At 62.1% G+C, this 56895-nt stretch carries 54 protein-coding genes and 1 rRNA gene (1 of these 55 only partly in view); 25 read left to right on the top strand and 30 right to left on the bottom strand.

The genetic code is table 11. From position 1 onward, the window contains the following. The 5 genes from G3O01_RS26460 to G3O01_RS26440 all read right to left on the bottom strand — a co-directional run. Positions 1-296, bottom strand: the 5' end (the start) of a protein-coding gene (locus G3O01_RS26460; RefSeq protein WP_205809587.1) for a porin. The gene continues 898 nt to the left of window position 1, outside the view; 296 of the gene's 1194 nt are visible here — the first part of the coding sequence; its start codon is at positions 294-296; its stop codon lies off the left edge, out of view. Between the two features lie 135 nt (positions 297-431). Next, positions 432-1760: a cytochrome c gene (locus G3O01_RS26455; RefSeq protein ID WP_205809586.1), complete on the bottom strand. Its 1329-nt coding sequence runs from the start codon at positions 1758-1760 to the stop codon at positions 432-434. After that, positions 1757-3535, bottom strand: coding sequence for a GMC family oxidoreductase (locus G3O01_RS26450; RefSeq protein WP_205809585.1), 1779 nt, complete (start codon positions 3533-3535; stop codon positions 1757-1759). Before G3O01_RS26450 ends, G3O01_RS26455 begins: the two co-directional genes overlap by 4 nt. Beyond that, positions 3535-4272, bottom strand: a complete 738-nt coding sequence (locus G3O01_RS26445; RefSeq protein ID WP_205809584.1) for a gluconate 2-dehydrogenase subunit 3 family protein — start codon at positions 4270-4272, stop codon at positions 3535-3537. The genes G3O01_RS26450 and G3O01_RS26445 overlap by 1 nt, the downstream gene beginning before the upstream one ends. Positions 4273-4596: 324 nt before the next feature. After that, positions 4597-6132 (bottom strand): NADH-quinone oxidoreductase subunit M, encoded by a 1536-nt coding sequence (locus G3O01_RS26440; RefSeq protein ID WP_205809583.1) that lies wholly within the window; start codon positions 6130-6132, stop codon positions 4597-4599. 396 nt (positions 6133-6528) lie between these two features. On the opposite strand from G3O01_RS26440, the gene G3O01_RS26435 reads away from it, so the two are divergent. Further along, positions 6529-6783 carry a hypothetical protein gene (locus G3O01_RS26435; protein WP_205809582.1) on the top strand — a complete coding sequence of 85 codons (255 nt, stop codon included), beginning with the start codon at positions 6529-6531 and terminating at the stop codon, positions 6781-6783. A 99-nt stretch (positions 6784-6882) separates the two neighbouring features. Here G3O01_RS26435 and cyoD read toward each other — a convergent pair whose 3' ends face one another. Genes cyoD through cyoA form a run of 4 tightly spaced genes read right to left on the bottom strand, consistent with a single transcriptional unit; the run spans position 6883 to position 10747 of the window. Further along, positions 6883-7227 carry a cytochrome o ubiquinol oxidase subunit IV gene (cyoD, locus tag G3O01_RS26430; RefSeq protein WP_109479642.1) on the bottom strand — a complete coding sequence of 115 codons (345 nt, stop codon included), beginning with the start codon at positions 7225-7227 and terminating at the stop codon, positions 6883-6885. Further along, complete coding sequence (cyoC, locus tag G3O01_RS26425; RefSeq protein ID WP_109479643.1) at positions 7228-7836, bottom strand: cytochrome o ubiquinol oxidase subunit III; 609 nt, start codon at positions 7834-7836, stop codon at positions 7228-7230. Further along, entirely contained in the window at positions 7836-9842 is a 2007-nt protein-coding gene (gene cyoB, locus G3O01_RS26420) for a cytochrome o ubiquinol oxidase subunit I (protein ID WP_205809581.1), read from the bottom strand. Before cyoB ends, cyoC begins: the two co-directional genes overlap by 1 nt. A 2-nt stretch (positions 9843-9844) precedes the next feature. Beyond that, entirely contained in the window at positions 9845-10747 is a 903-nt protein-coding gene (cyoA, locus tag G3O01_RS26415; protein ID WP_205809580.1) for a ubiquinol oxidase subunit II, read from the bottom strand. Positions 10748-11024: 277 nt separating this feature from the next. Between cyoA and G3O01_RS26410 the strand changes: the two genes are divergently transcribed. From G3O01_RS26410 to G3O01_RS26395, 4 genes are all read left to right on the top strand, one after another. Continuing rightward, entirely contained in the window at positions 11025-11444 is a 420-nt protein-coding gene (locus tag G3O01_RS26410; RefSeq protein ID WP_205809673.1) for a DUF1810 domain-containing protein, read from the top strand. A 99-nt stretch (positions 11445-11543) separates the two neighbouring features. Beyond that, complete coding sequence (locus tag G3O01_RS26405; RefSeq protein ID WP_205809579.1) at positions 11544-11996, top strand: transcriptional repressor; 453 nt, start codon at positions 11544-11546, stop codon at positions 11994-11996. 86 nt (positions 11997-12082) lie between these two features. Then, on the top strand, positions 12083-12745 hold the full coding sequence (locus tag G3O01_RS26400; RefSeq protein WP_205809578.1) for a response regulator: 663 nt from the start codon (positions 12083-12085) through the stop codon (positions 12743-12745). After that, positions 12742-14076: an ATP-binding protein gene (locus tag G3O01_RS26395; protein WP_205809577.1), complete on the top strand. Its 1335-nt coding sequence runs from the start codon at positions 12742-12744 to the stop codon at positions 14074-14076. The genes G3O01_RS26400 and G3O01_RS26395 overlap by 4 nt, the downstream gene beginning before the upstream one ends. Positions 14077-14095: 19 nt before the next feature. Here the strand turns inward: G3O01_RS26395 and G3O01_RS26390 are convergent, their stop codons facing one another. Together G3O01_RS26390 and G3O01_RS26385 are read right to left on the bottom strand one after the other, a co-directional pair. Then, the gene (locus G3O01_RS26390; protein WP_205809576.1) at positions 14096-15553 is read right to left on the bottom strand and encodes a heavy metal sensor histidine kinase; all 1458 of its coding nucleotides are present in this window, start codon (positions 15551-15553) and stop codon (positions 14096-14098) included. After that, positions 15553-16230, bottom strand: coding sequence for a heavy metal response regulator transcription factor (locus tag G3O01_RS26385; RefSeq protein WP_205809575.1), 678 nt, complete (start codon positions 16228-16230; stop codon positions 15553-15555). Before G3O01_RS26385 ends, G3O01_RS26390 begins: the two co-directional genes overlap by 1 nt. A 1053-nt stretch (positions 16231-17283) precedes the next feature. Here G3O01_RS26385 and G3O01_RS26380 point away from each other — a divergent pair. Both G3O01_RS26380 and G3O01_RS26375 read left to right on the top strand, forming a co-directional pair. Further along, complete coding sequence (locus tag G3O01_RS26380) at positions 17284-18876, top strand: TrkA C-terminal domain-containing protein (RefSeq protein ID WP_205809574.1); 1593 nt, start codon at positions 17284-17286, stop codon at positions 18874-18876. A gap of 230 nt (positions 18877-19106) precedes the next feature. After that, positions 19107-21044, top strand: coding sequence for an EAL domain-containing protein (locus G3O01_RS26375; RefSeq protein ID WP_205809573.1), 1938 nt, complete (start codon positions 19107-19109; stop codon positions 21042-21044). Between the two features lie 12 nt (positions 21045-21056). On the opposite strand, the gene G3O01_RS26370 is transcribed toward G3O01_RS26375, so the two are convergent. Further along, complete coding sequence (locus G3O01_RS26370) at positions 21057-21515, bottom strand: Lrp/AsnC family transcriptional regulator (RefSeq protein WP_205809572.1); 459 nt, start codon at positions 21513-21515, stop codon at positions 21057-21059. Between the two features lie 262 nt (positions 21516-21777). Here G3O01_RS26370 and G3O01_RS26365 point away from each other — a divergent pair, with 262 nt between their 5' ends. The 9 genes from G3O01_RS26365 (at position 21778) to G3O01_RS26325 (ending at position 31062) form a co-directional block, all read left to right on the top strand. Further along, a complete protein-coding gene (locus tag G3O01_RS26365) occupies positions 21778-22845 on the top strand; it encodes an amino acid dehydrogenase (RefSeq protein ID WP_205809571.1) in 1068 nt (355 codons plus the stop codon). Positions 22846-23761: 916 nt separating this feature from the next. Beyond that, the gene (locus tag G3O01_RS26360) at positions 23762-24466 is read left to right on the top strand and encodes a FadR/GntR family transcriptional regulator (RefSeq protein WP_205809570.1); all 705 of its coding nucleotides are present in this window, start codon (positions 23762-23764) and stop codon (positions 24464-24466) included. Positions 24467-24533: 67 nt separating this feature from the next. Further along, a complete protein-coding gene (ltnD, locus tag G3O01_RS26355; protein WP_205809569.1) occupies positions 24534-25424 on the top strand; it encodes an L-threonate dehydrogenase in 891 nt (296 codons plus the stop codon). A 15-nt stretch (positions 25425-25439) separates the two neighbouring features. After that, complete coding sequence (otnK, locus tag G3O01_RS26350; protein ID WP_205809568.1) at positions 25440-26756, top strand: 3-oxo-tetronate kinase; 1317 nt, start codon at positions 25440-25442, stop codon at positions 26754-26756. Then, entirely contained in the window at positions 26753-27409 is a 657-nt protein-coding gene (locus G3O01_RS26345) for an aldolase (RefSeq protein ID WP_205809567.1), read from the top strand. The genes otnK and G3O01_RS26345 overlap by 4 nt, the downstream gene beginning before the upstream one ends. Before the next feature lie 135 nt (positions 27410-27544). Beyond that, the gene (locus G3O01_RS26340; protein ID WP_205809566.1) at positions 27545-28882 is read left to right on the top strand and encodes an MFS transporter; all 1338 of its coding nucleotides are present in this window, start codon (positions 27545-27547) and stop codon (positions 28880-28882) included. A 25-nt stretch (positions 28883-28907) separates the two neighbouring features. After that, a complete protein-coding gene (gene otnI, locus G3O01_RS26335; protein ID WP_205809565.1) occupies positions 28908-29696 on the top strand; it encodes a 2-oxo-tetronate isomerase in 789 nt (262 codons plus the stop codon). 31 nt (positions 29697-29727) lie between these two features. After that, positions 29728-30714 carry a D-erythronate dehydrogenase gene (denD, locus tag G3O01_RS26330; protein WP_205809564.1) on the top strand — a complete coding sequence of 329 codons (987 nt, stop codon included), beginning with the start codon at positions 29728-29730 and terminating at the stop codon, positions 30712-30714. 90 nt (positions 30715-30804) lie between these two features. Beyond that, the gene (locus G3O01_RS26325) at positions 30805-31062 is read left to right on the top strand and encodes a hypothetical protein (RefSeq protein ID WP_205809563.1); all 258 of its coding nucleotides are present in this window, start codon (positions 30805-30807) and stop codon (positions 31060-31062) included. 13 nt (positions 31063-31075) lie between these two features. On the opposite strand, the gene G3O01_RS26320 is transcribed toward G3O01_RS26325, so the two are convergent. From G3O01_RS26320 to G3O01_RS26265, 12 genes are all read right to left on the bottom strand, one after another. Then, positions 31076-32113, bottom strand: coding sequence for a GlxA family transcriptional regulator (locus tag G3O01_RS26320; protein WP_205809562.1), 1038 nt, complete (start codon positions 32111-32113; stop codon positions 31076-31078). A 94-nt stretch (positions 32114-32207) separates the two neighbouring features. Further along, a complete protein-coding gene (locus G3O01_RS26315; RefSeq protein WP_205809561.1) occupies positions 32208-32969 on the bottom strand; it encodes a CbtA family protein in 762 nt (253 codons plus the stop codon). Positions 32970-32982: 13 nt separating this feature from the next. Next, complete coding sequence (locus G3O01_RS26310) at positions 32983-33192, bottom strand: CbtB domain-containing protein (protein ID WP_205809560.1); 210 nt, start codon at positions 33190-33192, stop codon at positions 32983-32985. Between the two features lie 37 nt (positions 33193-33229). Then, positions 33230-33574: a nitrile hydratase accessory protein gene (locus G3O01_RS26305; RefSeq protein WP_205809559.1), complete on the bottom strand. Its 345-nt coding sequence runs from the start codon at positions 33572-33574 to the stop codon at positions 33230-33232. Positions 33575-33585: 11 nt separating this feature from the next. After that, a complete protein-coding gene (gene nthA / locus G3O01_RS26300) occupies positions 33586-34209 on the bottom strand; it encodes a nitrile hydratase subunit alpha (RefSeq protein ID WP_205809558.1) in 624 nt (207 codons plus the stop codon). An 18-nt stretch (positions 34210-34227) separates the two neighbouring features. Further along, complete coding sequence (gene nthB, locus G3O01_RS26295; protein ID WP_205809557.1) at positions 34228-34971, bottom strand: nitrile hydratase subunit beta; 744 nt, start codon at positions 34969-34971, stop codon at positions 34228-34230. 30 nt (positions 34972-35001) lie between these two features. Then, positions 35002-35505: a DUF1097 domain-containing protein gene (locus tag G3O01_RS26290; protein ID WP_205809556.1), complete on the bottom strand. Its 504-nt coding sequence runs from the start codon at positions 35503-35505 to the stop codon at positions 35002-35004. Positions 35506-35539: 34 nt separating this feature from the next. After that, positions 35540-36508, bottom strand: a complete 969-nt coding sequence (locus G3O01_RS26285) for a GTP-binding protein (RefSeq protein ID WP_205809555.1) — start codon at positions 36506-36508, stop codon at positions 35540-35542. A 306-nt stretch (positions 36509-36814) separates the two neighbouring features. Continuing rightward, a complete protein-coding gene (gene arsH / locus G3O01_RS26280; protein WP_205809554.1) occupies positions 36815-37576 on the bottom strand; it encodes an arsenical resistance protein ArsH in 762 nt (253 codons plus the stop codon). 3 nt (positions 37577-37579) lie between these two features. Continuing rightward, complete coding sequence (gene arsB / locus G3O01_RS26275) at positions 37580-38653, bottom strand: ACR3 family arsenite efflux transporter (protein ID WP_205809553.1); 1074 nt, start codon at positions 38651-38653, stop codon at positions 37580-37582. Next, complete coding sequence (locus tag G3O01_RS26270; RefSeq protein WP_205809552.1) at positions 38643-39161, bottom strand: arsenate reductase ArsC; 519 nt, start codon at positions 39159-39161, stop codon at positions 38643-38645. The genes arsB and G3O01_RS26270 overlap by 11 nt, the downstream gene beginning before the upstream one ends. Positions 39162-39216: 55 nt before the next feature. Then, positions 39217-39549, bottom strand: a complete 333-nt coding sequence (locus G3O01_RS26265; RefSeq protein WP_205809551.1) for a metalloregulator ArsR/SmtB family transcription factor — start codon at positions 39547-39549, stop codon at positions 39217-39219. 124 nt (positions 39550-39673) lie between these two features. Here G3O01_RS26265 and G3O01_RS26260 point away from each other — a divergent pair, with 124 nt between their 5' ends. From G3O01_RS26260 to G3O01_RS26240, 5 genes are all read left to right on the top strand, one after another. Beyond that, a complete protein-coding gene (locus G3O01_RS26260) occupies positions 39674-40036 on the top strand; it encodes a hypothetical protein (RefSeq protein ID WP_205809550.1) in 363 nt (120 codons plus the stop codon). Positions 40037-40127: 91 nt separating this feature from the next. Continuing rightward, positions 40128-41423, top strand: a complete 1296-nt coding sequence (locus G3O01_RS26255; RefSeq protein ID WP_205809549.1) for a TolC family protein — start codon at positions 40128-40130, stop codon at positions 41421-41423. Positions 41424-41434: 11 nt separating this feature from the next. Continuing rightward, positions 41435-42967: an efflux RND transporter periplasmic adaptor subunit gene (locus G3O01_RS26250; RefSeq protein WP_205809548.1), complete on the top strand. Its 1533-nt coding sequence runs from the start codon at positions 41435-41437 to the stop codon at positions 42965-42967. Continuing rightward, complete coding sequence (locus G3O01_RS26245) at positions 42964-46173, top strand: efflux RND transporter permease subunit (RefSeq protein WP_205809547.1); 3210 nt, start codon at positions 42964-42966, stop codon at positions 46171-46173. Before G3O01_RS26250 ends, G3O01_RS26245 begins: the two co-directional genes overlap by 4 nt. Then, positions 46170-46520, top strand: a complete 351-nt coding sequence (locus G3O01_RS26240; protein ID WP_205809546.1) for a copper-binding protein — start codon at positions 46170-46172, stop codon at positions 46518-46520. The genes G3O01_RS26245 and G3O01_RS26240 overlap by 4 nt, the downstream gene beginning before the upstream one ends. Positions 46521-46576: 56 nt before the next feature. On the opposite strand, the gene ggt is transcribed toward G3O01_RS26240, so the two are convergent. The 6 genes from ggt to G3O01_RS26210 form a co-directional block, all read right to left on the bottom strand. Further along, the gene (gene ggt, locus G3O01_RS26235; RefSeq protein WP_241024287.1) at positions 46577-48124 is read right to left on the bottom strand and encodes a gamma-glutamyltransferase; all 1548 of its coding nucleotides are present in this window, start codon (positions 48122-48124) and stop codon (positions 46577-46579) included. Positions 48125-48275: 151 nt separating this feature from the next. Further along, complete coding sequence (locus G3O01_RS26230) at positions 48276-48812, bottom strand: DUF1097 domain-containing protein (protein ID WP_205809544.1); 537 nt, start codon at positions 48810-48812, stop codon at positions 48276-48278. A gap of 27 nt (positions 48813-48839) precedes the next feature. Beyond that, entirely contained in the window at positions 48840-50111 is a 1272-nt protein-coding gene (locus G3O01_RS26225) for an amidohydrolase family protein (protein WP_205809543.1), read from the bottom strand. Between the two features lie 160 nt (positions 50112-50271). Further along, a complete protein-coding gene (locus G3O01_RS26220; protein ID WP_205809542.1) occupies positions 50272-50919 on the bottom strand; it encodes a response regulator transcription factor in 648 nt (215 codons plus the stop codon). Beyond that, the gene (locus tag G3O01_RS26215; protein ID WP_205809541.1) at positions 50919-51986 is read right to left on the bottom strand and encodes a PAS domain-containing protein; all 1068 of its coding nucleotides are present in this window, start codon (positions 51984-51986) and stop codon (positions 50919-50921) included. The genes G3O01_RS26220 and G3O01_RS26215 overlap by 1 nt, the downstream gene beginning before the upstream one ends. Positions 51987-52163: 177 nt before the next feature. After that, complete coding sequence (locus tag G3O01_RS26210) at positions 52164-53075, bottom strand: LysR family transcriptional regulator (protein WP_205809540.1); 912 nt, start codon at positions 53073-53075, stop codon at positions 52164-52166. Between the two features lie 108 nt (positions 53076-53183). On the opposite strand from G3O01_RS26210, the gene G3O01_RS26205 reads away from it, so the two are divergent. From G3O01_RS26205 to G3O01_RS26190, 4 genes are all read left to right on the top strand, one after another. After that, positions 53184-54338 carry an amidohydrolase gene (locus G3O01_RS26205; RefSeq protein WP_346779223.1) on the top strand — a complete coding sequence of 385 codons (1155 nt, stop codon included), beginning with the start codon at positions 53184-53186 and terminating at the stop codon, positions 54336-54338. A gap of 34 nt (positions 54339-54372) precedes the next feature. After that, entirely contained in the window at positions 54373-55182 is an 810-nt protein-coding gene (locus G3O01_RS26200) for an ABC transporter substrate-binding protein (RefSeq protein WP_205809539.1), read from the top strand. Positions 55183-55259: 77 nt separating this feature from the next. After that, the gene (locus G3O01_RS26195; protein ID WP_205809671.1) at positions 55260-56396 is read left to right on the top strand and encodes a porin; all 1137 of its coding nucleotides are present in this window, start codon (positions 55260-55262) and stop codon (positions 56394-56396) included. A 396-nt stretch (positions 56397-56792) separates the two neighbouring features. Continuing rightward, positions 56793-56895: ribosomal RNA gene (locus G3O01_RS26190) — 16S ribosomal RNA — on the top strand; the annotation flags it as partial.

The following is a 56895-nucleotide window of genomic DNA, read 5'->3' as shown; positions in this document are numbered from 1 at the left end:
CCGCTTTGGCCCGACGTGCCGTTCGTGATGTCGAAGCCGTCTTCGAGCTGGAACAGCGTGCTCCAGCTGTTGCCCAGATCCTCGTTGCCCTTCAGTCCCCAGCGGCTGCCCGACAGATTGCCGCTCGCGAGTGCCACATTCGAGTGCCCGCTGTAGTTGCCCGTTGTGCCCGTGCGCTCATTCGATCGATACGCAATGCCAGCATCGACGATGCCGTATAGCGTGACGGAACCCTGCGCGTACGCGATGCCTGCGAGAGAGAGCAGCAGCGGTGCCGCGAATAGTTGTTTTTTCATCGTTTTAGTAACTTTAGTGAAGCGTAAATACACGTCGCCCGAAGGTGGACGTTCAGTTTTTCCGCGCGCAAGCGGGCGGCCTCGTATGTCGAGGCTGCCTGCCTTTGCGTGGGAAAGGTTCCTTGGAGCTTGCTGCTAGCGGCGATCGAGCGCGGCTGCGGGCGGCAACCCGGGCGCGTGCGCGGGCACCGTCTTGCGTACCTGCGCGACGTCGGTGGCTGTGACCTTCGAGCCGGTATTGCCCCAGCTCGTACGCACGAAGTTCGTGACGTCGGCGACTTCCTGATCCGACAGACGCCAGCCGAACGGCGGCATCGTGAACGAAGACGGCGCGGTCTTCGTGCCTTCGAGCGTGCTGCCCGCGAGCAGCACGTGAATCAGCGATGTCGCATCCTTGCCCTGCACGACCGGATTGCCGCCGAGCGCCGGGAACACGCGCGTGTAGCCGCGTCCGTCGCTACGGTGACACGCCATGCAGTTGTCGCGATAGACCGCGGCGCCTGGTGCGCTCGCATCGCCTGTGCGCAATGCGTGTGCCGCGGTGTCGTCATAGGCATACGGCGTTTCCTTCGGATCGTTCGACGGCAAGGTCTTCAGATAGCGCGCCATCGCCGTGAGGTCGTCGTCGCTCATGTGCTGCGCGCTGTGCTGCACGACATCCGTCATACCGCCGAACGCGGCCGTGTGCTGCGTGCGGCCCGTCTTCAGGAATTGCACGATGTCCGCCTCGCTCCACGTGCCGAGACCGGTGCGCGGATTGCCGCGCAGGCTCGTCGGCACCCATCCGTCGATGGGCGCGCCGCCCGCAAGATAGTCGTTGCCGCCGAGGTCGGTCAGCGCGAGTTCCTGCATCGTCTTCGCGCGTGGCGTGTGACACGCGCCGCAATGGCCGAGACCTTGCACGAGATACGCGCCTTGCCCGATCACAGGGTCCGTGTAGCGCGTGGCATCGAACGGTTTCGGCTCGGGTGCGAAGAGCTGACGCCAGATGCCGAGCGGCCAGCGCATCGACAGGGGCCACACGATATCGACAGCACGATTCGGCTGCTGCACGGGCGAAACGCCTTGCGTGAAGTACGCGTAAAGCGCACGCATGTCAGCCTCGGAAAGACGCGCATACGACGGATACGGCATTGCCGGATAAAGCGTATCGCCATTCGGACGCACGCCTGCGCGCACCGCGCGGTCGAACTGCTCGAAGGTCCACGTGCCGATACCGGTGTTGCGCTCAGGCGTGATGTTGGTCGAGTAGATCGCGCCGATCGGCGTGTCGAATTTCAGGCCGCCCGCGAACGGCTTGCCGCCTTGCGATGTGTGACACGCGATGCAGTCGCCAGCGCGCGCAAGGTATTCGCCATGCGCGACGAGTGTTTGCTGTGCCGCGCCGTGTGCGGCAAAAGGACTGCACAACGCAGCGAGCGTGACGGCAACCGCACGCATGCATTTGATCGAAAACTTCTTCATGCGCTCACCAGCGGGCCAGGGTTCTTCAGATACTGGCTGCGGATCGCGCGAGCCGACCAATAGGCGAGTGCAGCGGCAAGCCCCGTCGGGTTATAGCCAATGCCTTGCGGAAACGCGGACGCGCCCATCACGAACACATTGTGCACGTCCCAGCTTTGCAGATAGCGGTTCAGCACGCTCGTCTTCGGATCTTCGCCCATCACCGCGCCACCGACGAGGTGAGTCGTCTGATAGCGGCGGGAATCGAAATGCGCGCCGAATTCGCGCGTATAGACGTTGATCGCTTTCGGCCCCATCGCCTGCGCGATCTTGTGCATCTGTTCCGTCACGTAGCGCGCCATGCGGATGTCGTTGTCCTTCCAGTCGAAGGTCATGCGCAATAGCGGCTGACCGTACGAATCGCGATACGTCGGATCGAGATCGAGGAACACGTCGCGATACGACATGTTCGTGCCGTGCGCGTCCATCGAAATGGTGTGCGCGTAATGGTCCTTCACTGACTTCTTCCACGCCGCGCCCCACGCAGGCGTGCCCGCCGGCGTCGCGATGCCGCTGATCGGCTTCGCGCCCGCCTGATTCACCCACAACGGCGAGCCGCCGACAAAACCAAGAGGACCGTGATCGAAGTTATCGGCGTTGAAGTCATCGACGCCGACGCCGTTGCCGCCCGCGCCGATGAACGGATTCGTGTACGTGTCCTTGTCGAAGAACGCGGTGATCGTCGACAGGTTCTGGTACGCGAAGTTGCGACCGACCACGCCTTCACCCGAAACAGGATCGTACGGTTTGCCGATGCCCGACAGCAGAAGCAGATGCACGTTGTGATACTGGAACGCGGACACGATCACGAGATCGGCTGGCTGGAATACTTCGTTGCCTGCCGGGTCGACGTACGTCACGCCTTTCGCGCGTTTTTTCGTATCGTCGAGATCGACGCGCAGTACGTGACAGCGGGCGCGCAATTCGAAGTGCGGCGACTGCTTCAGCGCAGGCAGGATGTTCAGATTCGGCGACGCCTTCGAATACATGTAGCACGCATAACCGCTGCAATAGCCGCAGAAGTTGCACGGGCCCATCTGCGCGCCATACGGGTTCGTGTACGGACCCGACGTGTTCGCGGACGGCAGGCGGTACGGATTGAGGCCGAGCGATTTCGCCGCGTCGTGGAAGCGCTGAGCCGAATACGTGTTCTGTTGCGCGGCCAACGGGAAGTGATCGCTGCGCGGCGCTTCGAACACGTTGCCGTCGCCGACTACCTTGCCATTGACCTTGTACGCCTGGCCCGACGTGCCGAACACTTTCTCGGCGAAGTCGAAGTGCGGTTCCAGTTCGTCGTAGCTGACGCCGAAGTCCTGAATCGTCATGCCTTCGGGAATGAACTTCTTGCCGTAGCGTTCTTCGTAGTGGCTGCGCAGACGCAGTTCTTCCGGCGTGATGCGAAAGTGCACGCCGGACCAGTGCAGCCCCGCGCCACCGACGCCTTCGCCCGGCAGAAACGCAGCGAGTTGCCGGTAAGGCAGAGCCGTATCGCCGACGCCGTGACGGATCGACACGGTCGTCTTCGACAGGTCGAGGAACAGCTTCTTGCGCGTGTTGTACGTGAGTTCGTCGATGGTGTTCGGATACGCGCCATCAGGGTACGTGTCGCGATACTCGCCGCGCTCCAGCGCGACCACGTTGAGGCCCGCTTCCGTGAGTTCCTTCGCGAGAATCGCGCCCGTCCAGCCGAAGCCGACGACAACAGCGTCGACGTGAGGTTTGGTGATCGTAGCCATCAGGTGCGCTTTCCTTCGATCGATACGGGGCCGTACGGATACGCCTTACCGTTCTGGTTGACGAAGTCCATGAAGTCCGCACGCGCGCCGGGGAAGCCGATCATCTTCCAGCCGCCCATGTCGCGATTGCCGCCGTGGATCGGATCGCAGAAATAGCCTTCGCGCGTGTTTTGCAGCAACTGGCCGAAGAACACGCCCGCAGGTACGTCGGCGAGTTCGACCTTGCTGGCTTCGAGCGTGGTGAGCACGGTGTCGCGCGTGGCGGCGTCGAGTGCGTCGAAGGTTTTCGAATATGTCTTCGTGCAGTGCGCGTTCACGGCAGCGATGCCGAGGCGATACAGATCGCGCGGCACCAGCTTCAACTGATAGCCAAGCTCCGGCACGCCCTGCGCGAACGGTCCCTGCATGTACCAGAGCGCGCCGTGCGCGTACGGCGTGTCCATCTGGCGGTCGATGAATTCGGGCACGCCTGCTTCGATCGCGCCCGGACCTTCGCTGTCGGCGGGAATCAGACGGTCGACGGCGGCCTGGATGAACACCCATTCCTTCGCATCGAAGAAGCGGGGCTTGTAGTCGGCGCGCTGCATCGCGCCTGGCTGCGACGAAGGCGTAGCGCTCGCGGCGGGCGCTGCGGGATGGTCCGATTGCACGTTGCAACCAGCCAGCGTGCTGGCGGGCACCAGTGCGACTGCCGAGCGCAAAAATCCCCGGCGAGATGTGAGAGAGGAGTCAGGCATCTTTTGTCTTGTGAGGTCAGGCCGATATGCGGCCGCTGGCGATCCGTGGATCACCGGGGCTGAATGATATATGGAATCGGTTCCATGATTATTTCGCATTTCGCGAAAATATGTTCGCAAGCTGCCGCTAGCGGGGTGAAAGGCTTATCGGATGGGGTTTCGGTGGGAAACGCGGCGAATCGGCCGTGTTGTGCGAAGCAGAGGAGTTGTGTGCGCGCCACACTGCGATCACGTCGATGGGCGGCGTGGCGAGCGAAATGGTGAGCGCAAATGAAAACGGGCGTCCAGAGGACGCCCGTCGAAAGCCTTACAGTCTGGAGCCGATCAGCCCGGCAGACGGGGCGATGCAGCCGGTGCGCGGTTGTTCGACGCGACACCGGTGTCTGTCGGCAGCGCGGAACCTTGCGCCTGTGCGACGAGGTTTTCGGTCGCGGGACCGATTGCGTCGGTGAACGTCTTCGGACGCACGCCGATAGCGAGCACCAGCACAGCCATCGCGCCGAGCAGCACGAATTCGCGGCGGCCCAGATCGCGCAGGCCCGACACGCGCGTGTTCTTGACCGCGCCCCACATCACGCGCTTGTACATCCACAGCGTGTAGGCGGCGCTCAGGATCAGCGTCAGTGCGGCCGTTGCGCCGACCCAGAAGTTGAAGCGGATCGCGCCCATCAGCACCAGGAATTCGCCGACAAAGCCCGACGTGCCCGGCAGGCCGACGTTCGCCATCGAGAACAGCATCGCGAAGGTAGCGAGCTTCGGCATGGAGTTAGCCACGCCGCCGTAAGCGTCGATCGAGCCGTTCTTCGTGCGGTCGAACAGCATGCCCGTGCACAGCAGCATCGCGCCCGACACGATGCCGTACGACAGCATCTGCACCACGGCGCCTTCCGTACCCATGCGATCGAACGTGAAGAGACCCAGCGTGACGAGACCCATGTGCGCGACAGCCGAATACGCGAGCAGCTTGCGCATGTCGGTTTGCGCGAGCGCCAGCAGGCTGCCGTAGATCACGGCGATCAGCGACAGCGCGATCATCGCGGGTGCGAAGAAGTGGCAGGCGTCCGGCACGATGGGCAGCGCGAAGCGCAGCAGGCCGTAGCCGCCCATCTTCAGCATGCCGAGCAGCACGGCGGCGCCCGTCGGGCCGTCGGAGTGGACGTCAGGCAGCCACGTATGCACGGGCCACATCGGCACTTTCACCGAGAAGGCGCCGAGGAAGCCGATGAACACCATCACCTGAGGAATGAAGTCGAGCTTCAGCGTGCGCCACGTGGCCATGTCGAACGTGTGCGACTGCGCCCACAGGTAGATCAGCGCGGCCAGCATGGCCAGCGAGCCGACCAGCGAAAAGAAGAAGAAACGCACCGCTGCGTAGACGCGGCGCTTTTCGCCCCACGTGCCGATCAGCAGGTACAGCGGAATCAGCGACGCTTCGAAGAACACGAAGAACAGCATGCCGTCCATCGACGTGAACACGCCTTGCATGCAGCCCGACAGCAGCAGGAACGCGCCGTAGTACTGCGCGACACGCTTCGTGATCGATTCCCACGACGCGATCACGATGATCAGCGTCGTCACGGCGGTCAGCACGGTGAACCACAGCGAGATACCGTCCACGCCGAGGTGATACGAGATGCCGAACTCAGGCAGCCATGCGGACTGCTGTTCGAACTGCATCGTCGACAGAGACGCGTCGAAGCCGGTAACCAGCGGAATGACGGGCAGGATGCTGATGGCTGCGCCGATCAACGCGAGCCAGCGCGTGCGGCTTTGCGCGCTGTCGGAACCGCCGAGCAGCACGACGAGGCCGGCGACGATAGGGACCCAGATCAGGAGGTCGAGGACTGATGGGAGGTGCATGTGCTCTTTGGATGAAACGCCTGAACGCGAATAGCAGGCCCTCGCCCGGAGGACGAAGGATCAAAAAACCTTACATGGACATTTCGACGGACGGCCCCAGAGGGGCGCAGGACGATGCGCAGGGCTTGCGCACGCGCGTAACCAAAACGCATGACGGTCAGGGTTAACGATGATAACTCAAAATAATAATGTTGCGCTGCCACAAGCTCAATATCTATTTATTGCGAAACTCGCGCTTGACTTTATGTGGTGCGCCTGAGCAGGCAATTGCGCTGCACAAAAAAGCGGCACTGGAAGCGCTTCCACTCGATCGGGCTCAACGGATGCTTACAGGGGTTGCCCTAGATTTAAGCGTCCGTTGTTCGCTGTACGCTTAAGTCGCGAGGAGACGAACCCATGAGCACGAGAAAAGTTTTCCACATCGCCGTTATCGCTGTCTTGGCCTACCTGGTCGCCGATCGTGCACTGCTGCATGCGCAGGCGAAAGAAGCCAGTACGTTCGCGTGCTCGCAAGGCGCGGAGCAGGTGAAGCTGGATGCGCTGGGCCGAGGCTTTGGCGACGCTGCCGCGAGCAGTCAGGGCGACGCGTTCAGGTCGGGATGTCTCGTGACGGGCCGAGGCCGTCCGATGGAGATGCTGGCGCGCAACTGATTCGTTGCTGAAGCGCCGCTAGAGGCAGGGCAGGGGAGCCGCGCCGGCCGCACGATGAAGCACGTGCAGCCGACGCGAAGATGAGCGCCTAACGCAAGGTTAGCGCGACATCATGTTCATGCTGACGTTATGCATGACCCACAGCGTACCGCCGATCACGATAACTGCCGTCAACACGGTGAACGCAAACGCGGTCACGTTCCAGCGCTGACCCGACGACGTGTTCATGTGCAGGAAGTACACCAGGTGCACGATGATCTGCACGAGGCCGAGGCCGGCGATCGCGTAGAGCGCCTGCGTGCCCGTTGCCCAGCCCATCAGCACCACGCCGAATGCGGCTGCCGTCAGGATGACGGACAGCACGAACCCGATCATGTAGCTGCCGAAGCTGCCGTGGCTTTCGTCACCGTGCGCCGAATGTGATGAGTGAGAGTTGCTGCTCATTTAGATCACGCTCGCAAGATAGACAAACGAAAAAACACCGATCCAGACGATGTCCAGAAAGTGCCAGAAAAGGCTCAGGCACGTCAGACGGCGCAGTTCGCGCTCGCTCAGCTTCGGTGCGCGCACCACCTGAACCATCATCACCAGCATCCACACCAGACCCGACGTGACGTGCAGACCGTGCGTGCCGACCAGCGTGAAGAACGCCGACAGGAACGCGCTGCGGTCCGGGCCTGCGCCTTCGGCGATCAGGTGCGAGAACTCGCGGATTTCCAGCACGACGAACGAAGCGCCGAGCACGAACGTCACAGCAAGCCAGAACAACGTGGTGCTCTTGTTGTTCTTGTGCGCGCCGAGCATCGCGAAACCGTACGTGATACTCGAGAACAGCAGGATCGCCGTTTCGATGGCCACGCCCGGGATCTCGAACAGATCCTTGCCGCTCGGACCGCCGGCGAACTGATGGCTCATCACTGCAAACGTCGCGAACAGCGCCGCGAACAGAATGCAGTCGGTCATCAGATACAGCCAGAAGCCGAATACCGAGTTGGACGGTGCGTGATCCGCGTCGTGATGATGCGGGTCCGCAACAGTAGCGTTATGTTGCATCAGGCAATCTCCTCAGCTTCGGGCAGTTGCTTCGCGATCGTCGCGCCCGAACCAGCGCCGTTACGTTCTTCGATCAGTCGAACGGTATCGGCAGGGATGTAGTAATCGGTGTCGTTATCGAAGCTGCGTGCGATCCACGTACCGATCGCGCCGATGAACGCTGCGATAGCCAGCCACCAGATGTGCCACGTCAGCGCGAAGCCCAGCGCGAGGCTGAACACGCCGATGAAGAAACCAGCGCTGGTGTTCGACGGCATGTGGATGTCGCGATACACAGGCTTCTCGACGTTGCCGCGTGCCTTCATGTCGTGGAATGCGTCCAGCTCATGCACGACAGGCACCGTTGCGAAGTTGTAGATCTGCGGCGGCGAGGTCGTTGCCCATTCGAGCGTACGGCCATTCCACGGATCGCCCGTGAGGTCGCGGTTTTCCGGCTTGTTGCGATCGCGGATCGACACGACGATCTGCAGCAGCTGGCACGCGATACCGATTGCGACGAGCACTGCGCCCAGTTCAGCAACCAGCAGCCACGGATGCCATGCCGGGTTGTCGTAGTGGTTCAGACGACGCGTCATGCCCATGAAGCCGAGCACGTACAGCGGCGTGAACGCAACCCAGAAGCCGATCTGCCAGAACCAGAATGCAGCCTTGCCGAGCTTCTCGTTCAGCTTGAAGCCGAAGGCCTTCGGGAACCAGTAGTTCATGCCCGCGAGGTAACCGAACAGCACGCCGCCGATGATCACGTTGTGGAAGTGAGCAATCAGGAACAGCGAGTTGTGCAGCACGAAGTCCGCGCCCGGGATCGCCATCATCACGCCCGTCATACCGCCGATCGTGAACGTGATCATGAAGCCGATCGTCCACAGCACAGGCGTCGTGAACTCGATGCGGCCCTTGTACATCGTGAACAGCCAGTTGAACACCTTCACGCCCGTCGGGATGGCGATGACCATCGTCGCAATACCGAAGAACGCGTTGACGTCGGCGCCCGAACCCATCGTGAAGAAGTGGTGCAGCCACACGAGGAACGACAGCACCATGATCGCGCACGTCGCGTAGACCATCGTCTTGTAGCCGAACAGCGGCTTGCGCGCGAACGTCGAGATGACTTCCGAGAAGATACCGAACGCAGGCAGGATCAGGATGTAGACCTCAGGGTGGCCCCATGCCCAGATCAGGTTCAGGTACAGCATCGCGTTGCCGCCGGCTTCGTTCGTGAAGAAGTGCATGCCGAGGTAACGGTCCAGGCCGAGCAGCGCGAGCGTGACGGTCAGGATCGGGAACGCAGCCATGATCAGCACGTTCGTGCAGAGCGCGGTCCACGTGAACACCGGCATCTTCATCAGCGTCATGCCAGGCGCGCGCATCTTGATGATCGTGACGAAGAAGTTCACGCCAGTCAGCAAGGTGCCGATACCCGAGAGCTGCAAGGACCACAGGTAGTAGTCGACGCCGACACCCGGGCTGAACTGCAGCTCCGACAGCGGCGGATAGGCCAGCCAGCCCGTCTGCGCGAATTCGCCGACCAGCAGCGAGATGTTGATCAGGATCGCGCTGATCGCCGTCATCCAGAACGACAGCGAGTTCAGGAACGGGAACGCGACGTCGCGTGCGCCGATCTGCAGCGGCACAACCAGGTTCATCAGGCCGACCATGAAGGCCATCGCCATGAAGAAGATCATGATGACGCCGTGCGCCGTGAAGATCTGGTCGTAGTGGTGCGGCGGCAGATAGCCAGGCGCGTGATACGCGAGCGCGAGCTGCGTACGCATCATGATGGCGTCGGCGAAGCCGCGCAGCAGCATGATCATCGCCACGATGATGTACATCACGCCGAGCTTCTTGTGGTCGACCGACGTGAACCATTCGGTCCACAGGTAACGCCACTTGCCGAAATACGTGATTGCGCCGAGCACAGCCAGCGCGCCGAGAATCATCCCGGCACCAGCGACCACGATGATTGGTTCGTGGTACGGAATGTCCGCCAGGGTTAATTTACCGAACATGCTTACCCCTTGGTCCCGTTAGGTGCACAGTTCACGTCCTTCATGTTGTCGATGACGTGACCGTTGTTGTAGCGGGCGACAATGTTGTTGAAGAGCTTGGGATCGACCGACGAGAAGTACGACACAGCTGCCTTTTCTTCAGGCTTCGCCACTGCGTAGTAGCGGTCCATGTCGAGGTGATCCGTCGATGCGCGAGCCTTCGCGACCCATGCGTCGAAATCCTGCTGCGATTCTGCGAGCGTGCGGAACTTCATATCCGAGAAGCCCTTGCCGCTGAAGTTGGCGGAAGTGCCGGCGTAATCGCCCGGTTCTTCAGCCAGCAGATGCAGACGCGTCTGCATGCCTGCCATCGCGTAGATCTGGCCGCCCAGTTGCGGGATGAAGAACGAGTTCATCACCGTGTCCGACGTGATGCGGAAATTCACCGGGGTGCCCACGGGAATTGCCAGCTGGTTCACGGATGCGATGCCCAGATCCGGGTAGATGAACAGCCACTTCCAGTCGAGTGCGACGACTTCGACGTTGATCGGCTTCACGTTCGATTCGAGCGGCTTGTACGGGTCGAGCTCATGCGTGCTCTTCCACGTCAGGACGGCGAGGAACAGAATGATCAGCGCGGGGATCGTCCAGACGGCGACTTCGATTGCCGTCGAATGCGACCAGTTCGGACGGTATTCGGCGGACTTGTTCGATGCGCGATAGCGCCATGCGAACAGCAGCGTCAGGAAGATGACGGGAACCACGACGATCAGCATCGCCCACGTCGAGGTCGCGATCAGCGACTTCTCAGCGGCTCCGATGGGGCCTTTCGGCGCGAGCAGATCAAGGTTGTTGCACCCCGATAGCAGGAACGCTGGGGCAATTGAGACGAGACCGGCAAGCCGGCCCGCGATTTTTTTCATCATCGCGGCCCTCTACAAAAACAAACGAACGAACGCATGCATTTCCTTGCTCCTTTTATAAGCGCTCGCATAATACGAAATGCACGTGTTGCAGTACAGCACTTTGATGCGAACGAACTATTGCGCGATCGGTGGTGAGTCAAAGTGTCGCAACAGGGTGTCGCAGGACTTTTTCGGCGCACGCCCGGTCGAAAAGGCGGGTTTGAAAGGTATTTGTATGGATGTGGCGGGCATGCCGGGTGCATTGACCGGGACATGCCAGCGAACTGTGGGGGACGAGATGGACGATCAGTTCGACCTTCGGCGCTTCATCGATGCTCAGGCACCAATTTATGAGCAGGCGCTAGCGGAATTGCGTAATGGACGCAAGCAAAGCCATTGGATGTGGTACGTGTTTCCCCAGTTTGAGGGCCTCGGAGAGAGTCAAATGGCCCAAAAATTTGCCATTCACTCTTTTTCCGAAGCTGTCTCATATTTACAACATCCGGTGTTAGGCCCACGCTTAAAAGAAGTCACGCAAGCGGTCAACGAAGTCGAGGGCCGGTCGATCGAGACCATCTTCGGCTATCCGGATTACATGAAGTTCCGCTCGTCGATGACGCTTTTTTCGAAGGCCGCGCCCGACGAGCCCGTGTTCGCCGACGCGCTCGCCAGATACTTCGGCGGCAAGCCGGATGAGAGGACGCTGGAACTGCTCTGAGCCGTAGCAGGCGCGATAAGCGATTCTTAAGGATCGCGCGGCCAGAATGACCCGTCGCGAAGCCCGTCAGAGGCTTTGCCCTACATGACGGGGCCCACCATGATTGCGATCTACGCAGCGCTAAAAACAGCCGGCCTGCGCCCGACATCGAGCCGGGCCGCCGTGCTCAGGCTTTTTCACGAGCTTCCTCACGAGCACTTCACCGCCGATCAGGTGTACCGCAAGCTCTCGCGCGAACCGGAGCCATGCAGCCTCGCGAGCGTCTACCGCGCGCTCGCACAACTGAACGAAGCGCACCTGATTTCGAGCGCGTCGCTTGGCGATGCGCGCGTCGTCTATGAGTTCAACCGCGGCGAGCGCCACTATCATCTCGTCTGCAATCGCTGCGGCCGCATCCAGGACGCATACGATCCCGGCCTCGAACAGCAACAGGCCAAGATCGCGTCCGATCATCACTTCCACTATGCGAGTTCGAGCCTCGTGATCTTCGGCCGCTGCGAAGACTGCGAAGGCTTGCCGGCCGTGGCGGCACGGCGGGTGAACGCAGGCTGATTCGCGCTTTCCCGATGAAGCCGCGCTTAAGGGCGCGCTAAGCTACGGGTTCGCAGAATGGAGGCGATCGACGGAGAACGGAAACGATGCGTTTGCTGCTGGTGGAAGATGACGAGATGATCGGCGAGCCGGTCGTCGATACGATGCGCGGGGCGGGTTATGCGATCGACTGGGCGCACGATGGACGCGAAGCCGAGCTGTCGCTCGCGCATGACGTCTACGATCTGGTGCTGCTCGATCTCGGCTTGCCCAAAGCCGACGGCATCGATGTGCTGAACCGCTACCGGCGGCGCGGCGGCGGAGCGCCCGTGATCATCCTCACGGCCCGCGACGCCGTCGAAAACCGTATCGCGGGCCTCGACGCGGGTGCCGACGATTACCTCGTCAAGCCCTTCGATCTCGACGAACTCGCCGCGCGTGTGCGCGCTTTGCTGCGCCGTCGCACGGGGCAAACCAATCCTGTCTACGCACACGGCGATCTGACCTTGGACCCGGCCGCGCATGAAGCGACGCTCAAAGGCGAAATGCTGTCGCTGGTGCCGCGCGAATTCAGCTTGCTGCAGGCGCTGATCGAAGAGCCCACGCGCGTGTTCACGCGCTCCGAACTCGAAGACAAGCTGTACGGCTGGGGCGAGGAAGTGGGCAGCAACACGATCGAAGTGCACGTGCATAGCCTGCGTCGCAAGATCGGCGCCGAGCAGATCGTGACGGTGCGCGGCGTCGGCTATCGGCTCAAGCGCGCCGTATGACATCGATACGACGCTGGCTGCTCGGCTGGCTGATAGCAGGTCTTGCGCTCGCGGCGCTGGTCGCGGCGTACGGCATCTTCTACACGGCGCGAATCGAAGCGACCGAACTGTTCGACTACGAGTTGCGCACGGTCGCGCTGTCGGTGCCCGCCACGATCGGCAGCGCCGACGCGCACGCGCGCCGCACGCCTGATTTCGCAGGTCTCGCCGACGATCGCCTGTTCATCGAAGTATGGGATGACGCGGGTCACAGCGTGTACAAGTCGCTCGATGGCATCGACGTGCCGCGCTATCCGCCGGGCCTGCGCACGATCGAGCGCGACGAATATCACTGGCGCGTGTTCGGCGTGCAGGAAGGCGAGCGTTTCGTGCAGGTCGCGCAACCCGTATCCGTGCGCGAAGATCTCGCGATGCACCTCGCGTTGCGCACGCTGTGGCCGCTCGCGCTGTTTCTCCCCGTCATCGTGCTGATCGTGCTGTTCGTGGTCGGCCGCGGTCTCGCGCCGATTGGCAGCATCTCGCGCGCGCTCGCAACCCGTTCGTTCGATTCGCTCGAACCGCTGCGGCTCGATGCCCGCATGCCCGTCGAACTCAAACCGCTCGTCGATGCGCTCAACGATCTGCTGCATCGGCTGAATGATGCGTCGCAAGCGCAGCGCACGTTCGTCGGCGACGCCGCGCATGAACTGCGCTCGCCGCTTGCCGCGCTGAAGCTGCAGTTGCAGGCGGCGGAGCGCGATGGATCGCTGGTTGGCAGCAAGCAGACGTTCGAGCGCATCGAAGGCCGCCTGAACCGGCTGATCCATCTCGTGCATCAGCTGCTGACCATGGCGCGTGAAGACGCGCAACGCAGCGCGCATTTCGAGCCGGTGAGCTTGCGCCGTTTGTGCGAGCGCGCGGTCGGCGACTTTTCGATGCTTGCCGAAGCGCGGCAGATCGACCTTGGTCTCGAGCTCAATCCATCACGCGATACGGACGATGCGTACAAGGTCCATGCAGAGCCCGCAGGCATCGAAGTGCTGCTCAACAATCTGATCGACAACGCGATTCGCTATACGCCGAGCGGCGGCAAGGTGGATGTGATCCTCAAGCGCAGCGGCGCGGGGATCGATGTGTGCGTGTCGGACAGTGGTCCCGGCATTCCGGATGCGGAGCGCGAACGCGTGTTCGACCGCTTCTATCGGAGCGCGGGCAACAAGGAACATGGCAGCGGACTGGGTCTTGCGATTGCGCTGAAAATCGCGGAACGTCATCACGCGATACTCAGCATCGCCAATAACGAAAATGGTCCGGGCCTGCGCGTGACGTTGTCGGGACTGCGGGCGGAATAGCGGCTGCGCCTGAGCGCGCCTACGGAAACATCAGCACGAACCGCGTACTGCGTGCATCGCTTTCGGCATGCACAGTGCCGCCATGCAATTCCATGATCGTGCGCACGATGGCAAGACCCAATCCCGTCGAGCCCGGCGATGCTTGCGACGAACCCGAGGACGGCAACGAACTGCGCGACGGATCGACGCGATAGAAGCGGTCGAAAATCCGTTCGAGATGCTCGGGCGCGATCGGCTCCGCGCCTTCATTCGACACGGTGATACGCACGCCGCCTTCGACTTCATGCGCGTCGAGCACGATCTCCTTGCCGCGCGGCGTGTAGCGCAACGCATTGGCGAGCAGATTGCTGACGGCGCGGCGAAAGAGTTCGAGGTCGGAAGTGAGCATTGCGGACCCTGTCACGCGCATGCGCACGTCTGCATCTTCCGCGACGCCTTCGAAGTATTCGCCGATGCGCGTCAGTTCCTGCACCGCATCGAACACGCGCATATGCTTGACGAACTGTGGATGCTCCGCGCGCGCGAGAAACAGCACGTTCTCGATCATCCGCGAGAGGCGTTCGCATTCTTCGAGGTTCGACGCGAGCAGTGCTTCGTATTCGTCGGCGGAACGCGGACGTGCGAGGGCCACTTCCGTTGCGCCACGCATGTTGCCGAGCGGCGTGCGCATGTCGTGCGCGAGGTCGGCGATAAAGCGCGACATCTGCCTGAAGCCGTGATCCATGCGTTCGAGCATCGCATTGAGCGTCGCCACCAGTGTTTCGAGTTCGCGCGGCACGCTTTTTACGGTGATACGCGTATTCAGACGATTCACGGTGACTTCCGCAGCGCTCGCGGCGATATCGCGCACGGGCCGCATCGCCGCGCGTATCAGCAGATAGCTGAGCACCGTGGTCAGCAGCACGCCGATGATGCCGTAGATCTTCAACTGGTCGCGGTAGTGATCGAGCAGTTCATAACGGTCGCTCAGATTGCGCGCGATCAGAATGCTGACCATTTCGCCGTCGCGCAGCTTTACGTCGGTGGCGACGCCGCGGATCGGCGCGCCTGTCTTGTTCGTCCATCGGACGATATCGCCTTCCGTGATGCGCTCCGCGAAGGGCACGCGCTGGATGGAGCGGCCTGCCGCGAGAATCGAAGCGTCGCTGGCGGCCACGGCCGCCATGCCGAGCGTGCTCGTCAGATTGTGCTCAATGGCGAGTTGCCCGTTCGGATCGAACACTTCCATCGACATGCCAGGATTCCCAAGCACGATGCTTGTTATACGGTCGCCATGTTCGCGAATACCTTCTGCTGCATCGATTTCCTGAGCGAGCCGCCGCGCGTGGCGTGCCGCGAGCACGATGCTCATGTCGTCCTGAGAACTGATCTCACGTTCGAGCGCGTGATACAGAAAATTGCCGACCAGCACGAACACGGCGAGCGTCGTCGCGCCGAACGCGAGCGCGAGCGTGGTGGTGATCGAGCGGCCGCGCATCAACCCGCGTCCTTGATTTCGAGCACATAGCCGACACCGCGAACCGTGTGAATCAGCTTGACGGGGAAGTTGTCGTCGACCTTGCTGCGCAGACGGCGAATCGCCACTTCGACGACATTCGTATCGCTGTCGAAATTCATGTCCCACACATACGACGCAATCTGCGTGCGGCTCAGCACTTCGCCATGGCGGCGCGCGAGCAGTTGCAGCAGCGAGAATTCGCGCGGCGTGAGATCGATGCGTGTTCCGCCGCGCTTCACTTTGCGGCGATTCACGTCCATTTCCAGATCGCCGATACGGATGAGTTCACTTTCGCGCGGCGGCCCGCGACGCGCGAGCGTGCGTACGCGCGCGAGCAATTCGACGAATGCGAAGGGTTTGACGAGGTAATCGTCGGCACCGAGTTCGAGACCGCGCACGCGGTCGTCGACATCGTCGCGGGCGGTGAGAAAGAGCACGGGCGTGGTGCGTGTGGCGCGCAGCGTTTTCACGACTGTCCAGCCGTCCATCCACGGCAGCATCACATCGAGAATGATGACGTCGTAGTCTTCCTCTTGCGCGAGGATCAGACCATGAGAGCCATCGTTCGCAACCTCTACCGAGTAGCCGGACTCTTCGAGGCCCTTCTTCAGATAGGCCGCTGTTTTCTGTTCGTCCTCGATGACCAGAATACGCATGTGTGCTCCGCTTCGCTTCGCTTTTGGCTTTGTCGTTGCCTTTGCTTTTGACTTCGCCTTTGCCTTTGCCTTGTTGATGCTGTTGCCACTGCTCGGCGACTTTTCAATCATACCCATCTGCGTGTGCTCGCTGATTACATTTTGGTAATGTTCTGGTCTCCGGTAGGTTGGTGCCGTGCGAATGTTGAGTTTGGTTTGTTTTTTCGCTGGCATCCGCGATGTGTTATCCGTTGTTCAAGCGTTGCCCCTGTGCGGGGCGGCACCTACTTTTCTTTGCCGCGGCAAAGAAAAGTAGGCAAAAGAAAGCCGCTGAACACCGCCCGTTCTTGACCACTGCCTGAGGGCCCCCAACGGTTCCTCCGCTTCAAACGGCAACCTCTAGCTGATGCCCGTTGCCATCTCCCTTGCCAGATGCCTCACCCGCTTCACGCTCCCACGTCACCGCACGCGCGATGAATTTGCCCACGTTCTATAGCGGCAAACTGTGTGTCGGCCTTCGCGGCGTATGCGCTTCACTCCGGAATGAAAAGCACGATCGGTGTCGTAAGAGCGCCGACGTGTGAAGCACTACGGCCGACACAGAGTTTGCCACCTGGGCGGCGGTGACTATTCGCTGCCGCTGGTAGATGTACGGACATTTGAAGTGGGTGAGGCACCTGTTCGAGGCGTTGGCAACGGGCATCGACCAAATGTGATGCCATGTGAAGTGGAGGAACTGTTGGGGGCCCTCAGGCGGCGGTCAAGAGCGGGCGGTGTTAGCCCGCTTTCTTTGCTTACTTTCTTTGCGGCGGCAAAGAAAGTAAGTGCCGCCCCGCACAGGGGCAACGCGTGAAGCCGGCAAGACAAAACGCGGATGCCAGCGAAAACCCAAACCCAAACCCAAACCCAAACCCAAACCCAAACCCAAACCCAAACCCAAACCCAAACCCAAACCCAAACCCAAACCCAAACCCAAACCGCGAAAGCATCATTCCGCCCCACACCGTCTATGATTGATCAGGCAATACAACAAAGAGCAACAACTCGCACTGCATACGCCGACGAGGATCCAACATGGACGCACTCCGAACATTGCTCGAATCGCAGCCATTGCTCACATTGTTTCTCACAGTAGCCCTGGGCTACGTCATAGGCGAATGCAGCATCAAAGGTGTAGCGCTAGGCTCAGGCGCAGTCCTGTTCGTGGGCCTGGCGATCGGCGGCTTCGCACCTAAGTCCGCGCCGCCGGCGTTACTCGGCACACTGGGCCTGCTGCTGTTTCTGTATGGCATCGGCGTCCAGTACGGCACACAGTTTTTCGCCGGACTGTCGAGCGCGGAAGGACTCAAGGCGAACGCGGCCGCTTTTGTCGGCGTGACCGGCGCAGGCTTCGTGTCGCTGGCACTCGGGCCGCTCTTCGGCGTAAGGCTCGATCAGGCGCTCGGCCTGTACGCCGGCGCGGGCACCAGCACGGCCAGCCTGCAAGCGGTGCTCGCCGTACTGAAAGGCGAGGGCGCGGCCGTCGGCTACAGCGTCGCGTATCCGTTCGGCGTGGCCGGCCCAATCCTGTTTCTGTACCTGCTTAGTGTCGCGCTTGCACGCAAGATCGAAGCGCCGCCCGCGCACATCATGGAGACGGCGGAAATCGCACTGCGCAACCAGGCGTTCGTCGGCCTCACGTTTCCCGAACTGAAAGCGCGCCTGCCCGCAGGTCTCGGCGTTGCAGCCGTGCGCCGCGCGCATCACAACCAGTTGCCCGCCGACGACTTCGTCATGCAAACCGACGACGTGCTGCTCGCGACCTCGACTGATAAGGACGAATTGCGCAAAGCCACCGAACTGCTCGGCGAATTGCACCCCGGACGCATGACGCGTTTTCGCGAAGACCTCGACTATCTGCGCGTGTTCGCGTCGAGCCGCGTCGTGGTCGGCCACGCGTTGCGCGATATCCGCTTTCCCGACGGCATGGTGTGCTCGATCGCGCATGTGCGTCGCGGCGACGCCGACATGCTGCCAAGCCCCGAGCTGATACTCGAATTCGGCGATCGTGTCGGCCTGCTGATCGGTCCGGGTCAACGCGACGCCGCGCGCAAACTGTTCGGCGATTCAATCAAGGGAACAGCAGAACTCAGCTACATCTCGATCGGCGTCGGCGCGGCGCTCGGTCTGCTGGTTGGCCTGATTCCATTGCCGATACCCGGCGTCGGCAAGCTGTCGCTCGGGCTCGCCGCGCTGCTGCTGGTCGCGCTGTATCTCGGCAAGATCCGGCGTACCAGCGGACTCGTGTGGACGATGCCGCTTTCCGCGAACCTCGTGCTGCGCAACTTCGGCCTGACGGTTTTTCTCGCGCAGGTCGGGCTTTCTTCCGGGCCGAAGTTTTTCGCGACGATCGGGCTGACGGGCATCTCGTTCCTGCTGTACGGCGCGGCCATTCTGATTGCGCTCGTGTGCATCACGGCAGCGTGCTGTCTGTGGCTGTTCCGCTTGCCGTTCGATGCAACCGTCGGCGTGATCAGTGGCGCAACCGGAAACCCCGCGATTCTCGCGTTCGCCAATCGCATTGCGCCGACCGATCGCCCTGACGTCGGTTACGCAATGATCTTTCCGTCGATGACGATCGTGAAGATTCTGTTCGTCGAAATCGCGGCGGTGGTCATCGGCGGATAGCGGCTGCCGTTGCGCTATTGATCTGACGAATACATCGCGCAGCAGGCTGCTAGCGCGAGCATTACACGCATGTGTTGCGCAAGCAGGTGTGGCGCAGTCGATACAGCGCGACACTTCCCACTGCTTTCTTTTCTGGAGGAGACACTCGCTCTCGTATCATCAAGTTCGCCGCGAAACTGCCGTTAGAAAGCAGGAACGCGACTGACGCCATCCATACTCACTGCCGAGCCATGATTCGCCCGCAGGACCTCGCCTCGTTCCGTACTGTTCCGGCCGTCAAGGCCGCGCTGTCACGCTCGCAGTTCGACGCATTCTCGCGGCAATTGCCGCTGCTGTATGTGATCCTCGTGATCAACAGCCTCGCCGTGGCCGTGACACACGTCGCCGTCGCGCCGGCCTCGCTCGCCATCTGGGTGCCGCTCGTGATGTGCACCGCCTGTGCGATCCGGCTCGTCGTGTGGGTGCGGCGACGAAAGCATCTGGCTTCGCTGACTGACGAGCAGATTGCCTCGCGCCTGAAAACCACGGTCTGGCTGATCGTGTTGCTGGGCGTCGTCTTCACGGGCTGGGGCCTGCTGCTCTTTCCGTATGGCGACCCGTACGCTCGCGCGCATGTGGCGTTCTACATGTCGATTACGGTGATCGGCTGCATCTTCTGCCTGATGCACATGCGCAAGGCCGCATTGCTGCTGACTGCCATCGTCATCGTGCCGTTCTCGCTGTTCTTTTCGCTGACGCACAACGCGGTGCTCGTCGCGATTGCGATCAACATGCTGCTCGTCGCGGTCGCGATGATCTTCATTCTGCTCACCTACTACCGCGACTTCGCGAATCTCGTTGAATCGAAGCACGCATTGCAGGCAAAGCAAGCCGAGTTACAACGGCTAAGCGACGAAAACTCGCGCCTCGCCAATCTGGACATCCTGACAGGACTGCCTAACCGCCGACGTTTTCTCGCCGATCTCGACGCGCTCTTCGAGACTGCGCAGGCCGGGCAGGCGCGCTTTGCGGTCGGCGTGATCGATCTCGACGGCTTCAAGCAGGTCAACGATCTGTATGGCCACGGCGCGGGCGACCGTGTGCTCGAAGAAGTGGGCCGGCGTCTGCTGGAAGCGTCGGGGCCGCGCGTCAGGCTGGCGCGGCTCGGCGGCGACGAGTTCGGCCTGCTCGTGACGGACGTGCGCGAGCAACAGGATCTGCGCGATATCGGCGCGGCGATCTGCGAAACGCTGCGCGCGCCGTACGCATGGCCAGGCGCTACGGCGCGGCTGTCCGGGTCGCTCGGCTTTGCGATCTATCCCGATGCGGGCCGGTCGCCCGCACAACTGTTCGAGCGCGCGGATTACGCGCTGTACTTCGCGAAGGAGCATCGCCGCGGCGGCACGACGATCTTTTCGGCGGAGCATGAAAAGCAGATTCGCGAACTGGGGCAGATCGAACAGGCGTTGCGGCATGCCGACCTCGAGCGCGAGATGACCCTGCATTTCCAGCCTATTGTCGATACGTCGAGCGAACGCATCGTGTGCTACGAAGCGCTCGCGCGCTGGACCAGCCCGACGCTCGGCGACGTGCCGCCTTCGCTGTTCATCAAGGTGGCCGAGCGCAGCGATTTCATTCATGCGGTGTCGGCGGCGCTGTTGCGCAAGGTGCTCGCGACGATGCAGGAGTGCGATGCGGCCGTGCGCGTCGCATTCAACTTGTCGGCGCGCGATATCGGCTCGGCGGAAGCGGCCGCGAAAATTATGGACATCGTTCGCGCGAGCGGTATCGAGCCCGATCGTCTGACCTTCGAAGTGACGGAGACGGCCGTCATTCAGGATTTCGAGCAGGCGTTCGCTTCGCTCGATGCGTTCAAGCGGCTAGGCGCGAACATCTCGCTCGACGATTTCGGCACGGGCTATTCGAGCCTCACCTGCATTCACCGGCTGCCGCTGGACAAGGTGAAGATCGATCGCGGCTTTCTCGATCGCATCGATGCCGATCCGGCTGCGCAGGACATCGTGCGCAGCATTGTTGATCTGTGCCGTTCGCTGAAACTCACGTGCGTGGCGGAAGGTGTGCAGACGCAAGCGCAGGCGAGCGTGCTGCGCGAACTCGGCTGCACCGTCATGCAAGGGTTCTATTTCGGCGTGCCGATGCCGTTCGCGGAACAAACGCTCACAGCGTAATGGTCGCGGTGTTCAAGGCTCGACGGACACCGCGCGTTTGAGACAGCGCAGCGCGAAGATCGAGCGGCTGTCCTGGAAGCCGGGCAAGCGATACAGCTTGCGCCGCAGGAACGACTCATATCCTTCCGTGCCCGCCACCGCGACCTTGATCAGATAGTCGTATTCACCCGACACCAGAAACGCCTCGACGACTTCGGGCAGGTCGGCGAGCGCCTCGCCGAAGCGGTCGAGCGTGCGCTCGTCGTGCTTCGCAAGTTTCACTTCGATGATCACCGTATCGGGCAAACCCAGCGCTTTCTGATTGAGCAGCGCCGCATAGCCTTCGATCACACCAGCCTCTTCGAGCGCGCGCACACGGTTCCAGCAAGGTGTCGCCGACAGACCGACACGCTCGGCGAGCTTCGCGTTCGAAAGACGACCGTCGTTACGCAGCTCGCGCAGGATGCGTTGATCGGTGGTGTCGAGTTTCATGCTGCCTCCTGGAAAAGACGAATCGTCTTCGGTAATGCTGATTTTGTGGTAGATAATTCTGCCACAGGCTGGCGAGCGGCCAGATAAACAGAACAAATATCCTGATTTGGCCGCATACACTTTTGCGACGGGTTGACCCCGCATTACGCGGATCCCGAGAACTTTGCCGCTTGCGTCCGTGACCCGGACGACCTGCGGTCAGCCGGCGCGAAGCGATCGCTTCGCGCGGACTCAACTGCCTGCCCACAAGGAAGGAACACAGATGGACCGACTGACGACGAACTTTGCCGGAACGCTTTTTGGGCTTCACGGCGAACCAGCTCACGAGCGCATTGTCGTGGCGAGCGATGCCGAAACTGGCCTGCAGGCCGTGATTGCCGTGTACAGCACGGCGCGCGGCCCCGCATTCGGCGGCTGCCGGTACTGGCAGTACGCATCGGACTACGAGGCGTATCACGATGCGCTGCGTCTGTCGCAGGGCATGGCGTTCAAGAACGCGCTGGCGGGGTTGCCGTTCGGCGGCGGCAAGGCGGTGATCCTGAAGCGTCCGGAGCAGATGGATCGCACGGCGATGTTCAAGGCATTCGGGCGGCTCGTGGAATCGCTGGGTGGCGTGTATCTGACGGCGGAAGATGTCGGCACGACGGCGGACGACATGCGTGCCGTGCAGAGCGAAACGTCGTACGTGAGCGGCATTCCGCGCGATAACGACGTATATGGCGGCAATCCGTCGCCGCGCACGGCATATGGGGTGTTTGTTGGCCTGAAGGCGGCTGTGCAGGTTGCGCTGGGGCGCGACACGCTGGACGGTATTTCGGTTGCCGTGCAGGGGTTGGGTTCGGTCGGTTGGGATCTGTGCGAGCGGCTGCATCGTGCGGGCGCCGAACTGATCGTGTCGGATATCGATGCAGAGAAGACTGCGCGTGCGCAGCAGATGTTCGGGGCGCAGGTTGCGGATACGGCGCGGATTGCATCCGTCAATGCTGATGTGTTTGCACCTTGCGCGCTGGGTGGATCGATTACCGAGGCTGTTGCAGCGAACTGTCAGTTCAAGGTGATTGCGGGTGGCGCGAATAATCAGCTGATGTCGCTCGCCGAGGGTGATGTGCTGCATCGGCGTGGGATTTTTTATGCGCCGGATTTTCTCGTCAATGCAGGCGGGATTATCAGTTGCGTGCGGGAGTATCTTGGGTCGGCGGATAAGCAGACTGTGCTGGATGAGGTTGCTTTGATCGCGCCGCGGGTTTTTGAACTCGCTGAGCGGGTGAAGGCAACTGGCGTTGCGCCGGCGAGGGCTGCTGTGGTTTGGGCTCGGGAGATGATGGTTTAAGGTTTTGGTTTTTGTTTTTTGTCTTGCGACGCTGGGGTGGTTTGCTTTTTTTTCGCTGGCATCCGCGAGGTGACTACGCGGCGCAAGCCTTGATTCGGTTTGCGTAGGTTTTCGCTGGCGTCCGCGTTTTGTCTTGCCTGCTTCAGGCGTCGCCCCTGTGCGGGGCGGCACCTACTTTTCTTTGCCGCGGCAAAGAAAAGTAGGCAAAAGAAAGCCGCTGAACACCGCCAGTTCTTGACCACCGCCTGAGGGCCCCCAACGGGTCCTCTCCTTCATGCGGCGCCGCTCTTCTCGACGCCCGCTGCCAACGCTTCGAATTGGCTCATCACCCGCTTTACACTCCCGCGTCGCCACACGCGCGATCGCATCGCCCACGTTCTATAGCGGCAAACTGTGTGTCGGCTTTCGCGCCGTACACGCATCACTCCAGACTGAAATGCAAGGCCGGTGTCGTAGGAGCGCTGAGCTGTGAAGCACTACGCCCTACACACAGTTTGCCACCTGGGCGGCCGCAATCATTCGCTGCCGCTGGCTGCGCTACGGGTGATCGAAGCGGGTGAGGCGCCAATTCGAAGCGTTGGCAACGGGCGGGGACTGAGAGGTTGCCGTTTGAAGCGGAGGACCCGTTGGGGGCCCTCAGGCGGTGGTCAAGCACGGGTGGTGTTAGCCCGCTTTCTTTGCTTACTTTCTTTGCGGCGGCAAAGAAAGTAAGTGCCGCCCCGCACAGGGGCAACGCTTGAAGCACCAGTAACAAAACGCGGATGCCAGCGCAAAACCAGAAAAAACCAAACCAGCAAGACAAAACAAACCAGCAAGACAAAAACAAACCCCAACCCCAGGGTTTCCCCCAAAACAAAAACCAAAACCAAATTTGTATGATGACCCTATCACATGGCAAATTGACAACCGAACACCCATGTTCGAAAAGATCCCAAACCGAGCCCTCAGCGACACGGTCGCGCAGCAACTGCTTGCGCAAATCGACAAAGGCACCTTCGCCCGCGGCGGCAAGCTGCCGACAGAAGCCGTGCTATCGCAGGAATTCGGCGTCAGCCGCACCGTAATTCGTGAGGCGATCTCACGCCTGAAGAACGAAGGCGTTGTCGAGCCCCGCCAGGGCAGCGGCGTCTACGTATCGGCACATGGCGCAATCCGCCCGCTAAGAATCGACTACGCCGAAGCGATGGAAGGCGGCTCCGTGCTGCAAATCCTCGCCGTGCGCCGCGCAATCGAAGCCGAAGTCGCCGCCGAAGCCGCCATGCGCCGCACCGACGCCGACATGATGGCCATCGACGCCGCCCTCAAAAAGATCGACGAAGCCGTCGCCGAAGGCCGCGATGGCGTCGCCGAAGACGTCGCTTTTCATCGCGCGATCGCCGCCGTGACCGGCAACCCGTATTTCCTGCAGACGCTCTCGTTCCTCAACCAGTACCTCGAAGCCGGCACCGTCGTCACGCGCCGCAACGAGGCGCTGCGCGAAGACTTCTCGCGCCAGGTGCGCGACGAGCACGCGGCTATTGCCGCGGCCATTCGCGCGGGCGATCCGATGGCCGCGCGCAACGCCGCGCAAACCCACATGTACAACGCCGCGCGCCGTCTGGCGGAAGCGGGTATCTGCTGATCCGTACACGCGTTGGCTCGCGAGACGCGCGAGCCGTCGTCTGAAGCACTGTTCGTAGAGGAAAGGTATGTCCAGAAATGTCGGAGTGATCGGTCTTGGCGCGATGGGTATGGGCGTCGCGCGCTCGCTGCTGCGCGGCGGCCTCAATGTGCACGCATGCGATGTGCGCCGCGACGTGCTCGACCAGTTCGTTGCCGTTGGCGGCAAGGCGTGCGCGAATCCCGCCGAACTCGGCGCGCAATGCGACGTCGTCGTCACGCTCGTCGTCAACGCGGCGCAAACGCAGACCGTGCTGTTCGGCGAGCAGGGCGCAGTCAAGTCGATGAAGCCGGGCAGCGTCGTGATCGCCTGCGCGACGGTTGCGCCCGACTTCGCAATCGACCTCGGCAAGCGCATCGAAGCCGCGGGCCTGCAAATGCTGGATGCGCCCGTGTCCGGCGGCGCGGCGCGCGCGGCATCGGGCGAAATGACAATGATGACGTCCGGTCCCGCCGCTGCATACGAAGCCTGTGAAGACGTGCTCGCGGCGATGGCGGGCAAGGTCTATCGCCTGGGTGAACAACACGGCGCGGGCTCGAAGGTGAAGATCATCAACCAGTTGCTGGCGGGCGTGCACATCGCCGCCGCCGCCGAGGCGATGGCGCTCGGCCTGCGCGAAGGCGTCGATCCCGATGCGCTCTACGACGTGATCACGCACAGCGCGGGCAATTCGTGGATGTTCGAAAACCGCGTGCCGCACATTCTCAACGGCGATTACACGCCGCTGTCGGCCGTCGATATCTTCGTCAAGGATCTCGGCCTCGTGCTCGATACCGCCCGTGGTTCGAAGTTTCCGCTGCCGTTGTCGGCGGCTGCGCATCAGATGTTCATGATGGCGTCGACGGCGGGCCACGGTGGTGAAGACGACTCCGCTGTCATCAAGATTTTCCCCGGCATCGACGTGCCGGCGAAGCGCTAAGAGGAGCCAAACGACATGACGACCTCTTCCCGCAAGCCCTTGCTCGGCTGTATCGCCGACGATTTCACGGGCGCAACCGATCTCGCCAACATGCTGGTGCGCGGCGGCATGCGCACTGTTCAGACCATCGGCGTGCCTGCTGCCGACACGAACATCGAAGCCGACGCGCTGGTCGTCGCGCTGAAGTCGCGCACCATCGACGCTGACGATGCCGTCGCGCAATCGCTCGCCGCGCTCGAATGGCTGCGCGCGCAAGGCTGCCGACAGTTCTTCTTCAAGTACTGCTCGACGTTCGATTCGACCGATAAAGGCAATATCGGCCCCGTCGCCGATGCGCTGCTCAACGCGCTGTCGCCGATCGGCGGCGGCACACCGTTCACGATCGCGTGCCCGGCGTTTCCGGAGAATGGCCGCACGATCTATCGCGGGCATCTGTTCGTCGGCGATGTGCTGCTGAACGAATCGGGCATGGAAAATCACCCGCTCACGCCGATGACGGATGCGAATCTCGTGCGCGTGCTGCAACGGCAGACGCGCTCGAAAGTGGGTCTCGTGCGTTACGACGCGGTAGCGAAAGGCGCCGAAGCCGTGCGCAAATCGATCGATGCATTGCGCCACGACGGCGTGCGCATGGCGATTGCCGATGCCGTGTCGGACGCCGATCTCTACACGCTCGGCGAAGCGTGCGCGGACCTGCCGCTCATCACCGGCGGCTCGGGCGTCGCGCTCGGTTTGCCCGCGAATTTCCGCCGCGCGGGTCTGCTCGACGATGCCACCGACGCAGGCGAGCTGCCGCGTATCGAAGGCGCGTCGGTGGTGCTGGCGGGCAGCGCATCGAAAGCGACCAACGCACAGGTCGCCGCATGGCGCGAAACGCGCCCGGCGTTCCGTATCGATCCGTTGGCGGCTGCGCGCGGCGAGCCTGTCGTCGATCAGGCGCTGGCATTTGCACGCGAGCATATGAACGCCGCGCAGCCGCAACCGGTGCTGATCTACGCAACGGCGTCGCCGGATGAAGTGAAAGCCACGCAGCGTGAACTCGGTGTCGCTGAAGCGGGCGAACTGGTCGAGCGCACACTCGCCGCAATTGCGCGCGGGTTGCACGATCTCGGCGTGCGCAAGTTCGTCGTCGCGGGTGGCGAGACGTCGGGCGCCGTGGTGCAGGCGCTCGAGGTCGAGATGCTGCGCATCGGCAAGCAGATCGATCCTGGCGTGCCCGCAACCGCAACTGTCGGCGCGAAGCCGCTCGCGCTCGCGTTGAAGTCCGGCAACTTCGGTGCCGTCGATTTCTTCACGAAAGCGCTGCGTCAGCTGGAAGGAGGCGCGCAATGACGCTCGCCATTCACGCCAGCAACGAAGCAAAAGTCCGCGACGAAATCTGCGTGACGGGCGCGAGCCTTTATGAACGCGGCTACACCGTCGGCAGCGCGGGCAACATCAGCGCGCGGCTCGACGACGGCTGGCTGATTACGCCGACGGACGCATGTCTCGGCCGTCTCGACCCGGCGCAGATCGCGAAGGTCGATCTCGAAGGCAATGCTGTGTCAGGGGGCAAGCCGTCGAAGACACTCGCGCTGCATCGCGGCGTCTACGAACGCAACCGCGAAGCGCGCGGCATTGTGCACACGCATTCGACGCATCTCGTCGCGCTGACGCTCGCGGGTGTCTGGAGCGAAGCCGATGTGCTGCCGCCCATCACGCCGTACTACGTGATGAAAGTGGGCCACATTCCGCTGATTCGCTACAAGCGTCCCGGCGATCCGCAAGTCGCGCAGCAGATCGCGGAACTTGCCGATCGCGTGCGCGGCGTGCTGCTCGAACGGCTTGGGCCTGTCGTGTGGGAGCGTTCGGTATCGCAGGCTTCGTTCGCGCTGGAAGAACTGGAGGAGACCGCGCGATTGTGGCTGATGACGAATCCGCGTCCCGCGCCGCTCGATGACACCGCGCTCGAAGAGTTGCGCACGGTGTTCGGCGCGCGCTGGTAGCGCTAAACGCTTCTTATCTGCTGGTCCGCGTGCATCGCGGACTTTCCGTATCACCAACTCAGGCAAAAAAGCCGGAGGATCGACCGCAATCAAGCGGATCGTCCATAACCGGCGCCATCCGAAGGAGACACACGCATGACAAGCTATCAGGCGACATCCGCTCGCCCCGCATCAACCGCCGACGCGGCCGGGCAACCCGGCGCGGCTGAAATCGAACGCACGTATGGCAAGGTGTTCTGGCGCATCGTGCCGTTCCTGATGCTGTGCTACGTGGTCGCGTATCTGGACCGCGTGAACGTCGGCTTTGCGAAACTGCAGATGTCGCAGGATCTTGCGTTCAGCGAAACCGTGTTCGGTCTCGGCGCGGGCGTGTTCTTCGTCGGCTACTTCCTGTTCGAATTGCCGAGCAACATCCTGATGCACAAGCTCGGCGCGCGTATCTGGATCGCGCGGATCATGATCACGTGGGGCGTGATGTCCGCGCTGTTCATCTTCGTGAAGACGCCTACGCAGTTCTACGCGCTGCGCTTTCTGCTCGGTCTTGCCGAAGCGGGTTTCTATCCGGGCGTGATCCTGTATCTGACATACTGGTTCCCGTCGCATCGTCGCGCGAAGATCATCGCCGTGTTCATGTCGGCGATTCCGGTGTCGGGCATTTTCGGCAATCCGCTGTCGGGCTGGATCATGCAGACCTTCGACTCGCATCATGGTTTCGCCGGCTGGCAATGGATGTTCGTGATCGAAGCGGTGCCCGCTATTGCAGTCGGCATTGCGACCATTCTGTATCTCGACAACGGCATCGCCAGCGCGAAGTGGCTGACGCCGCGCGAAAAGAAACTGCTCGCCGATGAAATCGCCGCGCAGCCGCAGGAAAAAGCAAAGGCGCATTCGCTCGGCGCCGTGTTCCGTGATCCGCGTACGTGGTGGATGTCGCTGATTTACTTCGCGTTCGTCACGGGTCAATATGGGCTGACGTTCTGGATGCCGACGCTGGTCAAGTCGACGGGTGTGTCGGGTGCGTTTCAGATCGGCCTGCTGAGCGCGATTCCGTTTCTCGTCGCAATCGTCGTGATGAACATCATGGGTCATAGCGCGGACAAGCGTCGCGAGCGCCGCTGGCATCTGATCGGCCCTGCGCTCGCGGGCGCTGTGGGCTTCACGGTTGCGGCATCGTTTGCGGACAACACGGTTGTGTCGATTGCGTTCCTGTCGATCGCCGCCGCGGGCGTGCTGACCTGCGCACCGCTCTTCTGGTCGCTGCCGACGGCATTCATGTCGGGCGCGACGGCGGCAGCGGGCATCGCGATCATCAATTCGATCGGCAATCTGGCGGGCTTCGCGAGCCCGTACATGATCGGCTATCTGAAGGACCTCACGCACAGCACGCAATCCGGCATGTACGTGCTTGCCGCGATGCTCGTGATCGGCGCGCTGGCCACATGGCTGACGCCCGCGCGGCTCGTGAACCGCTAAACACGCTTTAAAAGGAGTTGCTTCGATGCCTCGCTTCGCTGCCAATCTGACGATGATGTACAACGAACACGCGTTTCTCGACCGCTTCGCCGCCGCCGCGCGCGACGGCTTCGAGGCCGTGGAGTTCCTGTTCCCCTATGACTTCCCTGCCGCCGACATCAAGGCGCGTCTGACGGAAAACGGCCTCACGCAAGCGCTTTTCAATGCGCCGCCCGGCGACTGGGCGGCAGGCGAGCGCGGTATCGCATCGTTGCCGGGCCGCGAAGACGAGTTTCGCCGCAGCGTCGACAAGGCGCTCGAATACGTGCGCGTGATCGGCAACGACAAGCTGCACGTGATGGCCGGTTTGATCAAACCCGAGCAATCGCGTGCCGCGCATCGCGATGTGTATCTGAAGAACCTCGCGTATGCAGCAAAGACGGCGCAGGCGGACGGTATCACCGTCGTCATCGAGCCGATCAACACGCGCGACATTCCCGGCTTCTTCCTGAACCGTCAGGACGATGCACAGGCGATCTGCGCGGAAGTCGGCGCGCCGAACCTGAAAGTGCAGTTCGATCTTTATCACTGTCAGATCGTCGAAGGCGATCTCGCCGTGAAGCTCAAGCGCGACATGAAGGGCATCGGTCACATCCAGATTGCGGGCGTGCCTGAGCGGCACGAGCCGGATATCGGCGAAGTGAACTATCCGTATCTGTTCTCGCTGATCGACGAACTGGGTTACGACGGCTGGATCGGTTGCGAATACCGGCCGCGCGCGGGCACATCGGAAGGACTCGGATGGATCAGGCCTTATGTGAAGGCACGCAGCTGATCCGACAGACACATAGAGAGGCAATGCAAACATGAAAGTACTCATCACGGGCGGCGCGGGATTTCTCGGCCAGCGCCTTGCGCGCGAACTGCTCTCGCGTGGCGAACTGAAGGGCGCGAACGGACAGCGTCAACCGATCACCGAACTGGTGTTGCTCGACGTCGTCGCGGCACAGGGACCGAAAGACGAACGCGTACGCGTCGAAGTGGGCGACATTGCTGAGCGCAGAGTGCTCGAACGTCTGATCGATACGAAGACGGAAGCGATCTTCCATCTTGCTGCAATCGTCAGCGGACAGGCGGAAGCGGATTTCGATCTTGGCATGCGCATCAATCTCGATGCGTCGCGTCTCTTGCTCGACGTGTGCCGCGCGCTCGGACATAAGCCGCGCGTTCTGTTCACGAGTTCGGTCGCTGTCTATGGCGGCGATCTGCCCGATGTCGTGCTCGACGAAACGGCGCTGAATCCGCAATCGTCTTATGGCGCGGAAAAAGCGATTGCCGAGTTGCTGCTCAACGATTATTCGCGGCGGGGTTTCGTCGACGGCCGCGTGCTGCGCCTGCCGACCATCAGCGTGCGTCCTGGCAAGCCGAATGCGGCGGCGTCGTCGTTTGCGAGCGGCATCATTCGCGAGCCGCTGACGGGCGAACCGGCCGTGTGTCCCGTGAGCGGTTCGACGCGGCTGTGGCTGCTGTCGCCGCGCAAGGCGATCGAATGTCTGATCGCGGGCTGCGAGATCGACGGCGCGGCGCTGGGCAACCGGCGCACCGTGAATCTGCCGGGCGTATCGGTGACGGTCGACGACATGGTTGCTGCACTGCGTGAAGTGGCGGGCGATGCCGTCGCGGCGCGCATCGAATGGAAGGCGGACGAGCGCGTCGAGAAGATCGTCGGCAGCTGGCCGGCGCAATGGGATGTGTCGCGCGCGGCGCAGCTTGGCTTGCACGGCGATGCGTCGTTCAAGGACATCGTCCGCGCGTTTATCGACGATGAACTCGGCGGCAAGATTCCGCAGTAACGAGTTGAGCGGGAGCGTGCGTTCGCTCCCATTACACTGCGCGCATCGGCTCCTATAATCGGACGATCCACCGACGAGCAAGAGGATCTGATGCGGCGCAGCGCGATTCTCCTGATAGCGTTTCTGACCGCGTGCAGCGCGACCGTCAAGCCGACGCTCACCAACGGGCGCGACGGCGCCGTCATTTCCTGCGACGGGGCCCTGTATTACTGGAAGATCTGCGAAAAAGCGGCGAAAAAGACCTGTCCGGGCGGCTACGATGTGATCGATCGCCAGGAGGGCAGGAACCGCACCGACTACGGCAGCTATACGACGCGCAAGCTGGTGGTGAGCTGCAAGCAGTACTAGTATTCGCGTTGCGTCACGCTCGCGAGGCGGTGCGCTCCAGCGATCCCACACGCGTTCCAGCCGCTTTCTTCTTATCCGCGACTAGCTCCTTCGATCTGAACCGGTCGCGATAGTCCGCCGGATTGATCTGCAACCTTCGATTGAAGGTTCTGCGAAAACCATCCGTATCTTCGAACCCGCAACGCTGCGCGATCTCACGCAACGACAGATCCGTTGCTTCGAGAAAACGCCGCGCCGCGTCGATACGCGCGTTGGCGAGAAACGTCATCGGCGTGATGCCGCATTCCTTCGCGAAGATGCGTGACAGGTTGCGCGCGCTCATATGCACGCGTTCGGCGAGCGACGCCACCGTGTGATCGACATGCAGGTTGTCGAGCATGAACTGCTGCAGCGCGATCATCTGCGAACCCGGCGACGCCTGCGTTTCCAGCAGCGGACTGAACTGCGACTGCCCGCCCGCGCGCCGCAGATAGACGATCAGATACTTGGCGACATCGAGCGCCATCTGGCGGCCGAAGTCGTCTTCGATCATCGCCAGCGACAGGTCGATGCCCGCCGTCACGCCCGCCGTCGTATAGAGGTTGCCGTCCTGCACGAAGATGTGATCCGGCTCGATCTTCGCCTTAGGAAAGGTTGCGGCCAGGCGCGGCACGTCCATCCAGTGCGTGGTCACCACCTTGTTGTCGAGCAGGCCCGCCGAGCCGAGCGCGAAGAGTCCGTTGCAGATCGCCGATATTCGCCGGCAATGTCTGTGCTGACGTTTCAACCAGCCGCTGAGCGCCGGGTCGTCGAATGCATCGAAGATGCCGAGGCCGCCGGGCACGATGATCGTGTCGAAATCCGGGCACTCGTCGAAGATCGTGCGGTCGGGCATCGTCGTCAGTCCGCTCGACGATTGCACCGCGCCGCGCGTCGTGCCGACCGTCAGCATTTCGTATTCGCACTCGCCCTTGCTCAGCACTTTCACTTCGGCGAACGCGTCCCTTGGCCCGGCGATATCGAGCAACTGGAAACCGGGAAAGACAAGCATGCCGACCTTGATCCGTTTCATCGCGAATATCCGAATCTGCTGGAAGACGGGCGCTCGCGTGGGCGAGCGCCTCGAACGGTTAGTCTATACGGCAACGCCATGAGCGGCCGAGCGGTCAAAAAGCCTGCTTTACGGCGCGTGTGTCGCCCGCCGCGCGGAGCGTGCGTGAACCCGCGCGTTCCATGCGTTCGGCCAGCACGCCGAACAGCGCACCCAGCGTCGTCCAGATCACGGCCTGCATGCCGATCGCGGCGATACGGAACTTCCATAGCAGCGTAGCGGGGAACGCGGCCGGGACTTCGTCGATGGCGGGCAATGCTGCGAGCACGACGGCCAGCATCACGACGAACGCGGCGAGGCCCGCCAGCGCGCCATTCCATTGACCGAAGCGCCGCGCGGCGAAGCTGCGCACGTTGAGCGACAACACCATGATCGCAACCGAGATCGCTATCGTGAGAAAGAACTGACCTGTGCGATAGCCGATCGTATCCGGATCGCCGACGGACGGCGGATTGGCGGGATACTTCAGATTCGGCACGACGACGAGCGCAACGAACGCCCCAAGCGCGAGCCATGCAGCGAGCGGCCGGGCGCCGAGCTTGCCGACGCGTCCCCACGCATAGGCGAAGGTCAGCGCGAACAGGCCGCCGAACGCCGCGCCATACGCGACGACGCCCGTCAGCAAACCCAGGCCGGCTTGCGTGTCGCGGCTCACCAGTTCGGGTTCGTGCGCGTCGCCTTCCATCGCGTGCGCGTGTTCCTCGAAGGCAATCGCACGTTCGACCTGCGGTTCGCCCGCCACTTTCGCGAACCCGAATGCGATCAGACCCGCGACGACACCCGCGAGCATGCCGCGCATCAACAGCTTGCCGACCATGATCGTCTCCTCGTCAGTGGCAGGGAAAGCCGAGCAGATGGCGGCCGTCGTGCACGAACTCATGCACGACCATACCCGGTACGAGCGACGTCGCGCCCTGTTCGGCGCCGACGAAGTACAGCACCAGCAGCATCATCAGACCGCCGAACACGATCCACGGCATCAGTTCGCGCAGCGGAATGGGCGCAAGTGCGTCTACGGGTTGAAGAACAGCGTCGTTCATGAAAGACCTCTTGATTGAATGAATGTTGGAGTGATGTTCACGCAGCCGCCGCGCGACGCGCGGTGATGACCTTTTTCAGTTCATCGCGCGACAGCACGCCATGCGCTTCGACCACGTTCAGCAGCGCTTCGAGAAAGCGTTCGTAGTAGTCCCAGCGCGGCTGGTTCTCGCAGTCAGTGATTTCCCACTTCGCAATCGATGCGATCAGGCTTTGTCGAAAGTCTTCCCATTCGAAGCAGCCTGCTTTCGATAGCGATAGCGCGAGACCGAACACATCGCGTTCCCAGCGATTGGTGAAAAACAGCTTGCCGTCCAGACGCGGCGGCGAGTCGGGCGTGCCGAGCATCGACGCTGCAGCGTATTCCTCGAAGCGCGTGAACATGACGTGCGTCCTCAGGCAACGGGCGCGGCGACGAGCGCGACACCCATCATCGATTCCGGCGTGACGAGCGCGGCGAGTTCTTCCTCGCTCAGATGCTCTGTATTCGCGGGGCGCTCAGGCACCACGAACCAGCGGATCTGCGCGCTGCTGTCCCACACCTTCACTTCTTTTTCCGCAGGCACGCTTACGCCAAATTCCTGCAATACGGCGCGCGGTTCGCGCACGCCGCGCGCGCGAAACACCGGGTCCTTGTACCAGTATGGCGGCAGCCCGAGCACGGGCCACGGATAGCACGAGCACAGCGTGCAGATGATCAGGTTGTGGACATCTGCGTCGTTGGCGACGGCCGCCATGTGTTCGCCTTCCGCGCCTGCCATGCCGAGCGGCAGCGACAGTTCGGCGATAGCCTTCGGCGTGTCTTCGATCAGGCGCTGCTTATACGCGGGATCGACCCACGCATGCGCGACGATCTTCGCGCCGTTGAACGGACCGGCCATCGTCTCGAAGTGCGCGAGCACGGCATCGACGGAATCGCTGCCGATCACGCCTTTCTCGATCAGCAGCGCTTCGAGTGCGCGCACTTTCGCGGCGCTCGATGCTTCGCGGTCTTCCGGATATTCGAACAGTTGGGTCATGCTGGTCTCGCTGTCGGTTTAGTTGGCCGGCTGCACGTAGGCTTCGTACAGATCGGCGTAAATGGTGGTGTTCGCTTCGCTCTTGCCTTCGCCCCAGATGTCGGCGACATCGAAGGCGATCCGGTAGACAGGCATCGGCTCGCCGATACCGTCCACGCCCGTCGATACGAAGTACGAAAACGCGCCCGGATAGACCAGGTCAACAACGCCCGTCTTGTTGCGCAGATAGCCGGGCAGGCGCGTGTGATCGACGGCGTCGGGGTCGGCGATGCGCACCGTGTCGCCTTTCGCAAATCGCGCCGGGCTTTCGAGCGAGTGATAGCCCGAATCGCCGTTCTGCAGATACGCATCGATCTGCGTGAAGAGCGCGGCGTCCGGCTTGTCGGGCAAGGTGGCTTGCGGATTCTCGCGATAGTGCGCGGTCTTCTGTGCAAGCTCTTCGGCTGTGATGTAACCCTGATCGACGAAGAACTGGGAAATGCCGCCTAGCCACTTCTCGTAGTAGCGATACTTGAAGTACTCGAACGGCTGCATGTCTTCGGCGCCCGTGCGCAGCGACGCCCACGTCCAGTCGTTCTTGAACGACGTGGGCAGCGCTTCGATCGGATAAGCATGCAACGCGTCCTTGAGATGCGCACTTTCGGCCATCATTACGGTATGAATGCCGAAGATGCGCTTTTCCCACGGCTCGACGAACACGCGCGTTTCGGTGCTGACAGGGCCGAGGTTTTCTATGCCGCCAAGGTGATGCTGTAGTTTCACGGTTCGCTCCGCAGAGTGATGGAGAGTGAATTAGCTGAGCCGGTGCTCGCGCTTGAATGCCAGCGCTTCGCCGACGACTTCCGACACGAAGCCGAACACGGCGCCTGTCACGAGCGCAGTCGCAGCGACCAACGCAGGGTTCGCGATGCCTGCCGTCGTGATGGCCTTGCCCGTGGCGACAGTGGTGCCGACCGTCGATGCAAAGCCCCACACGATGGCAGGCAACACATCGAGCAGCTTGATCTTCGACGCCTGCACCATCGCCGCGCTGCCGATGCCGACCAGCACCGCGACGGCCAATGCACTGCCGCTCGTCGTCGAGATGAACAGCAGCGTCAGCGAGGCAATCGCGAGCCCTGTCAGATTCGACGCGACGCTCTTGACGAATCCGGCGCGTCCGCCGCCGAGCACGAAGAACGATGCCCACGCGATGAACGTCACCCAGACGGGAACGGGCAATACGGTGCCGGTGAGGTAGGTATCGGCGACAGCAAGAACGCCGATGCTCAATGTGTAGGCTTCAGGCTTTTTCATTTGCGTGCTCCTTCGGTAAAGATGGGGAAAAGGGTTAGTGCATGCAGCTCAACAGACCGTCGCGCATCCGTTCGGCGTCGATGTTTCTGCCGATCATCACGAAACGGTTTTCGCGGCTTTCGTCGCGCGACCATGCCTTGCCGAACTTCGCATCGAGCAGCATGTGAACGCTGTGGAAATGCAGGCGCCGCGCTTCGTCGTGCAGGTTCAGCACGCCCTTCATGCGCAGCAGTTGCTGGCCGTCGGTCTGCACGAGCTGGTTGATCCACTGGTTGAAACGCTGTGCGTCGACGGCGCCGGGCACGACGAACGCGCACGATGCGATCGTGTCGTCGTGTTCGTGGTCGTGACCGGTTTCGTCGAGCAGATCGGGTTCGACGGCGAGCAGGTTGTCGAGCGAGAAACTGCGCACGCCGAGCAGCGTGTCGATAGCGACGGCCGAGTGATTCGCAAAGTCGATCTGCGCGGTGGGATTGAGCTGGCGAATGCGTTCGACCAGCGCATCGACGGCTTGCGGCGACGCGACGTCGGTCTTGTTGACGATGATCCGGTCGGCGAACACGACCTGCTCTCGCGCGATGTCGTCGTCGAGTTGCGCGTTCGCATGCAACGCATCGATCACGGCAACGACGGCTTCGAGTTCGACGCGCTCGCGCACGTCGGGATCGGCGAGAAAGGTCTGCAAAACAGGCGCGGGATCGGCGAGACCCGATGTCTCGACGATCAGCCGCTCGAGCCGGTCGCCGAAACGCGCGAGCAGATCGCGCACGCTCGCAACGAGATCCGTGCGCACCGTGCAGCACACGCAGCCATTGTTGATCTCGACGACGGCTTCTTCGTCAGCGACGATCAACTGACCGTCGATACCGACTTCGCCGAACTCGTTCACGACGATGCCGATCTGCATCGGCCGCGTCGAGTCGAGAATGTGATTGACGAGCGTGGTCTTGCCGGCGCCGAGAAAGCCGGTCACCACGGTCGTGGGGATGGTCTTGAGTCGCATCGCGATCGTCCTTGGCGCTTGCCTTGCGGCGGTGCGCGAGTTGTGAACGTACGATTCTTAGCGACTTCCAGGCCGAATTTTCGCCGCTGTCTTCGGGGCGACCATAGTTGGCAGGAATATGCGGCCCGGCTTGCTGGATTTGCCGGAACGGTGTCAGACGGACAGAATGCTCGCTGAGTCGCGAGCGGGTGGGGCTATCGACAATGGGGCGCGCGTGATCGCAAACGGTGCGGGAGATGCATCGAAGCGGGCGTATCCGGCGCCGGTCGCATCAGCGACATGTGACGCGCAGCGCGTCCGGATTCCTCATTCGGTTTCGCCGTCGTCGGTGTCGGCATTGGCGTTGGTTTCGTGCCGCATGGCTGCACCGGCAAGCGTGCTGGCAACGGCAGGCGCCGCTTCCTTGCGCTCACTGTAGCGATCGGTCAGATAATCCGAGCGGTCACGCACGAGCAGCGTGAACTTGAACAGCTCTTCCATCACATCGACCACGCGGTCGTAGTAGGACGAAGGCTTCATCCGGCCATCGGCATCGAACTCCTGCCAGGCCTTCGCAACGGATGACTGATTGGGGATCGTCACCATCCGCATCCAGCGGCCGAGCACGCGCAGCGCATTCACCGCATTGAACGATTGCGAGCCGCCGCATACCTGCATGACGGCCAGCGTGCGGCCTTGCGTCGGCCGTATGCCGGCGCTTTCGAGCGGCAGCCAGTCGATCTGGTTCTTGAACACGGCCGTCAGGTTGCCGTGACGCTCCGGGCTGCACCAGACGTGTCCCTCGGACCACTCTGACAGCTTGCGCAGTTCGACGACCTTCGGATGATCCGCCGGAACGCTGTCGGTGAGCGGAAGACCATGCGGATCGAACACCCGTGTGTCCGCGCCGAAATGCCGGAGGATGCGCTCGGCCTCGAGCGTCAGCATCCGGCTATACGAGGTTGTCCGCAACGAGCCGTAGAGCAGCAGGATACGCGGCGGATGCGTCGATATCGTCGCCGGCGTCAGCTTGCCGATATCGGGTGTTTCAAGGTACGAGGCGCTCACGTTCGGCAGATCGCTCGGCATATTTCAATGACTCCGCAAGCTGGGTGCGACTTTGCGCGGCCCGGATTCGTACCACGCCTGTGAACGGTTCACGATGCCCACGACAAGCAGCATCACAGGCACTTCGATCAACACGCCCACGACGGTTGCGAGGGCCGCGCCCGAGTGAAAGCCGAACAGGCTGATTGCCGTGGCGACCGCCAGTTCGAAGAAGTTGCTTGCACCAATCAGACTCGATGGACCCGCGACGCAATGCGCGACGCCAAGCCTGCGATTGAGCATATAAGCCAGACCGGAATTCACGAACACCTGAATCAGGATCGGCACGGCGAGCATTGCGATCACCAGCGGCTGCGCGACGATGGCCTGACCTTGAAACGCGAATAGCAGGACCAGCGTCGCGAGCAACGCGCAGATCGACCACGGGCAGAGCCGCGCAACGACGCTATGGAAATGCGCTTCGCTTCGTTGCAGCAGCGAGCGGCGCAACACTTGCGCGATTGCCACGGGAATGACGATATAGAGCGCAACGGATATGAGCAGCGTGTCCCACGGCACCGAAATCGCCGACAGCCCGAGCAGCAGGGCGACGAGCGGCGCGAAAGCCACCACCATGATCGAGTCGTTCAAGGCCACCTGCGAAAGCGTGAAATACGGATCGCCTTTGCACAATTGCGACCACACGAAGACCATCGCGGTGCAGGGCGCCGCCGCCAGCAGAATCAGACCCGCGACGTAGCTGTCGAGTTGTTCGGCAGGCAGCCAGGGCCGGAACACGTGGCGGATGAACAGCCAGCCCAGCATCGCCATCGAGAAAGGCTTCACGAGCCAGTTGACCACGAGCGTCACGCCGATGCCGCGCCACTGGCTGCTGACCTGCTTCATCGCCGAGAAGTCGATCTTGATGAGCATCGGGATGATCATCACCCAGATCAGCACGCCGACGGGCAGATTGACGTGCGCGACTTCCATGCGTCCGATCGCCTGAAAGAGGCCCGGGAGTAGCTGGCCGAGCAGCACGCCCGCTACGATGCACAGCGCGACCCAGACGGTGAGATAGCGCTCGAAGAAGCCAATCGCGCGAGCCTCAGCGCTCATCGTGTTCTTCTGCCGGACGCTCGCCAATGGCCCGCATTTCACGTTGAATCGCGTTGTGATCGAGCATATGCAATGGCAGGTTCACGAACTGGCTGACGCGATTCATGATCTGTCGATAAACCTTGTCGAAGACCTTGCGCTTCTCATCGTCGGTGCCTTGCGCTGCGGCGGGATCTTCGAAGCCCCAGTGCGCGGTGACCGGCTTGCCTGGCCAGATCGGACAGACTTCACCGGCGGCCTGATCGCATACGGTGATGACGAAGTCCATCTGCGGCGCGTCGGGCGTCGCGAATTCGTCCCAGCTTTTGCTGCGCATCGCTGCGGTGTCGTAGCCGAGTGCGACGCATTTCTCGATCGCAAACGGATTGACCGCGCCCGATGGATGGCTGCCCGCGCTGTACGCGCGAAACCTGCCTTTGCCAAGCACGTTGAACAATGCTTCGGCCATGATGCTGCGTGCGCTGTTGCCGGTGCAGAGAATCAGTACGGAATACGTTTTGTCGCTCATGTGCGGGGCTGGCGTGATGCGAAGTGATTGAAGGCGGCGTGCGTGTGCATCCGCTTCACGTTTCGTCTACACAGCAACTGGAAAGACCGCTGGCGGCGCATGGCGCGCCCGCGCAGCAGTTCTCAGTGAGAAAGCCGATCAGCGTCGTCATAGCGTCGAAATTCGCGGTGTAGATGACGAAACGTCCTTCCTGTCGCGGACTCACCAGTTCAGCGTGTGTGAGGTCCTTGAGGTGAAACGACAGGCCGGAAGGCGAAATACCTAACTGCTGCGCGATCTCGCCCGCCGCCATGCCTTCGGGGCCGGCAACGACGAGCTGGCGAAAGATCGCGAGACGGGATTCGTGAGCGAGCGCGCCGAGCGCGCGTACGGCGGTGTTCGTGTCCATGAGGGCACTTTACATCGATCGATTTTATATTTCAAGAAATGTTGAAATGAAGGGGCGAAGAGTACGGTGTGATCCTCGAAACGTCGCGCGGTGATCGCAGAAAAGCTCCGCTATAATCCGGGCGATGAACTTCCTCCGGACCTTGCTCCTCGTGCTGCTTTGCGCTGTGCTGCCCATCAGTGGGCTGGCAGCGAGCGGCTTGACGGGCGACTGTCCGATGCAGATGAGCATGAGTTCCGACGACGCCAGCGCGATGTCGTCGGAGATGCCCGGTTGCGAGATGACGAAGTCTTCGCCAACGGGAAAAGCCAGAGGCTTCTTCTGCAAGGCAACGGCGCAATGCCAGCTTGGCAGTCTGTATCACCCGGTGCCTGCCATCGAGGTAACCCGTCCCGCCGGGCTCACCAGCCCAGTCGTCTTCCACTACGCGCAGTCGCTCACCGTCCGCGAGCCGGCCGGTCTCTGGCGACCTCCTCGCGCGATCTGATCCCTTGCTGACAGGTTCGCCGCATTAGCGGCGAGGTCGTCCTGCATTCAGGACGTGGATTCCCTTTGGGACTCCGCCGTTGGGGTTAGACATGCCATCCACTTTTGGCACGCCGTCATACCGGCGTGCGTCGCTGCGCGCGCATTCGCTTGTCGCCGCGCTGATGCTCGCGAGCGTGGCCGCTCACGCTCGGGAAACACCCGTCACACTCGACGCCGCGCTTCAGGCCGCAACCGATCATTCCGCCGCGATGGGCGCGGCGCAGGCGTCGGTGCGCGCCAGTTCGGAAGCGGCGTTACGCGCCGGCCAGTTGCCCGATCCGACGCTCAAGGCGGGCGTCGACAATCTGCCTGTGACGGGGCAACAGAAATTCACCGTCGGCCAGGATTTCATGACGATGCGCCGTATCGGCATCGAGCAGGAATGGGTGTCGGGTGAAAAACGCCGGCTCCGGTCCGAACTGGCGAACGATGTCGTCGACCGGGAGCGGGCGGGATATCTTGCCCAGCTCGCGAACACGCGGCAGCAGACTGCTACCGCATGGCTGAACGCGATCTACGCGAAGAAGGCGGTCTTGCTGCAGCAGGAACTCGTCGATCACATGACGCACGAGCTGGACGCGACGAAAGCGTCGTATCGCGGGGCAAAGGCGACCGCTGCCGATGTCACGCAGGCGCAGGCGATGCTGGCACAGACACAGGACCAGCTGCTCAAGGCCCGGCAAACATTCCAGACCTCACTGATCGGTCTTTCCAGATGGACGGCGACCCCCGTCGCCGACGTCACCGGCGAGCCGCCCGCGCCGCGGTCGTATGTGTCTTCGCTGCCGCCAGAGGAATTGCGCGAGGTGCAGCCCGCACTCGTTGCAGCGTCGCGTGACATCGCCGTCGCCGATGCCGATACGGCCGTCGCGAACAGCAACCGCAACCCGAATTGGACATGGGAAGTCGCCTATCAGCAACGCGGTGGCGCGTACTCGAACATGGTGTCGATAGGCGTCAGCATTCCGCTGCCGATCAATCGCAAGAATCGCCAGGACCGCGATGCGAGCGAAAAATCGGAACTCGCCACGCGGGCGCGGCTGATGTACGAAGACGCGCAACGTCAGGTGGACGCGGACATCCGCACGCAGTCCACGACGCTCGACAGCGGTCGCGAGCGCATCACTCTTCTCTCCAACTCCCTGCTTCCGGTTGCGGGCCAGCGCGTGCAGCTTGCGACTGCTGCCTACAAGGCGGGCACAGGCTCGCTCGCCGATACCTTTGCCGCGCGGCGTGCGCAGCTCGAAGCCGAACTTCAGGTGCTGGACCTGCAGCGCGACGTGTCCCAGACATGGGCGCAGCTCGAGTATCAGGTGGTGCCGGCGTCGATGTCCGTGGGTCAGTAAAGGAGACCAACATGCAAAAGAAACAACTGGCGCGCGCGGCACTGATGGTGTTCGCGGCGGCGGCGCTGCTCGCGGCTGGCTATGTCGCCGGCACGCATCGTTCGACGACTGACGGAGCAGGCGCCGCCGTCACCAGCACGACGTCCAGCGACAAGGCCGACCCGGCAACGGGACGCAAGGTGCTGTACTGGCACGACCCGATGGTCCCGGCGCAGCACTTCGACAAGCCGGGCAAATCGCCCTTCATGGATATGCAGCTTCAGCCTGTCTATGCGGATGAGGGCGGCGGTTCGACGGGCATCAAGATCGACCCCGGTCTCCAGCAGAACCTTGGCATCCGATACGCAACCGTGCGCAGGCAGGAAACGTCGGCAGGATTCGATGCTGTCGGCACCACGCAGTTCGATGAATCGAAGTCGGACGTCGTTCAGACGCGCGTGACGGGTTACATCGATCATCTCTATGCGAGTGCGCCGATGCAGCGCATCGCAAAGGGTGCGCCAATCGCGTCGCTGTTCGTGCCTGACTGGCTCGCGCCGCAGGAAGAGTATCTCGCGCTCAGGCGCGGCGGTATGAATGGCAGCTTGCTGGAAGCGTCCCGGGCCCGAATGCGTGCGCTCTCGATTCCCGATGGCGTCATCGCGGCGCTCGAGCGGAGCGGCAAGGCGCAGACGCATATCGTGCTGACTTCGCCGGAGACGGGCGTCGTGAGCGAGTTGAACGTTCGCAGCGGCGCGATGGTGACGCCGGGGCAGACGCTCGCGAAGGTCGCAGGTCTGTCGAAGCTCTGGCTCATCGTCGAGATTCCCGAGGCGTTGGCGCTCAGCGTGCAGCCCGGCATGACAGTCGATGCGACGTTTGCCGGCGACCTGTCGCAGCGCTTCAACGGACAGATACGCGAAATCCTGCCCGGCATCAGCAGCACCAGCCGCACGCTGCAGGCGCGTCTGGAAATCGACAACGCCGCGCTCAAACTGACGCCGGGCATGCTGATGCGCGTGCGCGTCGCGGGTCAGAAGGCGGTATCGCGGCTACTCGTGCCGTCGGAAGCGGTGATCGCGACGGGCAAGCGCTCCGTTGTCATCGTGAAGAACGGCGATGGCCGTCTGCAACCCGTCTCGGTAACAGTGGGCAACGACGTCGGCAACGAGACCGAGATACTCAGCGGACTGAACGACGGCGACTCGGTCGTCGCATCCGGCCAGTTCCTGATCGATTCCGAAGCGAGCCTGAAATCGGTTCTGCCGAGACTCGACAGCGGTACGGCAGCCGAGACATCTGGTTCGACGCAACCTTCCGCGCCCGCAGCGACGCAGACGTACGAGACGACCGGCAAGGTCGAAAAGGTCACGCCGAAAGACATCACGTTCTCGCATCAACCTGTTCCAGCGCTCGGCTGGCCTGCGATGACGATGGCCTTCAGCAAGCCCGCGTCCGATGCATTCGCGGACATCAAGCCCGGCGAGACGGTGCATTTCGTTTTCAGGCAATCGGATGACGGCTACCAGTTGACGAAGGTCGAACCTGCAGGAGGTGCAAGATGATTGCGCGCCTCATTCGCTGGTCCATACACAACCGGTTCCTTGTGCTGCTCGCGACCGTTCTCCTGACGGCGTGGGGCGTCTATTCGGTCACGCAGACACCGCTCGATGCGTTGCCCGATCTGTCCGACACGCAGGTAATCATCAAGGCATCGTATCCGGGCAAGGCGCCTCAGGTCATCGAAGACCAGGTGACCTATCCGCTCACCACGACGCTGCTCGGCGTGCCGGGCGCCAAGGCCATCCGCGCGTATTCAGCGTTCGGCGACGCGTTCGTCTACGTACTGTTCGATGACAAAACCGACCAGTACTGGGCGCGTTCGCGCGTACTCGAATATCTGAACCAGGTGCAAAGCCGCCTGCCGCCGGGCGCCACGGTCTCGCTGGGACCGGACGCGACGGGCGTAGGCTGGGTGTACGAGTACGCACTCGTCGACCGCACCGCGCAGCACGATCTCGGACAACTGCGTGCGTTGAACGACTGGTTCCTGAAGTTCGAATTGAAGTCGGTGCCGGATGTGTCGGAGGTCGCGAGCATTGGCGGGATGGTGCGTCAGTACCAGGTCGTGCTCGATCCCGACAAGCTGCGCGCGTACGGCATCACGCAACAGAGGGTGGCCGATGCGCTGGGCAAGGCCAATCAGGAATCGGGTGGCTCGGTGGTCGAACTCGCCGAATCCGAATACGTGGTCCGCTCGTCCGGCTATCTGCATTCGCTGGATGACTTCCGCCACGTCGTGCTTCGGACAAACGATGCCGGTACGCCCGTGCTGCTCGGCGACGTGGCGCGTATCCAGATCGGACCGGAAACGCGGCGCGGCGTCGCTGAACTGAACGGTCAGGGCGAGGTGACAGGCGGCGTGATCGTCATGCGTTCGGGCAAGAACGCGTTGTCGACCATCGAGGCCGTCAAGGCAAAGCTGGCCGACCTGAAGCGCTCGCTGCCGCCGGGTGTCGAGGTCGTCACGACCTACGACCGCTCGCAACTCATCGACCGCGCAGTGGACAACCTCAAGGACAAGCTCATCGAGGAGTTCATTGTCGTCGCGCTGGTGTGCGCGGTTTTTCTGTTCCACCTGCGCAGCGCGTTCGTGGCGATCCTGTCGTTGCCGCTCGGCGTACTGGCCGCGTTCATCGTGATGCGCTATCAGGGCATCAATGCGAACCTGATGTCGCTCGGCGGCATTGCGATTGCCATAGGCGCGATGATCGATGCAGCCATCGTGATGATAGAAAACGCGCACAAGCATCTGGAGGCGTTCGAGCATGCGTTTCCTGATAAGGAACTCACGGCTGCACAGCGCTGGGAACTGATTGCCACTTCCGCCGCCGAGGTCGGGCCCGCGCTGTTCTTCTCGCTGCTGATCATCACGCTGTCGTTTATTCCGGTGTTCTCGCTGGAAGGACAGGAGGGCAAACTCGTGTCGCCGCTGGCGTACACGAAGACGTACACGATTGCGGCCGCAGCGGGGCTGTCCGTGACGCTCGTGCCTGTGCTGATGGGGTATCTGATCCGTGGCCGCATTCCGCACGAGAACGCCAACCCCATCAACCGCGTGTTGATCCGGCTGTACAGGCCGCTGCTCGAAGCAACACTGCGCCGTCCATGGCTTGCCATTGGTGTCGCCGTCATCGCGCTGGCTGCCACTATCGTCCCCGTTTCGCGGTTAGGCGGCGAATTCCTGCCGCCGCTCGACGAAGGCGACCTGCTGTACATGCCGACCGCGCTGCCGAGTATCTCCGCCGAAAAAGCCAGCGAGTTGCTGCAGCAGACCGACCGGCTCATCAAGACCGTGCCGGAAGTGGCGACCGTGTTCGGCAAGGCAGGGCGCGCCGACACTGCGACGGATCCGGCACCCGGTCTCGAGATGTTCGAGACGACGATCCAGTTCAAGCCGCGCAGCCAGTGGCGGCCCGGCATGACGCCGGAAAAACTGGTCGATGAACTCGACCGCACGGTGAAGGTGCCCGGGTTGTCGAACGTATGGGTTCCGCCGATTCGCAATCGCATCGACATGCTGTCGACGGGCATCAAGACGCCCGTCGGGGTCAAGATTTCCGGCCCCGACCTGACGCAGATCGACAGGATCGCAACCCAGGTCGAGGCGGCCGTGAAGGGCGTGCCGGGCGTGACCTCCGCGCTTGCCGAGCGCTTGAATGGCGGGCGATATATCGACGTCGATATCGACCGGCTGACGGCGGCGCGCTATGGGCTGTCGGTGGCGGATATCCAGGCGGTCGTGTCGTCGGCGGTGGGCGGGGAAAACGTCGGCGAGGTCATCGCCGGACGCGAGCGTTTTCCGATCAACATTCGCTATCCGCGCGAGGTGCGTGATTCGCTGGAGAAGTTGCGCCAGTTGCCCGTCGTCACGGAGCGCGGTGCGCAAATCCAGCTCGGCGATGTCGCGCATATCGCCATCAACGATGGTCCGCCGTCGATTCGCAGCGAGAATGCGCGGCTCTCCGGTTTCGTCTACGTCGATATCCGCAATACGGATCTGCAGTCGGCCGTGAAAGCGATGCAGCGCGCCGTCGCGGAGAAGGTGACGTTGCCGCCGGGCTATTCGATCGCGTGGTCCGGACAGTTCGAGTATCTGGAGCGAGCGGCAGCGAAGCTGCGCACGGTGATACCCGTGACGCTGGTCGTCATCTTCGTGCTTCTGTTTCTCACGTTCAATTCGGCAGCCGATGCATTGCTGTTGATGTCGACGGTGCCATTCGCGCTGGTCGGCGGGTTCTGGCTGATCTGGATGCTGGGACACGCGGTGTCGGTTGCGACGTCGGTCGGGTTCATTGCGCTTGCTGGCGTTGCAGCGGAGTTCGGCGTCGTGATGCTGCTCTATCTGAAGGGCGCGCTCAATCGCCGCCTTGCAGACGGCGAACCGTTCACCGAGGCCGTGCTGCTCGATGCCATTCGCGAAGGCGCGGTGCTGCGCGTGCGGCCGAAAGCAATGACGGTGGCAGTGGTGCTCGCGGGCCTCATCCCCATCATGATCGGACACGGTGCCGGCTCCGAGGTCATGCAGCGCATCGCTGCGCCGATGGTCGGCGGCATGGTCACTGCGCCGCTTCTTTCGATGTTCGTCATCCCTGCCGCCTGGTTGCTGTTGCAGCGTCGCCGCGCGCGACGTGCGAGCCACGAGCGGTTCCCCGAAGTCGTCCCACACGGCACGAGCGTGCCCTTTACCGAAACTGGAGAAACCCGATGAAGAAATGGATTGTTGCGTCTGCTGCGCTGGCAGCTGTGATGGCTGGACCCGCATTCGCCGGCGACGATATGGCAGGCATGAACATGTCGATGAAGCCTTCCGCGGCGAAGGTGTCGTCGAACGCGGCGCTAACCGATGCGGAAGTCAAAAAGGTCGACACAGCGACAGGCATGGTCACGCTGAAACACGGCGCGCTCGAGAACGTCGGCATGCCGCCGATGACGATGGCCTTCAAGGCGAAGGATGCAGCGATGTTCAGGCAGGTTCACGAGGGAGACAAGGTCAAGGTTCGCGTCGAGAATGTCGATGGCGCATTGACCATCGTCACGTTGAAGAAGCAGCCTTGAGTCGTTGAAACTGAGGTGCAAGCCGATTCGCCTCGCGAACCGGCTTGCATACGGCCTCATAGCCCTAAAGCCCGCCCATCGCTGCGTGGATCGTGCGCGCCCGTCAAACCTTGCGCATCGATGCGAATCGCGCCAGGGTGTCCTGCCAGCTGACTCTGCTCGGGAATCGGACTCAGTTGATGGCCGCGCGCCGCGAGTTCGTTGAACACGGATGCACCAGCGTCCTGCTCCAGCTTCAACGTATCGCGGCTGTCCGAGAACGTCTTGCCGAGCAGAAAACGTGGCCGGCGCAGGGCAGTGAGCGGGTCCATGCCGTAATCGATCAGGCGCGTCAGCACGGCGGCCAGCGTCTGCGGCTGCCCGTCCGCGCCTTGCGTTCCATACAGCAGATGCGGCCGGCCTGCTTTCAGATACATGCCGGGATTGAGCGTATGAAATGGCCGCTTGCCGCCGCGCACGACATTCGGACTGCCCGGATCGAGGCTGAACGACGCGCCGCGGTTGTGCCACAGCACGCCTGTGTCACCGAGCACGACGCCGCTGCCCCAATCGAAGTACACCGTTTGCAGCATGCTCACGCAATTGCCGTCCCGATCCGCCGCGCCGATATAGACTGTGTCGCCCGTCTTGAACATGTGCGGCCACGGCATCGCGCGATCCATGCGGATACGCTGCGCATGAGCGTCGAGCGTCGCGGCCGACAGCAGCCGGTCGACGGGGACATCGACGAAGTCCGGATCGGCGACATAGCGGTTGCGATCGATAAACGCCAGCTTCACCGCCTCGACGAGCACGTGGTAGTAATCGGCGCCGCCTTCGGGAATCGACGACAGATCGAACCGGTCGAGAATGCCCATGATTTCCAGCGTGGTCACGCCCTGCGTCGGCGGGCGCAAACCTAGCAACTCGCCGTCGCGATAGGCGACGCGCAGCGGCACTTCCTCGCGGGCCTGGGCGCGCGCGAGGTCGTCTCGTGTCAGTGGCGAGCCGACCTGCTTCAGTCCGGCCGCGATCCGCGCTGCGACATCGCCTTCGTAGAACTCGCGGCCGCCATGCGTCGCGATGGCATCGAGACTGCGCGCGAGCGCGGGCTGGAAGAATTGCTCGCCCGCTTGCGGAATGCGGCCGCGCGGCGCGAAGACTTCCGCGAAGCCGTTCCAGCCCGACAACTCGTTCGCCCGGAATTCATGCCAGAACTGCTGAGACGGCGTGACGGGAAAGCCATTGGCTGCATAGTCGATCGCACGCGAAAACAGTGACGACCATTTCTGCGTGCCGCGCCACGCCGTCTGGCTCAACGCGTACGCCTTGTCCCAGACGGCGACGGTGGCGGCGGCCGTGAGCGTCGCGCCCGGTCCACGCACGGGAATCGCGTCGCGGTACTCAGGAACATTCGACGCAGCCTGGCCGATGCCCGACAGCGTGCGAACGTTGCCGGCGCGATCGCTGATCACCATGAACGCATCGCCGCCGAGACCCGTAAAGTGCGGATACGTCACGCTCAGCACGGCGCCGATCGCAATGGCGGCTTCGATCGCGTTGCCGCCCGCGCGAAGCACGTCGAGCCCAGCTTCGCTCGCCAGTTCATGCGGACTGGTGACCATGCCGTGAGGCGATTTCGCGAGCTTCGACGCATCGGCCACCTGTGCCGTCTCGTTCGATGCCGATTGCGCTAACACTTCCATCCCGCCTCCATCGTATGTTTGCCGCGCGTGTCTTATGCGAACGCGCGCGGCGACCGTTCTGCAACTTGCCTCAGACCTCGGGCTTCCAGCCTTTCCACCAGCGATGCGCGGTCGCTTCCGGCGCCGAGTAACGTTCCTTCACCCATGCATAAGCTGGTCCGAGCGCGTTCATCGCGATCGCGGCGCCCAGCGCCATCGCGGGATCGTGTGCGACAGGACCGAAACCGCCGAACAACGTGCCGAAGTACGTCGCAAAGCCGAAGAACATGCCGGGAATGAAGTTCAGGCAGACGAACAGCCGTGCGAGCGCCATCATCGTGCCGTTCAGCGTGAACAGGATCACCATCTGCGCGAGCACGAGCGAATTGCCGCTGAACTGTTTCGACGCCTGCTCGAAACCTAGCACGATCAAAAATGCAAAGCATGAACCGACGGGCAACGTCGGCCAGATGCGCTTGAGGTTCTTCGCGGTCGGGCCGCCCATTGCGAACGTTGCGGCCCAACTGATGAATATCGCCCATGGCGGCAAATGCAACGGCAACATCGCAATCGGAATCGTCGTGACGGCGAGCAACGATGCAACGATCTCCGCTGGCAGCTTCTTCATGGTTGTCTCCTTGAGTTTTATAGGACTTCATTGCGCGCAACAGCACGCGTGCCGGTGAATCTCGGCATGGTGATGCGTGACCACTGTGATGCGCCCACGCTTGACGACCCACGATCTCGGCGGGATATCGAGCAGAGCGTCGGCCACCTTGTACGTGTCGAGAATCACGAGATCGGCCTGCTTGCCCACGGCAATGCCGTAGTCGCGGTCGAGCCCGATTGCACGCGCGGCGTTGTGCGTGCCCATGTCGAGGATCGCCTGCTGATGCTCCGGCACGCCGAACTGCGCGACGTGCGCAAGCATATTGCCGATCAGCAGCATGTCTGCCTTGCCGAATGGCGTGAACGCGTTGCGCACGTTGTTCGACGAATAGGCGACGTTCACGCCCGCGTTGTGCAGTGCCTTGACGGGCGTGAGGCCGCGTCGCTGGTTCGCCTGGTCTTTGCGGCCGCCGAGATAGAGATCGGTCGCGGGCAAGGTGACGATGCTGATGTCGGCGGCGCGGATCTGGTCCATCAGCGGGCCGAGCGTATCGGCATCGAGCGAGCCGAGGCTCGTCACATGTCCGAGCGCGACGCGGCCCTGATAGCACGTGTCGATGGTCTTCTGCGCGATGTACGCGATCGCGGAAAAACGCGGGTCCGTGGTGTCGTCGGCGAAATCGGCATGCATGTCGACGGGAAGATCGAAACGCTGCGCCATGTCGAACACCATGTCGATGTGACGTTGCGTGTCCGCCCAGTTCAGTTCGTTGTACGGGCAACCACCGACCACATCCGCGCCCATGTTGAGCGCTTCGGTCATCAGTTCGTACGTGCCCTGCGACTTCAGAATGCCTTCCTGCGGGAAAGCGACGATCTGCAGATCGAGCAGGCTCTCGTATTCGGATTTCAGTTCGAGCAGCGTCTCGACACCGATCAACCCCTGGATCAGATCGACATCGGGATGCGCGCGTATCGCCACCGTGCCGTTGCGCACGGCCATATCCAGCACCTGACGCGAGCGCGCCAGCACGTCGTCGCGTTCCTGCCTGCTCTTCAGAATGCCCGTCACGCGGATCGCTTCGTCGAGCGTGCCGAAGCGCGCAGGCAGCCGGCGGTGCAGCAACGCCTTGTCCAGATGCAGATGCGCTTCGATCAACCCCGGAATGGCGGCGCGTCCTTCTGCGTCGATGATCTCGTCCGCCGATGCATCGATGCCCGGCTCCAGCGCCACGATGCGTCCGTCGCGGATCGCGATGTCGACGGTCGGATCGTCGTCGCGGACGCATACGTTTCTGATCAACAGATTGACGTGCATGAAGCGCTCTCCTTGCATAACGGACGGATTGAAGATGATGTGGGCCGCGCCAGCCTCTGCGTTGAGAAAAGAGTAAGGGCGCGCGCCCTGGCAAGGCATCGGGATCGACTGGTTTTCGTCTAGGATTTTCCCGAGACGCACCGCACAAAGCGAACGGACTTCAGGCGTCCGTGCCCGTGGCGATCAGGCCGTGCTGGATGGCGTAGTGAACGAGTCCCGCCGTCGACGGGATGTCCATCTTGGTGAGGATGTTGGCCTTGTGCGTGCTGACGGTTTTGCTCGACAGCGACAGGCAGTGCGCGATTTCGTTGATGCCGCTGCCTTCGACGAGCATCTGGAAGATCTGGAATTCACGCGCCGTGAGCTGCGTGTGCGGAAACGAACTCGCTGGTTGATGCAATTGCTTGATGAGCTTCTCGGCGACCAGCGGCGAGACGACGGTGCCGCCTCGCGCGACCTTGCGTATTGCGCCCATCAGTTGATCGGACTCGGCATTCTTCGTGAGATAGCCGGCTGCGCCGGCGCGAATGGCCTGCACCGCGTATTGCGATTCGCGGTACATGCTGAGCACCAGCACGGGCAGCGACGGGTAGCTTGCCTTGATCTGCTGGATCAGCGCGATGCCGCTCTTGCCGGGCATCGACATGTCGAGCAGCAGCACGTCCACGGATAACGCGCGCAGTTTCTCGATCAGGTCCGCGCCGTCGATCGCTTCCGCGACCACCTGCATGTCCTGTGCCGTGTTGATGATTTTCTTCAGGCCATCGCGAATGATCGCGTGGTCGTCGGCAACCATGACGCGCATCATCAGTGCGCTCCCGACGGGTTATGCAGCGGAATGCGCGCAGTGACGATCGTTCCGTGTCCGGTGCGGCTTTCCACGCTGAGCTGGCCGCCGAGCATCAACGCGCGCTCGCGCATGCCCAGCAGGCCTAGACTGCCGCTGCCGGCGGCGCGCGAGGTGTCCATTCCGCAGCCGTCGTCGGCGATCGAGAGAACACAGTGATCGTCGCACGCATGAATCTCGACGATGACGCGAGACGCGCGCGCGTGCCGGCTCACATTGGTCAGCGCTTCCTGAACCACGCGGAAGATTGCGGTGCTGCGTTCGGCATCGATCTCATGGGCGAGCGCTTCCGACATCGACAGCCGCAGTTCGCACGGCAAGCCATTGCGCTGCGTGAACGATTCCGTCAGCCATTCGAGCGCGGCATGCAGGCCGAGTTCATCGAGCACAGCTGGGCGCAGATCGGACGCAATCCGATGCACGGCGTCCATGGTGGCGTCGACGAGGTCCTTGAGCATCTGCACATGACTGGCATGCTCGGGTGTGGTCGCCGCTGTTTCTGTTTGCAGGTAGTTGAGTCCGAGTCGCAAGCCACTTAGCAACTGGCCGAGTTCGTCGTGCAGTTCGCGTGAGATGCGCGTGCGTTCTGCTTCGCGTATCGACTGAAGATAGGCCGAGAGTTGCCGCAATTGCGAGCGTGACTCGATCAGTTCCATCTGAGAGCGCTTGAAGTCGGTGATGTCGCGCGAGATGCCGACGGTGCCGACAACGTGTCCCTCGTCATCGCGGATCGGCATCTTGACGGTATCGAACCAGCGCAGCGTGCCATCCGCGCCCTTGCGGGTTTCCTCGTAGCGTCGACGCACGCCGCCTTCGAGCGCCGCGCGATCCGTGGACAGGTACACCTTGCCGAGTTCGGACGGCCAGACCTTGTCAGGCGTGCTGCCGATAATCTCTTCTTCGGTGCGGCCGCACGCGGTGATGAACGCTTCGTTGACGAGCACGTAGCGGGATTCCGTGTCCTTCAGCCACGCCTGGTCGGGGATGTTGTTCAGGATTGCACGGTGCAGTTCGCCGTAAGTCTCCACCGTTCCTCCTCGAAAGGGCGCAGGTTCCAACTCTGCTTCGCGACGCGGCTCGCGGTGCGGGCGGGCGTCCGCTTTCAATATATCCAGAGTGACGACGGCGCGCGCCTCTAGTTTTCCCGCATATTCATCGCCTGCAGCAATTTATGAGTTTTGTTTCTTTGTGCGCGGCAACGACGCCTATACACCGTCGATTCGCGTGCGTTGAATGCAGTCGATGAAGTACTCGAGGCTCGAACTCAAGACGAGATCGCGGCGATGCATGAGGCCGAGAGTCAGGCGCGACATGGATGCATCGGTATTCAGTGGCGCCATGTGTCCAAGCCGGACCTGTTCTTCCAGCAGGAACTGAGGCCACACGCTGACCGTGCCGGGCTCTTGCGCAAGTTGCGCATAGAGCCGTTGCGATGTGCAGACGTTCACGCGAGACGGCAACGGCAGCGTCTGGCTGCCGCACAGTTCGCGCCAGAAAGCGGGAAGACTGTCGCGTGTGTGGTTGTAGAGCCAGCGCGCGCCCGTGAGTTTAGTCAGGTGCGTTTCGCGTGCCAGCGGATCGTCGCGTTGAACGGCCAGAACCTGCGTTGATTCGCCGAGCGGCACGACACGGTATTCGGCCGTGACATCGCTGTCCGCGACGAATGCCACGCACAGGTCGAACGTGCCGTCGCGCAATCCGTCGATGATCTGCGTGGGCAGGCATTCATACACGTTCAGCCTGACGTCGGGCAGCCGATCGCGAAACGCGCGCAACGCAGCGGGCATTGCAATCGATGAAGCGAGCAGCGATACGCCGACAGACAGCGTGCGCTCTGCGCCCGATTTCATTTCTTCGAGTTCGCGTTCCGCGCTCGTGATTTCGGCCACGATAGTGCGCGCACGTCTTAGCAGCGTTTCGCCGTAGCGCGTGAGGCGTACGCCCGAGCCGCTGCGCTCCAGCAACTGCACGCCGAGTCGCGCTTCCAGTTCTTTCATGCTCTTTGTCACGGCGGGCTGCGACAGGTTCAGTGCATCGGCGGCGGACATCAGCGTGCCGTGTTCGGCGATCGCGACGAGCATCTGCAACTGCGTCGTCTTGAGAGTTCCGCGTTCCATAAGCAATAGCTATGAGCATGAGAAATTGGAAATCGCCCGCTGCCGTCGCGCCCCTAGTATGCGAACTCCGGCACAGTCGAACGCCCGGAGTATACAAGGAGGAACACAGTGGCAACGAACGCACTCGACATCGATATCGACGAACTGGTGGCATTGCGGCGGGACATTCACGCGAACCCCGAAATCGCCTTCGACGAACACCGCACGAGCGAACTCGTCGCTGCAAAGTTGCGTGCGTGGGACATCGAGACGCATACGGGCGTGGGAGGCACAGGCGTTGTCGGCGTCGTGCGCGGGCTGCGCGGCAAGGGGCGCCCGATCGCATTGCGCGCCGATATGGACGCGCTGCCGATGGAAGAAGAAGGCCGCCCGCTGCACCGTTCGCAACGGCAAGGCGTGTTTCATGGATGCGGGCACGATGGACACACGGCGATGTTGCTCGGCGTCGCGCGCCACTTCTGCCGCAATCGCGATTTCGCTGGAACCGTCGTGCTCGTGTTTCAACCGGCGGAAGAAACGGGCGGCGGCGCGAATGCGATGCTGGCGGACGGTCTCGAAGAGCGCTTCGCCTACGACGAAATCTACGCGCTGCACAACGCGCCGCACTTCGCGCCCGGCACGTTCGGCGTGCTCGATGGCGCGATGCTGGCTTCGTGCGATGAAGTCGTGATTCGGATCGACGGTGTCGGCGGTCATGGCTCGGCCCCTGAAAAGACCAAAGACCCGGTGATGGCGGCTGGACAACTTATCTGCGCATTGCAGACGGTGGTGAGCCGTTCGATCGAACCCAGCGCGACGGCAGTCCTGAGCATCGGCAGCGTGCATGCGGGCAGCGCGCCGAACGTGATCCCGTCTCACGCGGAATTGACGGGGACGCTGCGCGCATTCGACGAGAGCGTGCGCGCGCTGGCCAAGACCCGCATTCGCGCGATCTGCGAGGGCATCGCCATTGCGAGCGAGTGTGCGATCAGCGTCGAGTTCTGTAACAGCTCACCGGCGACGATCAATCATCGCGAGCAGGCTGCAGCCGCTGCGCGCGTCGCGGAGGGCATCTTCGGCACCGATAACGTGCTGCGCGATTTTGCGCCGCTCAATGGATCGGAAGACTTTTCGGAGTTTCTTTTGCGCCGTCCCGGCGCGTATGCGCTGCTTGGCCAGGGCGGCGTGTACTGCCATCACCCCGAATTCGATTTCAACGACGACGTGCTGCCTCTCGGCGTGCGTTTCTTCGTGGCGCTCGCCATGGCGCGCTGCGCAGCGTAGTCCCTTTCCGATTCACACCCTCAAGGAGTTTTCGATGAAGCACCACGTATTGCGTGCGCGCAGTGTTGCGCGTGTCGCGACGGCATTGTTCGTCGCCGCCATCGCGATGCAAGCAACGAGCAGCGCGTTCGCTGCCTCGACCTTGCGCTTCGGCACCGATCCGAGCTATCCGCCATACGAGTACAAGCTGCCTGACGGTCGACTCGCGGGACTGGACATTGATATCGGCAACGCGATGTGCGCCGCGGCAAACGTCAAGTGCGTGTGGGTGGAAAGCAGTTTCGACGGATTGATCGCCGGTTTGCAGGCGCGCAAGTTCGATGCGATCAACGCATCGATGGCGCCGACAGCGGCGCGGCGGGCTGTGATGGACTTCACGCAGCCCGTCTACGCAGCGGATATCCGCCTCGTCGCGGCGCGCGGCAGTCGGCTCACGCCGGATACAGCGTCGTTGGCGGGTAAGCGTGTGGGCGTGCTGCAAGGCTCGACGCAAGCGGCGTTCGTGAAGGCGAACTGGGAAGGGCGCGGCGTGCAGGTTCACGAGTATCAGGATCAGGACAGTATTTACGCCGACCTCGTCAATGGACGGCTCGATGCGACTGTCGTGGTGGGTTCGGCGGCGCGCCTGGGCTTTCTCGCGAAGCCGCAGGGCGCTCGCTTCGAACTCGCGGGTCCGCGTATCGACGATCCGTCCATTCTCGGTGCGAGCAGCGTGATTGGCGTGCGCAAGGGCGATGCGCGGACCCTGCAGGCGCTCGATGCCGCACTCGCCCGGCTTAAGCAGGATGGCACGATTGGCCGCCTCGAGAAGCAGTACCTCGGTGACGGACAAGGCGGCAAGTGAAGCAAAGGCGGGCGGTTCTATTAGCCCGCCACGACAACGTATAACGACAGCGGGGACATCAATTGAATAAGGCACATATGGCCGCCGCATTGCTGGCGGGATGCGCGCTTACGCCTGCGTGGGCTCAAAGCACCGTCACGCTATATGGTCTGGTCGACGAGGGGATCGACTACACGAGCAATGTTCGTGGTCACGCAGTATGGGAAATGATGAGCGGCGCTGCGCAGGGCAGTCGCTGGGGACTCAAGGGAGCGGAAGATCTGGGAGGCAAACTGACGGCCTTGTTTCAGCTGGAGAATGGCGTCGATGTCAGTTCGGGGCGGCTGATGGAAGGCGGCCGGATGTTTGGACGTCAGGCTTATGTCGGTGTTGCGCACGCTGATCTCGGCACGCTGACGTTTGGACGTCAGTACGATTCGCTCGTCGAATATCTGGCGCCGCTGACTGCAAACGGTAACTGGGGCGGCTTTCTGTTCCAGCATCCGTACGACAACGACAATACCGACAACTCATTCCGGCTCGACAACGCGGTGCAGTTCAACAGCGCGAACTTCGGCGGATTCCGGGCTGGCGCGACTTACGCGTTCTCGAATAATCCGGGGCAGGTGTCGACGAACAATGCGCAGAGCGTCGGCGCGAGTTACACGGTCGGAGCTCTGACGCTCGGTGCGGCCTGGTTGAACGTGAGGAACCCGGGCGCGAATGCACTCGGCGCGGTCACTACCGACGATGCAGGTTTTGTCGCCGCGCGTCACCGCATCTATGGCGCAGGCGTCAACTATCTGCTGAACCAGTGGACCGTGGGCTTCGTGTACACGCATACGGATCTGCAGGACCCAGTCTCGTACTCGTACATCAGCGGCTCGATCGTGCCCGCGGGACAGCACACGACCTCGCTCAGGTTCGACAACTTCGAACTGAACGCAAACTGGGCGATTACGCCCGCACTGATGTTCGGCGCAATGTATGACTACACCCAGGCGAAACTCGATGCGTCGGCTGGATCGTATCGGCCGAAATATCACACGTTTGGAATGATGCTCGACTACAGCCTGAGCAAACGCACCGACATCTACGCACAGGCCAGTTATCAGAAGGCGATTGGTGCAGACAGCGGAACGTCGCTCGATGTCGCCTACACGGGCGGGGCCGACGATAGTTCGTCCACGCAGCGCCAATTCGTCGGACGAGTAGGTTTGCGTCATAGATTTTGAATGCGGCTGTTCTGTCGCTAAGTCGTTGATTCAATGGGTGAGTAGGTTCAGAAGGTGAGTGCTTGCCGAATTGGCCCCGCAAAATTTATGAAGATTTTTCGAAATGGGTGTTGACAGCTCCCTTGGGGTCTCGCATAATTCGGCCTCTCCAAACGACGGAGACGCAAGAAAGCAGCAGAAAACAGCGGCTTTTTAGCGAATGTTCTTTAAAAATCAACAGCCGATAAGTGTGGGTGCTCGATGGCGACGCACGGTGGTTTTCGAACTGCCGGAATAGCGAAAGTAATCGAGTCTCACACAGAAGTAATTGAGGAAGGTTTGATCAATCAAATCTTTCGTCAGTGATTTTGAGTGAGCGACCGGTTCTTAACGGAACCGAAAAACAGTAACAGGTTTGAACTGAAGAGTTTGATCCTGGCTCAGATTGAACGCTGGCGGCATGCCTTACACATGCAAGTCGAACGGCAGCGCGGGGGCAACCCTGGCGGCGAGTGGCGAA

The sequence above is a fragment of the Burkholderia sp. Ac-20365 genome (genome assembly GCF_017104715.1).
Classification (GTDB): Bacteria; Pseudomonadota; Gammaproteobacteria; order Burkholderiales; family Burkholderiaceae; genus Paraburkholderia.
This window is presented reverse-complemented; position numbering and strand designations above follow the sequence as displayed.

Excerpts from the sequence above, each read along its gene's own strand:
- G3O01_RS26455 (WP_205809586.1), bottom strand. The coding sequence starts at position 1,760 with ATGAAGAAGTTTTCGATCAAATGCATGCGTGCGGTTGCCGTCACGCTC.
- G3O01_RS26450 (WP_205809585.1), bottom strand. The coding sequence starts at position 3,535 with ATGGCTACGATCACCAAACCTCACGTCGACGCTGTTGTCGTCGGCTTC.
- G3O01_RS26445 (WP_205809584.1), bottom strand. The coding sequence starts at position 4,272 with ATGCCTGACTCCTCTCTCACATCTCGCCGGGGATTTTTGCGCTCGGCA.
- G3O01_RS26440 (WP_205809583.1), bottom strand. The coding sequence starts at position 6,132 with ATGCACCTCCCATCAGTCCTCGACCTCCTGATCTGGGTCCCTATCGTC.
- G3O01_RS26435 (WP_205809582.1), top strand. The coding sequence starts at position 6,529 with ATGAGCACGAGAAAAGTTTTCCACATCGCCGTTATCGCTGTCTTGGCC.
- cyoD (WP_109479642.1), bottom strand. The coding sequence starts at position 7,227 with ATGAGCAGCAACTCTCACTCATCACATTCGGCGCACGGTGACGAAAGC.
- cyoC (WP_109479643.1), bottom strand. The coding sequence starts at position 7,836 with ATGCAACATAACGCTACTGTTGCGGACCCGCATCATCACGACGCGGAT.
- cyoB (WP_205809581.1), bottom strand. The coding sequence starts at position 9,842 with ATGTTCGGTAAATTAACCCTGGCGGACATTCCGTACCACGAACCAATC.
- cyoA (WP_205809580.1), bottom strand. The coding sequence starts at position 10,747 with ATGATGAAAAAAATCGCGGGCCGGCTTGCCGGTCTCGTCTCAATTGCC.
- G3O01_RS26410 (WP_205809673.1), top strand. The coding sequence starts at position 11,025 with ATGGACGATCAGTTCGACCTTCGGCGCTTCATCGATGCTCAGGCACCA.
- G3O01_RS26405 (WP_205809579.1), top strand. The coding sequence starts at position 11,544 with ATGATTGCGATCTACGCAGCGCTAAAAACAGCCGGCCTGCGCCCGACA.
- G3O01_RS26400 (WP_205809578.1), top strand. The coding sequence starts at position 12,083 with ATGCGTTTGCTGCTGGTGGAAGATGACGAGATGATCGGCGAGCCGGTC.
- G3O01_RS26395 (WP_205809577.1), top strand. The coding sequence starts at position 12,742 with ATGACATCGATACGACGCTGGCTGCTCGGCTGGCTGATAGCAGGTCTT.
- G3O01_RS26390 (WP_205809576.1), bottom strand. The coding sequence starts at position 15,553 with ATGCGCGGCCGCTCGATCACCACCACGCTCGCGCTCGCGTTCGGCGCG.
- G3O01_RS26385 (WP_205809575.1), bottom strand. The coding sequence starts at position 16,230 with ATGCGTATTCTGGTCATCGAGGACGAACAGAAAACAGCGGCCTATCTG.
- G3O01_RS26380 (WP_205809574.1), top strand. The coding sequence starts at position 17,284 with ATGGACGCACTCCGAACATTGCTCGAATCGCAGCCATTGCTCACATTG.
- G3O01_RS26375 (WP_205809573.1), top strand. The coding sequence starts at position 19,107 with ATGATTCGCCCGCAGGACCTCGCCTCGTTCCGTACTGTTCCGGCCGTC.
- G3O01_RS26370 (WP_205809572.1), bottom strand. The coding sequence starts at position 21,515 with ATGAAACTCGACACCACCGATCAACGCATCCTGCGCGAGCTGCGTAAC.
- G3O01_RS26365 (WP_205809571.1), top strand. The coding sequence starts at position 21,778 with ATGGACCGACTGACGACGAACTTTGCCGGAACGCTTTTTGGGCTTCAC.
- G3O01_RS26360 (WP_205809570.1), top strand. The coding sequence starts at position 23,762 with ATGTTCGAAAAGATCCCAAACCGAGCCCTCAGCGACACGGTCGCGCAG.
- ltnD (WP_205809569.1), top strand. The coding sequence starts at position 24,534 with ATGTCCAGAAATGTCGGAGTGATCGGTCTTGGCGCGATGGGTATGGGC.
- otnK (WP_205809568.1), top strand. The coding sequence starts at position 25,440 with ATGACGACCTCTTCCCGCAAGCCCTTGCTCGGCTGTATCGCCGACGAT.
- G3O01_RS26345 (WP_205809567.1), top strand. The coding sequence starts at position 26,753 with ATGACGCTCGCCATTCACGCCAGCAACGAAGCAAAAGTCCGCGACGAA.
- G3O01_RS26340 (WP_205809566.1), top strand. The coding sequence starts at position 27,545 with ATGACAAGCTATCAGGCGACATCCGCTCGCCCCGCATCAACCGCCGAC.
- otnI (WP_205809565.1), top strand. The coding sequence starts at position 28,908 with ATGCCTCGCTTCGCTGCCAATCTGACGATGATGTACAACGAACACGCG.
- denD (WP_205809564.1), top strand. The coding sequence starts at position 29,728 with ATGAAAGTACTCATCACGGGCGGCGCGGGATTTCTCGGCCAGCGCCTT.
- G3O01_RS26325 (WP_205809563.1), top strand. The coding sequence starts at position 30,805 with ATGCGGCGCAGCGCGATTCTCCTGATAGCGTTTCTGACCGCGTGCAGC.
- G3O01_RS26320 (WP_205809562.1), bottom strand. The coding sequence starts at position 32,113 with ATGAAACGGATCAAGGTCGGCATGCTTGTCTTTCCCGGTTTCCAGTTG.
- G3O01_RS26315 (WP_205809561.1), bottom strand. The coding sequence starts at position 32,969 with ATGGTCGGCAAGCTGTTGATGCGCGGCATGCTCGCGGGTGTCGTCGCG.
- G3O01_RS26310 (WP_205809560.1), bottom strand. The coding sequence starts at position 33,192 with ATGAACGACGCTGTTCTTCAACCCGTAGACGCACTTGCGCCCATTCCG.
- G3O01_RS26305 (WP_205809559.1), bottom strand. The coding sequence starts at position 33,574 with ATGTTCACGCGCTTCGAGGAATACGCTGCAGCGTCGATGCTCGGCACG.
- nthA (WP_205809558.1), bottom strand. The coding sequence starts at position 34,209 with ATGACCCAACTGTTCGAATATCCGGAAGACCGCGAAGCATCGAGCGCC.
- G3O01_RS26290 (WP_205809556.1), bottom strand. The coding sequence starts at position 35,505 with ATGAAAAAGCCTGAAGCCTACACATTGAGCATCGGCGTTCTTGCTGTC.
- G3O01_RS26285 (WP_205809555.1), bottom strand. The coding sequence starts at position 36,508 with ATGCGACTCAAGACCATCCCCACGACCGTGGTGACCGGCTTTCTCGGC.
- arsH (WP_205809554.1), bottom strand. The coding sequence starts at position 37,576 with ATGCCGAGCGATCTGCCGAACGTGAGCGCCTCGTACCTTGAAACACCC.
- arsB (WP_205809553.1), bottom strand. The coding sequence starts at position 38,653 with ATGAGCGCTGAGGCTCGCGCGATTGGCTTCTTCGAGCGCTATCTCACC.
- G3O01_RS26270 (WP_205809552.1), bottom strand. The coding sequence starts at position 39,161 with ATGAGCGACAAAACGTATTCCGTACTGATTCTCTGCACCGGCAACAGC.
- G3O01_RS26265 (WP_205809551.1), bottom strand. The coding sequence starts at position 39,549 with ATGGACACGAACACCGCCGTACGCGCGCTCGGCGCGCTCGCTCACGAA.
- G3O01_RS26260 (WP_205809550.1), top strand. The coding sequence starts at position 39,674 with ATGAACTTCCTCCGGACCTTGCTCCTCGTGCTGCTTTGCGCTGTGCTG.
- G3O01_RS26255 (WP_205809549.1), top strand. The coding sequence starts at position 40,128 with ATGCCATCCACTTTTGGCACGCCGTCATACCGGCGTGCGTCGCTGCGC.
- G3O01_RS26250 (WP_205809548.1), top strand. The coding sequence starts at position 41,435 with ATGCAAAAGAAACAACTGGCGCGCGCGGCACTGATGGTGTTCGCGGCG.
- G3O01_RS26245 (WP_205809547.1), top strand. The coding sequence starts at position 42,964 with ATGATTGCGCGCCTCATTCGCTGGTCCATACACAACCGGTTCCTTGTG.
- G3O01_RS26240 (WP_205809546.1), top strand. The coding sequence starts at position 46,170 with ATGAAGAAATGGATTGTTGCGTCTGCTGCGCTGGCAGCTGTGATGGCT.
- ggt (WP_241024287.1), bottom strand. The coding sequence starts at position 48,124 with ATGGTCACCAGTCCGCATGAACTGGCGAGCGAAGCTGGGCTCGACGTG.
- G3O01_RS26230 (WP_205809544.1), bottom strand. The coding sequence starts at position 48,812 with ATGAAGAAGCTGCCAGCGGAGATCGTTGCATCGTTGCTCGCCGTCACG.
- G3O01_RS26225 (WP_205809543.1), bottom strand. The coding sequence starts at position 50,111 with ATGCACGTCAATCTGTTGATCAGAAACGTATGCGTCCGCGACGACGAT.
- G3O01_RS26220 (WP_205809542.1), bottom strand. The coding sequence starts at position 50,919 with ATGATGCGCGTCATGGTTGCCGACGACCACGCGATCATTCGCGATGGC.
- G3O01_RS26210 (WP_205809540.1), bottom strand. The coding sequence starts at position 53,075 with ATGGAACGCGGAACTCTCAAGACGACGCAGTTGCAGATGCTCGTCGCG.
- G3O01_RS26200 (WP_205809539.1), top strand. The coding sequence starts at position 54,373 with ATGAAGCACCACGTATTGCGTGCGCGCAGTGTTGCGCGTGTCGCGACG.
- G3O01_RS26195 (WP_205809671.1), top strand. The coding sequence starts at position 55,260 with ATGGCCGCCGCATTGCTGGCGGGATGCGCGCTTACGCCTGCGTGGGCT.